Below are 56,642 nucleotides of genomic sequence, written 5' to 3' on the forward strand. Positions count from 1 at the left end.
TCTTTAAATTGTTTGGATATATCAATGTATCCCGCATCTTTTAATTTTTGAATTTGTACACTTAGATTACCAGCTGTAGCATTTGTTTTCTCTTTTAAAAAAGTAAACTCCGCCTCCTTCACACTAATAAGAAGTGAGATAACCGCCAGGCGCAATTGTGAATGCAGTATAGGGTCAAGATCTTTAAACATTCTTGTGGCTTATTCCAATTTATATAAACGATATTCTTTTTCCATCATAGGATTTTACTTTCGTTTCTTCCATGATTATTAAAATCTTGAAATGTCTCACATCAAAAAATTTTGCACGCTATACAATCACCTTAAAACTTCCAGGAGATTTTTTCCGCCTATTTTACCTGGGTTAAAAAATATTGCACCCTGCGTAAACCCCATGAAGGATGAATAGTTGATTCAGGCTTGAAAGCCTCAAATTTTTTAATGGCTTCTTCGAACAATGCTTTGGCCTCTGTTTTGCTGCCCCCGAATTGCTCGGGTGTAAATAATTTATCCTGCGCTTCCAATAGCGTTACCCTTGGGTTTGCCGGGTTCAGACTTTTAGCTGTTGCCAGGGCTTCTTCTGCAGCCGGACCAAACGTCATATATCTGTTTTGGGGATCTCCTATCAGGCGAAGAGAAGCGATCATTTTTTTTACACAATAAATTTCTGAGTTGTCTTTGCTCAATTCATCTGCCTTATTTAAAAGAGATTCGGCCTTGTCAGCTATGGGGTCAGTTTTATCGGCCATTCCCATTTGCCCCATGCTCATCATATAAGCTGCACTTACGTTGGCAAAAGCAGCGTAGTAATAAGGAAGCCATTGATTTTTTTCGGCATCGGCAATTCGTTGAAATGAATTGGCGAGGTTATTCAGGCCGTCTGGCGTCATAGTAGTATCTACGGCAGGAACGAGTTGCTCCATCGCCTTTGTATATTTCTCACTTTGCGAAAAAGATGCAATGGCAATAAAAAGTGTTGTAATCAGAAAAAATTGTTTTTTCATTTGTTTTATTTTTAATTGTTTTGGGCCAAATGGAATTCGCCATAAAATTTTCATCGGTGGTTGGTATAATTTACCCCGAAAATTTTATGGCTCATTTCATGTTTATTCTTTTTTAGGTTGTTTAGTGTATCATTTTATAAAGCGTTATTAATGATTTCATCACTTCTGTCTACACCAAAACTGATAAAGGCGCCGATGAAAACAAACATCCTGGAAGTTGGTGTAATAGCTTCTTTACGATAACCGTTGTACGAATATTGATACCCATAGGTCTGTTTAATATTGAGGATATTACTGACCTGTAACACCCAAACCGCATACGACTTCGGATTTTTCTTACCGATAAACGGTAAATAATTAATGGCGAAGCTTACATTATGATAATCCGGGATGGTTCCCCTGTCATTGAATTTATAATTGGAACCATCATAGCCTATGTGGTAATAGGGGCGTCCGCTGGCATAATTATAAGCACCATTCAAATTCATTTTCCACTTTTGTATAAATCGTTTCACTACCAATGAGCTTGTATGCCTGGCAGCAAAATTGGGTGTTATGGCAAAAGGAAAATTCAAAAAATCCCTTTTTGTATCGAGATACGAATAAGAGATCCAGTAATCAAGATTCTTGATTGTTTTTTTATCACGCCAGAAAAATTCGATACCCCTTGCATCGCCAAAGCCATTATTATTGATAGCCAGTTCCTGGTAATTACTAAGATCTGTTTTCACCAGGTTGTCATACTTTTTATAAAAGATTTCCGCCCGAAAAGATTGCTGATTGACGACCCGCTGAAACTGGGCGATATAGTGAGTCGCCTTCATAAACCCAAGTTCATTTACCGAAGGCAGGTATCTTCTTTCGGGGTTTTGGTAAAATATACCATAGGCAAGCGATGCCTGGGTTCCTCTACTTAATTTATACGCCAGGGATGCCCGCGGAGCAAAATTTGTTTTGTTTAACAAAGATGAATGTTCAAAACGTCCACCCAATTTTGCAGCCAGCGCATTCGTGAGATAAATGTCGGTCTCACCAAAAATGGCATTAATATTTTCTTTTAGACTACCCGGATAATCCTGGCCATTGTGATCGGTATATATTAATTTGTCTTTGCTGAAATTATACTCCGTGCCAAATCGAACAGAACTTAATCCTCTTAGTCTTCTTTCTAAAACCAATTTGACATTGAAATAATTACCCCTGGTATCAACATCAAATTTTTTAAATTCAAGACCCGACAGTATTACGTCATTTTTGTCCTGATCCTGCATCCCACTGTTAATGTCATCTTTATTGTTGGTGTAAGAAAACCCAAGATTGACCTTCCATTTTTTTCCAATATTTTCTTTCCATGCCAGGTTATGATAAATATTGGTATTACGAATACCAAATTTGTCTAAATATCCAACTGAGTCAATACTATTTGTTGTAAATGCAAGCCTGTTGCTGCTGAAATAGCCATAGTATTTTAGTATGCCGGTATTGGATGTTTTAATACGAAAATTAGCGTCTGCATTGTGATAAGCCGGTACTTTCGAGTAATCCTGTTTTTGTTTTATGACGGCAAAGGCGAGATCAAGGTTTGTATATCCGTAGTTCACACCCCACGATGACTTTTTATCCTTCGCTAAGTGTTGAAACCCCGCATTACCGCTTAGCACTGTTATACCAATATTAGCTGAAGATCGTTCAGGCAGATCAATGGACTCAAGGATTAAGGCAGAAGATAACGCCTGGCCATACAAGGCTGAATAACCGCCGGTGCTAAAAACTGTGCCCTTGAAAATAAAAGGAGAGAAACGGCTGAACTGGGCGATATTAGGTACGCCACTATAAAAAAAGTTATTGACCAGGGTTCCATCAATAAATGTTTTTGTTTCGGCAGCTGTTCCTCCCCGTACATACAGCCCCTCACTCTCACCTACCTGCTGAGCCCCGGGTAATGTTTTGAGAGCGCCGGTGATATCACCATTAGCACTGGCTGTAGTCACGATATCGAGAGGATCTAATACTGCCGAAGCCCTTTTTCTGTCACTCGCTTCAAACGTACCTGCTGAGAGAGTGACTGCTTCGAGTTCCGTAATTTCTTCTTTTAGTTCAATGGTGAGATTGAGGTCAGCATTCAATTTTATTTTTTGTTCATAGGGTTTAAAACCTACAGCGGTTACCAGTACGGTTTGCTCACCATTTTCGAATGTTATAAAGGAAAACCGCCCGGAAGAATCAGAAGTGGCTCCATCATAAGAGTCTTTTATACTTATGCTTGCGGCATAGACACCTTTCGCCTTTGTGTTTTTGACAGTTCCTTGTATGGTTATTTGGGCCAACGTAGACTGGCTCATGAGGCAGCCCAATAACAAAAGAAAAAAAGCAGAATTAACTGACTTCACCGTTAGTCTGGTTTGAATGGTCTGACAAATGTAAACTAGTTTACAACATAAACCAAATTTCAGAAAAGAAGGCCGGGCACTCTCCTACCCGGCCGGAACCCCTGGTAGTAAATATTATTGTTTGATAATTGATTGGCTCGCAGTTTGACCATCACAACTAACTCTTACAATATAAAATCCTTTTGCCAGTTTGGTTAGTTGCAAAGCTTCGGTTTGACCTGCATCTGGTACGATATTCTTTAAGGCAACCTGGCCCGTATTGTTATATACTTCATAGCTTACCTTTTTGTGTTGCCAATTAGCTGGAATAGTTATATGAAGCTCATTGATCACTGGATTCGGATAAGCTACCACGCTTAACTTCTGTTCTGCAGTTTTACCAAACCTGATCGACCTTACATATGACAACTCACTCTTACCATCGATGTCAACAGAACGAAGGCGGTAATAAATTACGGCTTGTTTGCCGGCATCAATACCTTGATCAGAAAAAGAATAGCTCCTTGTTTCATTCGAGTTTCCCGCTGCAAATACTATCCCGGCCTCTGCATATATCTCGCCATCGATACTTTTTTCAATTACAAAATGACTTACGCTTTTCTCAGAAGAAGTGGCCCATTTAAGGTCAATATCATTTCCGTTTAGTATAGCTGTAAATGAAGCAAGCTTAACAGGCAACAAAACAGGGTTTGAAAAATTGATAGTAACAAGAGCGGTATTTGAAGTGAGCGGATCAAATCCATTATCTGCTAAGTTATAGCTGAAAGTAGTTGCTGAACCTGTAAATCCGGGATTTGGTGTAAAAGAGAAACTTCCATTTTCATTCAATACAACTACACCATCAATGGAAGTAATTGTCATTGCCGATTTCAAAGCCTCACCGTTTGGATCGCTATCATTCGTCATGACATTACCATAAAAAGGTAAGCCAGCGGCACCATTGAAAATATCATTTACGGCAAGGGGCGCAGCGTTACAGGTGCCTGAACCATATAACGCATTTGCTCCAGCATACAAATCATCAAAAATTAAACGGGAATTTCCATCTCCCGTAGCACCACCCAGCCGAAGCGCTAATTTTCTTAAACCTGTTGAAGCCAGGGTGAATGTCTGATTAAAGGTAAGAACGGAAGTAGCGGAATTCTTATCCATAGTAATAATGTGCAAAGAAGTAAAATTTCCTGCTACATCAATCAATCCGATTTCGATAGTCCTGGTTGCATTACCATTTAGCTTGATGCTTACTTTATATTTAAACGAAACCTGAAAAGAAGTTGACGTAATGTTTAGTGCAGGTGTCATAATATCTCTCGTGCCCGAGCCGCTTGTCGGTGGATTAGTGTACATACTACCTGCTCCGGTAATTACACCTGCTGCTGCGAAAGTAGAATAAACATTAGTCAAGGTCCAGCAGTTACCGTTTAAACTGGCCTCTGGGCCATCGAAATTTTGAGAAAATTGTGCCACAGCAACTGAGAAGACAAAGCTTGCAAAAATGGAGAGTAAAATTGTTTTCATCGAGTCCGTTTTAGGGTTCCAGATTTAAGGGGTTCTGCTATTGAAACCTTCAGACATCCATGAAAACCGGATACGATAAATAACGTGATCAGGGGTAGTTGTACGGCTTGTTTCACGATCGGATTTTCTTAGTTTACTTAGGGTTTCTTCGAATTCCAACACAAAATATTATGAGGATTTTACCCATGCAAGTTTTCAGAGTATTTTTTCTCAATAATTACCGTATTTTATGTAGTATAATTACTACTTATATTTATAATATATTGATAATAAGTAGTTTTATAACTATTTCCTTTTGAGATTACTTTTTCCAATAGTTGTTATTATGAGACTGTAAACCCACTAAAAAAGCCTACTGTTTTGAAACAATAGGCTTTCCAGAAACTATTAAACTGAAAACTACGCCTTATATTGTGGCGTCAGCTCACGTGCTAATTCTACCATCTTCTTCAGACCGCTGTCAGGCAGGTTTCCTTTTTTAAACTCAGCCAAAACATCCGGCAGTTTGTTCTCCATTTCCATCAGGAAATGCTCTTCAAATTCTTTCACTCTTTTAACTGCTACATCTTTAATTAAACCATTTGTACCCAGGTAAATGATAGCTACCTGTTTTTCAACCGGGAAAGGAGAATACTGAGGTTGCTTAAGAACTTCCACGTTACGGGCTCCTTTGTCAATTACGGATTTTGTAGCCGCATCCAGATCCCCCCCAAACTTTGAGAAGGCTTCCATTTCACGATACAAAGCCTGGTCAAGTTTTAATGTACCTGCTACCTTCTTCATGGATTTGATCTGCGCATTACCACCCACACGGCTTACCGAAATACCCACGTTGATAGCCGGACGGATACCCGATAAGAACAGGTTTGTCTCCAGGAATATCTGTCCGTCAGTAATAGAAATCACGTTGGTAGGGATATAAGCGGATACATCGCCAGCTTGTGTTTCAATTACCGGTAACGCTGTTAATGAACCTCCTCCTTTTACCAGATGCCTGATACTGTCAGGTACATCATTCATATTTTTAGCCACATTATCATCACTGATAATTTTAGCAGCTCTTTCCAGTAAACGGCTATGCAGGTAGAATACATCACCAGGATACGCCTCACGACCAGGGGGACGACGTAATAAAAGAGATACTTCACGATACGCTACCGCTTGTTTTGAAAGATCGTCATAAATGATCAACGCCGGACGACCGGTATCGCGGAAAAATTCTCCTATCGCAGCTCCGGCAAAAGGAGCATAGAATTGCAACGGAGCCGGATCAGAAGCGGAAGCCGCAACAATCGTGGTATATTCCATCGCACCCGCATCTGTCAGCGTTTGCATCACACCCGCAATAGTCGATGCTTTTTGCCCAATCGCAACATATATACAATAAACAGGTTTTCCTGCTTTGTAAAATTCTCTTTGATTTATGATCGTATCTACCGCAATAGCTGTTTTACCAGTCTGGCGGTCACCAATGATCAACTCCCGTTGTCCACGTCCGATCGGGATCATGGCATCAATAGCTTTAATACCTGTCTGCAATGGTTCTTTTACCGGCTCACGAAAGATTACACCGGGTGCTTTTCTTTCCAAAGGCATTTCATAACGTTCGCCGGTGATAGGACCTTTTCCATCTATCGGCTCACCCAATGTGTTTACCACACGACCTGACATACCTTCACCTACTTTAATAGATGCGATCTGGCCCGTACGACGAACTTTTGCTCCTTCTTTTACATCCCCGCTTTCACCCATCAATACCACACCCACATTATCTTCCTCCAGATTCAGGGCAATAGCACGAACACCGTTTTCAAATTCTACCAGTTCCCCATAACGCACATTGCCCAGGCCATAAACGCGGGCAATACCATCACCAATTTGCAATACGTTACCAACTTCTTCCAGGTCGGCGCTGGCGTTAAAATTGCTTAACTGCTGGCGCAGTATCGCACTTATTTCATCCGGTTTAATATCAGCCATCTTGAAACGTTTATTGTTTGTTATTTATATTTTTTTGTTTCCAGTTTTCGGTTCCCCTATTCACGACTCGCCGGCTCGCCGCTCACTATCTTATCTTGTAGATAAAGTCATTGTTCTCAAACTGGCGGGCTATTGTCTTAAGATCATAAGCTATGCTGGCATCAACCAGTTTGTCTCCAACCTGTAACACAAATCCACCTATAATATCCTGATCCACTTTTTCTTCCAACTCAATATTATCATAACCACTGGCTTTTTTCACCTGGTTAGTTATCACTCTCCTTACTTCATCAGTAAGTGGTACCGCTGTAGTCAGTCTTACCGAATGGATATCCTTGTGCTCTTTATATTGGCTGATAAAAGCCGTAGTGATCTCGGGTAAATTGCTTTCTCTTCCTTTACTGATCAATAAAGCATTAAAGGCGGCTGTTATTTCAGAGATCTTTCCGTTGGTAACTGCCTCAACAATTTTCTTTTTTGTGTCCGACTTTACCACCGGACTTTTCAGCAAGCTCACAAAATCAGGGTTGCTTTTGCAGATCTGTTGCAACAATTCCATGTCTGCGTATACCTGCTCCAGCTTACCTTTTTCGATAGCCAGGTCAAGTATTGATTTTGCGTAACGGAATGCTAAACGTGGATTTGGCATATTTTTAAAAAGTTTCAAGCTATAAGGTGCAAGGTACAAGTTGATGCCTGTGCCTTGTATCTTGTGCCTTGTTCCTTAGTTCAATTTTACTTCGTCAACCAGCCCTTTAATATGAGCTTCCTGTGATTCTTTGCCTCCTAATTCTCTTCTCAATACTTTCTCACTTACTTCGATTACGAGTTTACCAACCTGGTTTTTTACTTCGGTGATGGCCGCCATTTTTTGGGTTTCAATGGCAGCTTGTGCTTCTACCATAATCTTATTCGCCTCAACTTTTGCCTGGTCTTTTGCCTCGTTAATAATCTTATCCTTTGTTTCTCTTGCCTCTTTCAGCATCTGCGCTCTTTCCTCACGTGCTTTTGCTAATAGAGCTTCATTTTCACTCTTCATTTGAGCCATCTCTGCCTTTACTTTTTCAGCGGCCGCAATAGAATTAGCGATATTGCTTTCTCTTTCATTCAATGATTTAAGAATGGGCTTCCACGCAAATTTTTTCAACAATAACAGTACTACCACAAAGGCTACTATCGTCCAAACAAAAAAACCAAGATGGGGAGTTAACAAACTCATAGAAGTAAATATTATAAATCTTTAATTCAAAAACTTTTTAAGTAACTGCACCCTCTGCCCTGTGCTTCAGGTACAGTACTGACTTTGGGAAGTATGATTACTTCAGAACCGCCAATAAACCAGCGATTACCGCAAACAGTGCCACACCTTCTACGAAGGCAGCTGTCAGGATCATACCACCACGGATGTCGTTTGCAGCTTCCGGCTGACGGGCAATAGCCTCAGTAGCACCTTTACCGATCTGACCGATACCGATACCTGCACCAATAGCAGCTAAACCAGCACCTACAGCACCACCAAAGTGAGACCAGCTTCCAGAAACTTCCAACAGAATGTTCATTAAATCCATGACTCTGATTTTATAATTAAAAAAAAACTTATGCTATTAATGATGGGGGTCCTCTTCAAAATGAGGGTCACCGACTGCCTGGCTGATAAACACCGCTGTTAGATTAGTGAATATATAGGCCTGGATAAAAGCTACCAAAATTTCAATTACATAAATAAACACCGCAAACGCAATAGATACTGGTGCAAAAGCCACACCGGCGACTTTGGTCATTTCTGCAAAAATGAAGATCAAACTCACGAAGCTCAATATAATGATGTGTCCGGCCGTCATGTTAGCGAACAACCTGATAATAAGCGCAAAAGGCTTGGTAAACACACCCAACAGCTCTACCGGTAACATCAATATCTTGACCGGTACTGGCACACCAGGAAACCAAAATATATGACCCCAGAAATGACTGTTGGTGCTGAAAAGAATCACTACCAGTGAAATCAGGCCCAGCACAGCTGTGAAGGCAATGTTACCTGTAACGTTCGCACTACCCGGGATCAATCCAAATAAATTGTTGATAAGGATGAAAAAGAAAACAGTGAGCAGGTAGGGTAAATATTTTTTGTATTTGTGACTGAGGTTCGGTTTGGCGATATCATCTCTTACAAACATGATCACGGGCTCGATGGCATTTTGCAGGCCTTTTGGCGCTGAAGTAACACCCTGCCCGGATTTATATTTCTTAGCCATGTTGGTGAGAATTAAAAACAGCACCAGCAAAGCCACGAACATCTGCACTACGTTTTTGGTAAGAGAAAAATCATAAACTTTTACAGCTTCATCCACCGCGCCATCTTCTTTCACAGCAACTATATCGTGTCCTTCCAGCTTATAACCATTGTGAATTTCCTCTCCATGATGAAATTTCGAGGACATAAAGAAATCGAGGCCTCTTTGAGGGGAATAAAGGATCACAGGCAGAGGCAAAGTAGCGTGAAAGTCATGGCCGCCCTCTTTTTTGATGGTAAAAAAGTGAAACTCATGGGCATCCGCGATGTGATCCAACATTTCCTTACCTGGGTCAAATTTGGTCTCCGTCCCCTCTCCTTCACCAGCAAAAGCCATATGGGAAGAAAAAACAAGAAACAGACTGAAAACCGCTACTGATAAGGATTTGAAAGGTCTGAAAGCCATATGGGGTCCTGAAATTTGGCGCAAAGATAAGGGTGGGTAGGTGAAAAACCTTGACTTAAGAAAATTACTCCCTGCCTTTTTCTTCCAGGTATTTTTTGATCTTTTCCAGGTAGATGACGTCTGTTTGGTCTTTTGGCCGGTTAACGGCTTTCTTATTGGCAATTAAATGATTAATGTGAAGAAAAGGAATTTTTAACCCCTCGATTTCTGCCAGCGAAGCTAATTGAAGGCATTCCCCGAACGTATAGCCTTCCAGCCCTTTCATATCAATTAAAAGATCGACACGAAGACCATTATTTAGGTGAAAATCTGTCCATCCGGGAACTATTTGCAGCGTTTTGAGCAGGTAATAATCACCTAATCCTGCTTCCCGAAATGCTTTTCTGAGGTTTTCCCTATTCATCTCAGTATCCTCAATCCAAATGTCAATATCATCAGTAGTACGTTGATAGCCGTTTAAATTAGTAGCTACACCACCAACCATTATATAATTGACCTGGCATTCATTGAGATGTTTCCAGAAGTTTAATAATTCCTCGTCAAAGATATCCATCAGTGTTTGTTATCAGGGCTAATCGGCTTGTGAGTTATTTTTGCTTTAGCCAGCATCCGATTTAATTTCATCAGGCGAGTCATTACAAAAAATCGTTCTTGTGGCGTTCGATTCAATGCTTCAATAATTTGATCCATTTCTGCTTTTTCATAAAAGCTGTCCGGTTCCTGCAAAAAATTTTTATGCAGGGCCAATTGCTCATCATGTGTTAATTGGCTGTATTTTTTCACACATGCAAAATACTAAAAATATTAGATTTTACAGCTTCGCAGGATGCTTTTCGAATTGCATTTCATGTAATTGACTATAAAATCCGCCTTTTTGTAAAAGCTCTTCATGGCTGCCCATTTCTTTGATTTCACCTTTATCCAGCACGATGATTTTATCCGCTTTTCGTATGGTAGATAACCGGTGAGCAATGACGATAGCTGTTCTGCCTTGTATCAATGTATCGATAGCATGCTGAATGAGTTGCTCACTTTCTGTATCGACGGAAGAAGTGGCTTCATCCAGGATCAATATTGCAGGATTGTACAACAAGGCACGGATAAAAGACAATAATTGGCGTTGCCCCATAGAAAGCGTGGCCCCTCTTTCCATCACATTGTAATCATAACCGCCCGGCAGTTGCATGATAAAATCATGCATATCGATCAATTTCGCCGCCTCAATCACTTTTTCTTTCGGAATGTCAGGATTGCGCAGCGTAATGTTGTCCATCACAGAACCGGAAAAAAGAAATACATCCTGCAACACCACCCCGATATTTCTTCTTAGAAAGTCAAGATCATATTTTTCAATATTTACATCGTCAATCCGGATAGCTCCTTTTTGAATGTGATATAGCCGGTTCAGCAAACTGATGATTGTTGTCTTTCCACTACCTGTGTGACCTACAATGGCAACTGTTTCCCCGGGTTTTATCAGGAAACTGATATCTTTTAATACGTAGTGTTCATCTTTATAAGCAAACCAAACTTTGTCCAACTCTACCTTGCCTTCAACGGCAGTGTCGTGTTTATAAGCAGGTGCATGTGATTCAGGAATAAAGTCATCATTATCCAATACTTTAAAAACCCGTTCACTCGCCACCACTCCCATTTGCAATACGTTAAACTTATCGGCCAACACCCGCAAAGGACGGAACAAAAGGTTCAGACAAAGAATAAATGAAATTACAACCCCTTGCTGGCTCTGCTGAAGTGACAAGGCTTCTTTTGCAGTCCACCACACCACGAGCCCGATAGAAAGGGCCAGTACAATTTCTACGACAGGGAAAAAAACGGAGTAAGCAAATATGGCTTTGATATTAGCATTGCGGTGCTGGCGGTTTATTTTCCGGAATTTTTGAAACTCTCTTTCTTCGGATGCAAAAGACTGCACCACCTGCATCCCAGTCAGGTGTTCCTGCACAAATGCATTGAGGCTCGCCACTGCATTACGCACTTTAAAAAAAGAAACATTGATGCTCTCTTTAAAATAATAAGTAGCGATAATAATAATGGGAAACGGAATCAGTGCAATAAGCGTCAACTGCCAGTCGGCCCAAAACATATAGGCTAATACACAAGCTATTGATAAAAGATCAGCAATGATAGGAACAAGGCCTTCGGCAAAGATATCGTTGATGGACTCGATATCATTGATGGTTCGGGTGGTCAGCGTACCGATCGGCGTTTTATCAAACTGCGAAAGATTTAAACCCAGTATCTTTTTATAAACAGCAATCCGCATATCTTTTACTACTGATTGGCCAAGCCATGCAGTGGTAAAAGAAAAGAAAAAACGCATAGCGGTTTCCAGCAATATCAGGCCCACCTGGATCAACGTAATGGTAACCACCATATCCGCTATCGAGTTAGCGATATATTTATTTACCGTTAATTGGATCAGGAGAGGCCTTACCGGTGTAATAAAAGCCAAAAGAATAGCCAGAATGACGGATATATATAATTTTCGCTTATAAGGAGCAGCGTATCCGAATACCCGTCGCAATACAGCGATATCAAATTTTTTTGGCGAAGTTTCTGACAATGCGTTCAATTATAGAAACAGCAAATGTAGGAATAAACCTATGAGCTATCAGGCTGAAATGATGAGTGACATGTTAAAATATACAACCGGTATTTGTCTTTTATAAATCACCTGTTTCCTCTCCGGCAGCTTTGCGATATGCTTTAATAAAGATAGCGCCAAGGTTTTTATAAGGTGGGATGTAATCTTCAAAACCTTCTACAGCAGTTTTTGATTTGAATTCTTTCCAGAATGGCAACCAATCTATGCCATGACCATTTCTCAGTTTTTCTGTCAGCAATTGGAAGAAAGGCTTGTTAATGGCTGTTTTACCAATTTGCTTGGAAGCGATAATATGCGCATCGGATGATTTATGCAGAATAGAATCGATCAAATGAAAACCACCGCATGATCCCATGAAAACAATGCGGGATGCAGGATCCATGTAGCCGATGGTTGAATTGGCAAAATAGCTATGTCCGCGATGGATAGTAACAGTTGGGTGAAGATTATTTTTTTCAAGGTATTCTCCCAATGCCTGCTGCGCCCTGTCATCCTCACCCGTTTCTTCAGGAAGAGGCTTATTGGCATAGATGAGCACCGGTTTACCTTTTATAGATTTTATTACAATCCATTGCGGGTTGCTGCGATCGATGGTCCAGTTGCCACCGGCAAACATATTTTGAAAACCAGTAAATATGCTCTGCCCATCTTTATCACCATAAAAAAAGACTTGGGCAATTACCTCTCCTTTATCATTGGTGAGCGAAGAAAAAGGAACATTATAAACCGGCGGTATTCCCAGTTCTTTGGTCAGGTCAATATTTTGGGTGGAATCTGCTGACAGGAAAAGTTTATTGAGGATATTATAAATCACAATACCCTTTGTGTTATTCTCATCCTGGTTACGCTTATAATTCTCCTGCACCAGTGACAAAACTTCGGATGCCAGTTTTTTATTTGTTTCGATAATACTGGCGTAAGAATCTGCTACATCTACCCCGTCTTCTAACCCTTCAGTTTTTTCGAGCCTGCCTACAAATGCTTTCATCAGGTTGGTGGCGTCATCGTGAGCGGGAAAGGAAGAAAGGAAATTGCCCAATGTATTATACGCTGCCGCCTGGCTAATGAATTTACGATAATGATCGAATCTTACACTTAATAATAAAGAATCACCCCGGTTACCAATTTTTTTCATCATCAACGGATAAACACCATTGGTATAGCTCGACGTATAAATCAGTCCGTCTGTCAATACTGCGAGGTAATATAATTCCTGGGCATTGAGCGGTTGAAGACATCTGAAACGAACAGCATCGGGTTCGTTGTGCAAGCCATTTATCGTTGTAACAAAAACGTCCTTGGCTTTCTTTTCCAGTTTTGCCGTCAGATCTTTAAAAGCAATGGCTGTATCCTTATTGAGGAGCCTGTCCATGTAATCCAGTTGGGTTTTCACCAGCAACCGGTAATACTGAACCGAATCGCTTTCCGCGACATCAATTTCCTCAAAGGTCATTTTGCCTTTTACAATATTGTCGAGGAAAGGAAAATACTGCTGCCCGCTTTTACTTCTGGACATCCGCGTCACCGCTTTTACAAATTCATCATCATTGATGTTGCGGATAATAGCGCCGAGTTTATTCCCCGCCTGTGCATAGGTGTACAATTGACCGGGGTATTTTTTACCCATCACTTTTATCAGGCTGTCTGCAAACGGAACGTTTGGATTGTCTTTAAGCGTAATAAAAGTTTCAGCGGGCCGAAGTGTACAATATTTCAGGATCAATAAATCTTTGGTTGATTGGTAACCCGGGTTTCTGTCAAAAATCCCTGACGCAAGGATGGCAGTACCTACATCATAAGGAAGTGATTGTAGTATCGGTTCTATGCTTTGACCGGCCTTATCTTTCTGAAAACTTTTTTCGTAAGCCTCGATAACAACAGGCAGGTTTAAAACATTCAGTTTCCTGTTCCGGAAGTTTAGCCTGACGTATTTTAAGATATTTGAAGTGCCTGTCAGGTAATTGACTTTCAACCGGTGATCCAATAACGAATCTGTTTCTATCTTATACTGGAATTCATCAATCTCATTGGTGATCACCTTGGTCAACCGCACGTTTATTTCCTCGTTGGTAGAGATAACAAATTGGTTATCTGTTTTTCCATCAGCTGCCAGCAAAGATTTTTGTTCTTTATCAATAGCTTCATGATTGATGAGCCGGCGAAATTCCGGTTTAAAGTTTTTGAGATAGGTGGTATCCATTTGCGCCTGCGCCGTAAGACTGGAAGAAAGGAAATGGAGTACGAGAAAGGGTAGTATGTATGTTGCCAGTTTTGCCATAAGATCAGACTGTAAAATTAATAACCAAACCTGAGATTAGCCAGACTATTGCCCGCCAACATTTTAAAGACGTCAAAGTGCACTAAAGGTTGGCATAGTCAGCCGGTAATTTATCCTCAAAATCATGCCTGAGATTAACTTATCATTAAGTCTGTATGAACAAACCTCCTAAATTTTCCGGTGCTATAAAATCCAAGTAGGTTTGCGCAAATTTTCAACGGCTATGGAAAACAAAACAGGTAAGGTGCTGATCGCTGATGACGAACCGGATATATTAGAAATATTGAAATACAACCTTGTTAGTGAAGGATATGAGGTTATTACAGCGAAAGATGGCGACGAGGCACTGGAAAAGGCGAGGAGAAATATGCCCGACCTGGTAGTTCTGGACGTAATGATGCCAAAGAAAACCGGTGTGGAGGTCTGCCAAATCTTGCGGGCACAGCCTATTTTCAAAGACACCTTGATCATCTTCCTCACGGCTGTCAACGATGAAGGCACCCAAATCAAAGGACTTGAAACTGGTGCTGACGATTATGTAAGCAAGCCCATTAGCCCGAAAGTGTTTTTGAGCCGGGTGAATGCACTTTTTCGCCGGCTGAATAAAAAAGAAGCTAAAACACTCGAGATTGGTAACCTCACTATAGATCCTGAACGTTTTATTACACAAGTCGATAAACAGGATGTAGTATTGGCCAAAAAGGAATTTGAGCTTTTACATTTACTCGCCCAAAAGCCCGGCCGTGTATTTCTTCGCAATGAAATACTCAACCAGGTTTGGGGAAATGATGTTATTGTTGGCGACAGAACCATTGATGTACATATCCGTAAGATCAGGCAAAAATTAGGCATTGATTGTATTACTACAGTGAAGGGTGTGGGATATAAATTTGAACTATAACCCCCCCCCCAACCCCTTAAGGGGAGCAATGAAAACACTTTCTTGTTCCTGTACCTTGTGCCTTGTGCCTTGTACCTTTACTTTATGTTTTCCATAAAAAATATTTCACCACGGCAACTTTCGGCATTTACCGCATTGGCGTTAGCAGTACCCATCGGTTTATTTCTTTGGTATGTGGAAAAAGACTGGATCATTGCGCTTGTCTGCTTTGCGGTTATTTTTATCGGTAGTTATTTCCTGATCTCCTTCGTGCTGGAACGTTTTATTTATCGGAAGATAAAACTCATCTATAAGTTTATCTACCAGACAAAGGCCACTAAACGGGAAGAGACTTACTACAAATACATTTTGCCTAAAAAAAGCATTGATGAAGTAAGAGAAGATGTAGAAGCCTGGGCCAGCGAAAAAAAGGAAGAAATTGAATTGCTGCAAACCAATGAGCGGTTTCGCAAAGAGTTTTTACAAAACCTGTCGCATGAATTTAAGACACCCATTTTTGCGATACAAGGCTATGTGGATACCCTACTGCAGGGAGCATTGGAAAACCCGGCAGTGAATAAACGGTTTTTGGAAAAAGCTGCCACCAATGTGGAACGTCTTACCAACCTGTTGACTGACCTGGATGAAATTTCCAAACTGGAAAGAGGCGAACTGCATTTGCTAAAACAAAATTTTATCATCCAGGACCTGGTAAGAGAAACGTTTGAAAGCATCTCCATCGTCGCCGAACAAAAAAATATTCGTTGCTTTATCAAAAAAGGTTGCGAGTCGCCATTGATGGTTTTTGCCGACAAAGAAAAAATCAGGCAGGTATTATTAAACCTTGTTGAGAATTCTATTAAATACGGCAAACAAAATGGAACGATAGTCGCCAGCATGTATAAGACCGATGAAAAACATGTACTGGTTGAAATAAGTGACGATGGCATTGGCATTCCTGAAAAATTTCTGCCCCGTATTTTTGAACGTTTTTACCGCACCGACAAAGGCAGAAGTATGGATGTAACAGGCAGTGGTTTGGGCCTGGCTATTTGCAAACACATTGTCGAAGCCCATGGGCAAACCATTCATGTGCGCAGCAGAGAAGATGTAGGCACTACAATCGGTTTTACACTGGAAAGAAGAAAGGATTAATCTTTTTTACCTGCGTTTTGATACAATAGCCAGGTCACTGGCATTGTCCCGGAATTTTTCTCCTACCAATTCAGCTATCAATCCTGCAATCTGTTGTTGATACAACTGTTGATTGTCTTTTACTTCTCCCAACGGCTCAATAGAGGGGCCTAGCAGGGCTAGCCAGGTTTGTGAAGAACCGCGAATAAAACTACTGTGAGACGACCATTTATCCCTGCGGCTACCACGCCCATGATCGGTGGTGATCAGGATAGTGGTATTGTCTTTATATCCGGGCGTTGTTTGTATCCAATGCCAGAGCTCTGCCAGCATACGATCTATTTTGTTAGCTTGTTCAAGATACAAATCATACCGGCGGCTATGTGCATATTCATCTGTTTCGCCAAGTCCGAGAAATAAAACTCTTGGGCGATGTTGCTGCAAATATTCTTTGGCAGTTAAAAAAGTCAACTGATCATGGCGGGTACCACCTTTGTTATAAACAGCTTCTGCCTGCACTTTATCAATCAACTGTTGCTTGTCAGAGATGTTAGCATTTCCCATGCTTTCATAACCACTGTTGACCAGCATACCACTTCGCTCTTCATTTAAGATATAAGGAAACACATCCCATGATGTAAAGGCCACCACTTTGCCTTTGAACGCCTCTTTTGTGTTCAGGTATTCCAGGACATTGGTATTGCTATTCAGTTTTCGCTTATTGGATGCCACCAGCAGGTCTGTATTGCCGGTTAGTATTTCATTGTAACCGGGATAAGAGAAATTATAAATATTAGCGGTATTTACTTTATTGCCTTCCTGCCTGTTTCCATAGAGTTGACCTTTTTTAGCAAGGATACTCCATAAAAACGGCATTAATTTCTGGCGGCGTTCTTTTTCGCTGTCGGACCAATACAACATTTTCATGGTGGCGGTATCGGGTGTGTACTGCGTATTATTAATAAGCGAAGGATCAACTCCGGTAAAAAGTTCCTGCCAGCGAAAACCATCTACAGTAATGATGATAAGATTGGGTGCAGGCTGCTTGTTTACGGAATCTTTTACCGGCAGGCTAACTGTTGCTGCGGATAAATCCTTTGCTGGTTGTAATAAGGGCAAAACAGCGAGAAGAATGGTAGAAACTACAATGGTTCTCATTAACGGAGGTTTTGCAAAGAAAGAAAGCAGGTATAAACTGGATGTTAACAGGTAGTCACTATAGTGTTAAGAAATATACCGGCAACAAGCTCTTTACAAAACTCATTCTTTGTCTTTCTATTCATCACAATTGTATAATACTACCGTAATACAGAGTTTAAATACAATGTCAATCTTTGCCAAACCTCTGAAATGCAAAAACGCCCCGTTGATGTTGCAGTAGTATCCGACCTCCATCTCGGCACTTATGCCAGCCGTGCCAGGGAATTTGTCACTTATCTCAAAAGCATTTCACCCCGGCTACTGATCTTAAACGGTGACATTATTGATGGATGGCAATTCAGCAAACATTATTTTCCTGCCGTTCACATGGCCGTTATACAGGAAATATTCACCCTGCTTTCCAGTGGTACCCGGGTGATCTATATCACCGGCAATCATGATGAAATGCTGCGCCGCTATTCGGATATTCATCTTGGCAATTTTCAATTGACCGATAAAGTAGTTATCGAAATTAACGGCAAGATGACCTGGATCTTTCATGGCGATGTGTTCGATCATACTACCAGAGGACAGGCAAAATTGTGGACAAAACTGGGCAGTAACGGTTATGCATCATTGCTGGCCTTTAATGGCTTTGTCAATTGGGTCATGAAACTCATAGGAAAGAAAAAATTATCGTTATCTAAAAAGATCATGGAGCAGTTTAATAAACGAATGGTGAATATTGAGGCATTTGAAACACTAATAGGCGAACTGGCCATTGAAAAAAATTACGACAGCGTCATTTGCGGCCATATTCATCAGCCACAAAAAAGAATAATCACTAACGACAAAGGCAGTGTCACATACATGAATTCCGGTGATTGGGTAGAACATCTCACCGCTTTAGAATACCATGATGACGACTGGCATATTTATAACTACGACGCTGCCATTATGAAAACGGTGGAAGTATTACCCGCCAAACCGCAACCCGAAGTGATGACAAATGAAATAGCTATCTATCTCCATTCACTGGCATTGCAAAAAACGGCGATGTAAAAAATTTACAAGATGAAAATCTTTTATGCAGTACAAGCTACAGGCAACGGTCATATCAGCAGGGCGATGGAATTGTTACCACACCTGCAACAGTATGGCAACGTGGATATATTCCTGAGTGGCAACAATAGTAACCTGGCATTGGATGCACCTATTAAATACCGTAGCAAGGGATTGAGCCTATACTATAATTGCAATGGTGGCCTGGATTTCTGGCAGTTGTTTAAAGAGTTTCAGCCGTTGCGCTTAAAACAGGAGATCAGGGATCTGCCCGTTGAAAAATATGATCTTGTCATTAACGACTTTGATTATATCACCGCAGCCGCCTGTGCCAAAAAGAAAATTCCATCCGTCAATTTCGGGCACCAGGCCAGCTTTCAATCAATGTATACACCACGTCCTGCGATAAGAAGCAAGGCGGGTGAATGGGTGCTGAAAAATTATGCAAAAGCCACTCATAATATCGGTCTTCATTTTAAAGCCTATGATGATTTTATTTTCACCCCAGTTATTAAAAGGGAAATACTGGACGCTGAACCGACCGACGCCGGTTATATCACCGTATATCTTCCCTCCTATTGCGAACCACAGCTTCTCTCGATCTTCAGTCCGTTTACAAATACCCGGTTCGAGATCTTTTGTTCTCAAACAACGCAGCCAAAAACACATGGACATATTACCCTGCTTCCGGTCAACAAGGCCCTATTCAACAAAAGCTTTATTCATTGTTCCGGCATTATCACCGGCGGAGGTTTTGAAACACCAGCGGAAGCATTGCATATGGGCAAAAAAATCATCAGCATACCGATACGAAGCCAATATGAACAACAATGTAATGCAGCCGCGTTGAAACAACTCGGCATACTAACGCTGACAAACCTGGACGCCGAATTCAGCAATCATTTTTATAAATGGATGAATGAAAGAAAAAGTTTAAAGATGGATTATAGCAAGACAGTGCCGCAGAGCCTGGATTATCTTTTTAACAATGTCTATTCTTCACTGAAGAGAGAAAAACCGGAGTTGCAGTTATAAAATTATCCCACTACTTCATTACCTGGTCAATCTCCGCATCGCCTTCTTCATCTTTAGGTTTGTGATAATCCTGCTTTAGCTGGTCTTCAAATTGTTTCTCATCTTTTACATTTCGCCAAACCAGGAAAGCAATGAATGCAATGGCGACAATACCAATGATAATTATTACCGGCCAGTTCATGGTTGAAAATTTAAACAAAGTTATTTCACTGTTCCTGCCGCCTGTATTAAATTTTTAATCGGCGTGGTGTCCAATTAGCTTTTGCCTTGTATTTTTCAGGACTAATTGCCGTCAAAGATTATTGGAAAAAGACATGCCTTGAATTCATCTTTTTTAAATAAAGTTGCGAGGTCCCGCCGGTATGGTGGGGCTTCGCACTGGATACAACTAAAAAAATGCTGTAAAGTTTTCTTTACTTAATCGAGTAAGGCCGGCATGTATACTTTGACCTTGCCATCATTTTCTGAACTCACCACCAGTATGCTGCGCTTGTTGGGACTGTCTTTCGCAGAAATAAACAACACTCCTTCCGGTGCATCACCCGTTTCCAATATTTGCAGGAACTGCGGCTGCAAAGGATTGGACACATCGTAAATAGCTACCGCATCAGCTCTTTCCATACCAACAAAAGCCAACTGCGTTTTATTTACTTCGCCAATGGCGATGCCTTCAGGTTCGGTGCCCTTGCTGTCACTGCGGTCATCATCATAAAAACCAGCGAGGCCCGCTTTCTTATCCAGTTCGTTTTTGCTATCAAACAAGATGTCACCGGTATTGCCGTTCCATACGCTGAATGAACGGGCGCCAAAGGAATAAAGTGCATCATAATTATTGGTGGTGAAATTCTTGCCCAATGTGCTGGTAATATTTAAGCGGCCCAGGTTCTCCGGTAATTTGAGTGACGCGGCATTGGGAAACAAGACAGGATTTAATACAACCGAAGAAGAACTGACTCTTGTTTCTTCCGCAAAAGTGCTGTACTCCCTTGCGTCACCCTCGTTGGCGGTAAATAAATAGGGGATGCCTTTATTGTCTTCAAGCACTGCAATCGCATCAGGCATATAAATACCATATACCGGCCAGGGATTAAAACTAACGGCGCCTAACGGCCTGTCACTGGGATCGATTGCGTTTTCCGGGAGATTATAATTTTTAAATCCTAATGGAAAGATATTTGTAATGCCTTTGCCCCGCAGGTCAATCTTTGCAATGGCATTATTTTCCTGCAATGTTACCCAGGCCGTTCTTGAGTCGGCCGCAATGGTAATATACTCCGGTTCCATGTCCTGCGCAAAAGAGGCACCCGGACCAAACTTGCGAAGACCTTTACTTTTTAACTCTTCTTCCATCCCGGCAAACGATGAAAAATCAAGTGTAATAGCGGCATAACTATTCTTCAGGTCAATAATCGAAACGGTTCCCAAAGGATCAATTGAATAATCTGTATTGGGTTCTCCTTCGTTGGCTGTAAGAATATATTTGCCATCGGGACTGAAGGTAACCATATCGGGCAATGCACCTACCGTTATCACCTTTTCTTCGCTTTCGTCCGCCGTATTGAAGACAACAAGTTTGCCTGCATTTGTTTTCGGTATGGCTTCAATTGCCGCAGCCAGCAAACCATCTTTTACAGCTACACTATTTACCAAACCACCGTAGGGAGCAACACTAATGCTGCGGAGAAATTGCGGCTGCGTGGGATCAGCAAAGTCAATCACATCGATGCGATTATTACCGGCAGAGTTGTTTACCACGAAAAGCTTGTTTGTCTCCGGATCAAAGGCCGAAATTTCTGCGGCGCCCAAATCGCCAATATCAATGGACCCGGCCAACGAAAAGCTGCCAATGTTTTCTTTCACATGCGAAAAGCGGGACAGTAATTTTTCGGTGGGCAATTCATCCGTTGCAACAGGTTCAAATGTTTTGCGGCAGGAAGCCATTAACAGCGATGTTGCTGCAAGCAGTAGATAAGTTTTAGTTGTCATGCTGATTATAAATTTGAAATGGCAACGTAAGGCAATCAGTTTACCGGCATGTTACCAGTTAATTATGATAGTGTTAACTAACCCCCCTCTGTATACAAGCGGGAGCTGGCTCTTAAAACTTAACATTGGATGACGCCGCTATGCATTATTTTTAAGTTATCAAATTGTAAACAAATGGCTGACGGCAAAAAAACGAAAGGCAAAAAAACTTCGCTGAAAAAAGAAATATTCCTGCAGGTATTTAATCAATTATCCGGTAATATGGAATGGCTGAAAATGCATGTGGGAGAAAAAAAATGGGGCAACCGGATAAAAAAAGCCGCCAAATTGCTGAGCGAAGGGGTAAAAGAAAAAAAATCAAAGACGGTCAAGTCAACAAAAACCGAAATCACTAAAAAAGATACTTCCGGCTCTACCCCAACTCCAATCGCGGAGCAGTTAACTTAGAAATGGTAAGATAAAAATAGTGGCAGGAAACGGTATGCACCTTCGGTTAACATGCCATTCCTGTGCTTTGGTTATAAGAAGTTGCCGGCATTTATTGTTTGAAGTACTTCTTGTTCTTTCATAATCAACTGTCCATACAGCCCAAAACCCAACGTCTGCTGCTTCTCCAGTATTACATCTTCACCATCCCTCCTGCCCGGCAGGCTGGGCACGCAGCTATTTAAAAATTAAAGTTCACAGATAGCCAGGCACTTCTTCCAACTGCATTGATACCTGATCCATGCGTTCTATAATCCTCATTAAAAATATTTTGGATTCCTGCATTTAATTGAACTATAGAAAATTTATATCCGCCAAATAAATTAAACACTTTCCAGCCCGGCGTACCGCCTGCCGGAATACGGTTATCATCCTTATCGCCCTGCGCCAATCTCTTTTGACTGGAAGCAGACTGTAATTCGGCTGCTGCAAACCATTTATTATTTCTGTAAGTACTCATTAATCGGCCATTGAAAGGCGGAATCCGGCGCAATGGTTCATTCCTGCTTAAACTTTGTCCGTAAGCATACGCAATGCCCCCGGTGATATTTATATTTTTTATTGCATTCCAGTTGAGTTCTGTTTCTATTCCTTTTATAAAAGCAGATTCAGTATTTTCTTTTTGGTACACCTGGTAACCGCCAATCACCTGACCATCCATCTTTACTCTTGAGATCAGATCGGTTAAATGCATATAATAAGCCGCCACTGTTCCGCTTAAACGCTTTGCCTGAAATTTATATCCGAGTTCTGTATGCTGCGATCTCTCGGGTTTCAGGTCAGAAGTTGGCAGCTCATAACGAAAATCCACAATACCCAATGTACCCATATCATCCACATTCGGCGCCCGGTAACCACTGCTAAATGCTGCATAAACGGTTTGGTTTTTGGTAAGCTGGTACATCAGCGCCGCATTACCCACCCATGCCGATGGGGAAATTTTTACATTGCCCAATGTTGTGTCGCTGACGCGGATGTCAAAGGTATTGAACCGCAATCCGGCATCCACGATCCATTTGCCAAAACCAACATGATGCAACGAATACAATGAATAGTTTCCATATCGGGAATCATCAGGATACAATCCACGTTTGGATGCTGATATTCCCGTTTGCGTATTGATATCTTGCCTTGTGCTGCCGACATTATCGTAATAAAGCTCAACACCCGAATTGGCTGTCCATACTTTCGTAAATTCAGAAAAAACATCGGCAGTAAATCCAATGGTATTGATCTCATCTCTTTCTTTGCGCAAACTGCTGCTTCCATTCTTACGGCTGTTTCGTCCTTCAATGCTTTGTTGATACGAAAAAGTTATTTCTGTTTCTTTAAAAAAAGAAGACTTACCCTGCATATTCATTCTCGCATAACTCAGCAACCGCTGCTGCGGGTCCATTTCATTCACTGCAAAATTTTCAAGAACTATTTTATGATAAACCGGAACATTTTTTTGCTGCAAAAACTGGTTAGCCAGGGTTAGCTGAATATTTTTCTTCAGCAAAATTTTTGCCTTCATATCCAATGACCATTCATCGTAGCCCGATGGAGATTGTCTGCCTGTTGTATCTCCGCCTCTCAAATCGCCAAAATTCTTTTTTACAATTCCGGTGATCAGGGCAAACTTTTTGCCTGAATACATTGCTTCGCCCCGGATCGTTTTTTCCATATCATCCGTTATGTATTTACCGATCACTCTTCCGTGCAATGCGGACTTTCCAGTTGCAAACTGCGGATCAATTGTAAGAACATGAACCACTCCGCCTATCGCATCTGTTCCATATTGCACCGACCCGGTGCCTTTGGCCACTTCAATACGTTTGATAGTAAAAGGATCAATCGTATTCAGGTATTGATTAGGCCCATACCGGAAAGTAGAATTGTTTAAACGGATGCCATCTACCAAAATGAGTGTTTGATTACCGGTAACACCTCTTACAAAAAGAGAGCCTCCACCATGATTCGTTTTTTGTACAAAAACCCCGTTCGTACCCATCAATGCTTCAGGCGTAGTACGGGAATTTTTCTCAGCAATAGACTGCTGCGACATTGTACTGACTGAATAAGGAACCAATAAGCTTTGCTGCTGATGCCGCTGAGCTGTCACTACCACTTCATCTAATGAACGGATGGCGGTATCTTTTTTTTCATCTGCCTGCTGTGCTGAAACAATAACGGCAGGAAACAGCGATGCTATAACAATTAATTTCCTTTTCATCATTTCCTATTTATCATCATCGTCGTCTTCAACCATTTTTATAAAAGCACTTCTTCTGGGTGCCGGCATGACACTGTCTTCGCCTTTTACTGCTTTCCAGATCACTTCGCTGAAAACAAGATCGGGAATGCGGTCTTCTTTACTGAAATCAAAAGTTTCGCTTAATCTTGCTCCGGCAGTATTTTTTGTATTCTTTTCATTCAGATCAACATTGACCGCTACTGATTGAAAGGGTGAAAGATCAGGAGTAGGAGTAAAACATCTCCACATTGGTTCTGCCGCAGCATCATACTGGCTCATCGGGGGCAAACCTAGTATTAACTCAATCGTTCGTAACATAGAACTGGTGGAATACATGGTGTGATCAATAAACTTTCTTTTTACAAAGCCACCCGCTACATACGCTGTACTTCTGTGGGCATCTACATGATCGGGGCCATTCTGTGCATCATCCTCGATTATAAAAATGGCGGTCTCTTTCCAAATCGGGCTTTTGGATAAATACTCAACAAACAAACCGACGGCCCAATCATTATCGGCTACATGAGCAAAAGGTGTGGGGCTTCCAAGCTTCGCTCCTTCTGTGTGATCATTGATAAATCTCAATGAGTTGAAACGAGGAACTGCATTCACAGCCAGCAAAGAATCAAATTCTCTTTTCCATTGATAAAATCTTGTTGTGTCTCTCACCGATTCATCCCAACTGGTGAAGTAAGGACAAAAATGATTTTCCAATACTTTAATGTTGGCTTTATAATCATCGGCAAATTCACCATAGGTTCTGTATGTAACGCCGGCCCGTTTGCAATAATCCCAAATAAAGCCGCGATCAGGGTTTGCAATTTCACGATTGCCTTCAGCATCATAACTACCGCCTCTGCCGCCATAGCTTGTTGGCCATGTTTTTTCGAGATAATCATTGGCATTGGCCGCCGTGCTCCAATTGTGACCATCGGCACTTACTTCACCATCCACATAAAAATTATCGAGCAATACAAACTCCCTGGCAAGCTTATGCTGATTGGGCGTAATTTTTTCACCGAATAAAACAAGGCTGGTATCTCCATTGCCTTCGGGCATATCGCCTAATACCTGGTCATAGGTCCTGTTTTCTTTGATAATATAAAATACATACTTTATAGGTGAGGGATCGCCTACTTTCATCGGGATGGGATTCCCAGGTTCACCTTTAGCATTCATTTCTTTTTCTTTGGAATAAGGCGTGTTGTCATAAACTGTTTTGGACCAGGCAGCCAGTCGTGTAGTGGTTGGTTCATCAATAATGCTAAGTGTTCCCTTAAACAAACCACCGATGTATTCGATCTTACTTTGCTGTTTCCTGTAATCACCATGCTGGTAGTTTACTTCCTGATCAGTCTTTGAAGGGTCCGGGCCTTTTTTGTTCGGTTTCGATGAAAGGCCTTTGCCATTGCTTACAAATATTTTTTTACCAATTACTTTTACATTTGTAGGATACCAGCCTGTTGGAATAAATCCTTTTGATTTACTAAAGCCCGGGTTGCTAACATCAAATACTGCGAGGCAATTATTATCAGCATTGGCTACATACAAAGTCTTTTGATCTTCGCTTAAGGCGAGGCCATTGCTGGCAGAACCGGTTGCTGCATCAGGATATAAAGCGGCATTTAAAACTTCCAATACTTTTCGTTGTGTAATATCAATGACGGAAACGGCATTATCTCCTGCATTAGCAACATAGAGGTGTTTCCCGGTTTTTGATAACAGTAATTCATTAGGGTTTTCTCCCACGGTGATTTCTGAAACAATGGTTTTGGAAGCAATATTAAATGCCAGCACTTTCTTTCCTCCCCACAGTGAAATGTAAAGCTCTTTTTTATTGGCGGACAACAAACAGCTATAAGCCGCTTCACCGAGTGATTGCTGGTAAGTAATCTTTTTTGTACTGAGATCAATGATGTATAAAGAATTATTCTCTTTGGTGACAACGAACATTTTTTTTGCCAGGTCATCTATCTCTATCCCTGCCGGTGAAATTTTCTCCGGCCATTTTTCTCCCAACTTTATACTGTCCACCAACCGAAGCTTTTTGTTTGACAAGGCATATTTCAAAATCCAGTTGTCATTTCCACCACTTGCATACAAATATTTTTCATCCCCGCTGAATTTTAGTCCATACCATGATTTGGGAACAGTAACTGCATCAAATACCTTTTCCGTTACAGGATTAATCAACTGGATGCTCTGCACACTTTGTCCATTATTCGTAACTGCCATCAGAGTTTTTGATTTTGAAACTGCGATATTCAGCGGCAGGTCTCCAAGTGGTAATGAGCGGCCCGCAGGCGACAGTGTCCAGCCATTGGGAAGAATTACTTTTTTGGAAAGAGTTTTTTCAGTTTGTACAGTCTGTCCATTTAATAAAACGGAAATCAACAAACAGGCAATGGTTGAAAATGTGTATCTCATGTTTAAGTTGATTGAGGAAGTTTAATTTTCTTTTTTTTTCATAAAATGATCACAGCTTCATTTTCATCATCTCTCAAAAAAGCTGTTTTGAATCTTATGGGACGTCATAACGGTAATAGTTTTCTCATCTTACTAAGAATTGAACTATTTCAAATCCTGCTTATTTATCCACTTTTTTCTGCTCTCAAAGCTAAATGAAAAGAAAACGGAGCTATGCATGCTCCGCTTCTTTTTTATAACAAGTTTTTCTTTATTCCGCTGCGCAACCGATTGAAATTTTATTTGATCAGCCACATTTCTGCATTGATGTCGTCATTGCCGCTAAACTGTCTTTGCAATGCATCACCAAGATTAGTTCCGTTAGTTGTTCTTTCGGTACCGGGATATTGAAAACGTTTTGGTATCAAACCGCTGTTGCCTGTACCAGGACCACCTTTTGCAAATTCGGGAATACCTGTGCGGCGATAATTATAATATGCTTCAAATCCTGAGTTTTGGAAAAAGGCCAGGTATTTTTGTTTGAGTATCTGCGCAAGGCCATTGGCATTATTGCCTGCATAAGTTACATCAGCCTGGCTATAATAATCATTAAAATTGAAATTCACTTTGTAATTAATATAATCGGCGCTTTCACTTACTTTGCCACCTGCTTTGAGGTAATAAAAATCATTGGCTCCGTCTTTGATACCATAAAATCCTATCGAGGCCTGTATTCCTTTTTTATACCAGTCGGCAGCATCACCTGTTATCCAGCCAAGATTTATGGCTTCTGCAATGTTGAAACACATTTCAGGATAACCAATAAGAGCAGTGTTTTCTGCAGTATAAGTTCTGTAATAACGATAGCGGCCATAGAAAGAGTAAACTCCCGGGGTAAACCCTGCACCGTTATCCTGTCCTGCTTTAGTTGACATGTCTGCCAGATCCTCCGCCGGGCTTGCACCAACAAAAGCGGCATGATCAGAGGGCAGAATACCAGCTTTCAATTTTGAACCTGCCGGATCAGCAACAGCAAATACACGGGGATCTTTTAATGATGTCAGCAGGCCAATATGCGTAGATGACATATTGTAACGTGTTGCATCAAATCCAAAATTGTCCGGATTGATAGGATATTTGTTGAAAGGATTGATCCATGCAAACTGCAGGTTATCGCTCATATCAGCCATTACAGGATATTTTGATTTATCCGCCATCACAGCGCTGAACGACGTCTTTACATTCAGATCGGCATCGGCAGCTTTCTTACTGAGAGAAACCAATACCCGCAAACGAAATGTATTTACTACTTTCTGCCATTTACGGAGATCATTGTTAAAATAAAAATCTCCCAGCAATGTATTATTGGCCCCAGCGATGAGTGCAGAAAAATCTGTATTAGCTTCTTCCAGCCATTTCAATACCTGGACAAATATTTCTTTTTGGGTATCATATTTTGGCGTAAGATTCTCTATTCCGGCCAACGCCTCTTTCATAGGCAGATCACCAACCCGCATTGTCATCTCATAAAAGAAATAAGCCCTGAAGAATTTGCCAAGCGCCGCATAAGGATTCATATCGTTGGCTCCCCCGGCTATTGCTTCTTGTTCCATCTTTATCACATTCTTCAATGAAGTGAAAAATAAAGTAGCACCGCCCCAGTTGTATTCCTGGTTGCCATAATAATTATAATTGCAGCAGGCAAACTGGTTCCAGCGTTGCTCCAGGTTCCAGGGACGCTGAAAGCCCGCCATATTTGCTTCAATACCGTTTAACACCAATGCAGCGGGAACTTTTTCCGGTAAATTAGGATCGCTTTCTAATTCTTCGAATTTCTTTTTGCAGGCAGTAAACATCAAGGCTGCTACTGCTACAAGAATTATAAAATGCTTTTTCATTTGTTTATTTTTTATTGTTTTTTGGCCAAATGGAATTCGCCAAATAATCATCCCGGTTGGTGATGAGCATTATCATGGCTCATTTCATATAATGAGTTTTGACTGTTGTAGAATGAGTTTATCAAAAAACAAGATTGACATTGAAACCAAATCTTTTCACAGTAGGCGATTGCAAATTGCTGGAGGTTTGACTGCCGGCATACTGATCAATATCCACATCCTTATGTTTCTTATCAGTGAAATAAAACAGGTTTCTTGCCACAAAGGAAACAGAAGCGCCACGAATAAATGAATTGCCAAGTATAGAAGAAGGCAATGTATAACCAAGCGTTATTTCTCTCAGTTTTGCAAAAGTTTTACTCATCAGGTTTCCTTCGGCCTGTGAGTTGTAACGACTGATATAATCTTGCAAAAATGTTTTAGTCGTGTTGGGTGCAAAAGTCAGGTCTTTGTAATTAGTTATCTGACCAGTAACAGGATCATAAGTTGGAGTGCCGCTGGTGATCACTACTCCCTCACCTACCCATGATTTAACACCAAGATAATCCTGGTAACGGGCTTCACCCATTGCTCCCTGCACTGTTTCGATATGACGGCCACCTCGGAAAGTCTGCCGGCGAATATAATTTTCCATTTTACCACCCACACGTCCATCTATCTGAACCGCCAGGTTGAAATTTTTATAGAAAAATTTATTTGTCAGCCCCCACACCCAATCAGGATTTGCATAACCCAGTATTTGATTTTTTGGTAAAACAATAGGACGACCACCACCATCATTAATAATCTGTCCATCTTCTGTACGGGCATAAGCTCTGCCCTGGTACATATCAAGCCTGTCGCCTGGTTTTACATAAATATCTCCTACAAGAATCGAATCGCTTGGTAACTCTTTATAGGTTTGCCTGTAAGTCGACCAGTTAAATAAAACATCCCAGGAGAAACCGCTTTTTGCTTTTATTGGGTTTCCATTAATGGTAAACTCAACACCTTTAGTAGCATACTTCGCTGCATTTATAAATAAAGAAGTATAACCGGTAGCTTGTGAAATTGGGTTACGGAAAATTTGTGGTCCATCTATATAGGTAAAATAGACCGCATCAAGACTAAGACGATTTTTTAAAAAACGAATATCAAATCCTGCTTCATAGTTGGAGCGGTTAGCTGTTTTAATATCATCATACAAGTTATCCGTATAGTAAGCAGCGCTGCTATTGTTATAATCTAATCTTGTATTGTAAACTTTGCTAACCAGGTTATAGCTGGGCCCGTCATAGGCTGTAGTGTATGCTGCACCATAGCCGATGGGATAAGATGCAGGGCCGATATAGGCCTGCGTACCGCCATCCCTTACACTTGCATAAGAGGCTTTCAGTTTCAGGAAAGAAATAGCAGAAGGCATTTTTACATAATCAGAAACAGCAGTGCTTACTGATACAGAGGGATAAGTGCCGGGTTTACTATCGGGTATAGCAGAAGATTTGTCCCAGCGGATAGTGGCTCCGACATTAATGTAATTCTTATACGAAACATCAAGCGATGAATAAGCACTCAGCACCAGCATCTCTGAAGAAAAATTAGCTGCCTTTACCGGGTTTCTTGAATTAGCAAATGTGTAAACACCCGGAACATTTAAATAGTCGGTAGTGGTAAAATTAGAATTGTACCGCATGTTACGGGCATTACCACCAACGAGACCGGATATACTCAGATCACTAAAGAATTTTTTATTAAACTTCACCAGCAACTCGGTATTGTTTTCAAACAGCTTCCTTATATCTTCACGATAATCTCCCCTTGCTTCTTCACGACCATAAGTGGTGGCGGAGTAAGGAAATTTTTCTGTTCTTAATAAATCATAGGTTGAAACTGATGTTCTTCCTAAAACTTCGAGATTATTATTGATCTTAAAACTTAAACTGGTATAGCCATTCAGGTAATTGAGGTAGTGGCCACGCAGCCATTCTTTCACCAGGAACCAGGGATTATTGTAACGCTGATATTCCGCATATATCTGCTGCACGCCTTCTTTACCCGGCTGCCAGTAATTTTTCATATCATCAATATCCCAATCGGCGCCGCCCCAGATGATAATATTATAGATCATACTGTTGGGACCATAGTTCACATCAGGAACATTAGGTGTGCCCTGCCGGTTGTAGTTTACGTTCGCTTCGAAGCGAAGTTTGGGAGAAAAATTATGGCCGATAAATGTGTTAAAATTAAATCCGTTCAGTTTTGTATTGGGCACTATGCCCTTCTGATAGGTGTTGGATAAAGAAAAGCGCAGATCTGATTTCTCCGTACTTGAAGAAACAGAAATATTATTTGTGCTTAACAAGCCGGTTTGAATAAAACGGCTCAAATTATCTTTTCCTCTTGCCACCCATGGAGTAGCTGTGCGGGTGCCGGTAGCAGGATCAATCGGGCTATCATATTGCGGAATCAACTGACCTTCGAATTTAGGACCCCAGATATCATAGTCCCCATCGTTTAATCCACCGCCTCTCCCATCTACAAAAGAATAACGGCCGTGGTCTCCGGGACCATATTCATCCTGTACTTTGGGAATAGCATTGAATCCCCTGTCGAACATGGTGCTGGAATTAAACTCAACACTAAACCCTCTTTTATCTTTTGATCCTTTTTTTGTATTGATAATAATAGCGCCATTGATAGCCCTGTTGCCATACAATGCTGCGGCAGTGGGCCCTTTTAATATTGAATAGCTTTCAATGTCATCAGGGCTGATATTCCAGGTATCGGAGTTAACGGGCACACCATCTATCACAAAGAAATTAATAGAATTACCTCTTAACAATACTTGGGGTCTGCCGAGTATCTCTGCAGAAGCTCCTACCGAAAGACCTGCTACTTTACCCACTAATCCATTGATGGCATTAGGCTCTCTTGCCTTTAAAAGATCTGCCCCTTTTACTTCCTGTACTGAATAACCTAATTTCCGGGTTTCTTTTTTAATGCCCAATGCTGTCACAACTACTTCATCAAGATTTTTTGTTTCTGCAATTAAGGCAACACTGCCTGATTCGGTTGCTTTTACTTCGCGGATGCCAAAGCCGACATTGCTGATGATGAGCAAATCTTTTTCACCGGCAGGGATGCTAAACTCACCGTTGTTATCGGTAACGGTTGTCGTTTTGCTACCCTTTACTACTACTGTAGCGCCGGGTATTGGTTGCTTATTGTCTGAAGCAATTACTTTTCCGCTAACGGTCCGCTGTGCCATTGATAACAATGACATCGTGAGCAGGAAAAGAAGGAAATGAATTTTTTTAAAGCGGGTCACAAAACGTAGCAGCATAAGGAGAGGTTGATTAGTTTCAGTTTATTGATGCCCGGCGAAATTCAAATTGTAATATGAACGCAGTCTTATGCAGAGATGAATGAATGATTAAGTAAATGTGAAGGAATAGTAAAGACTGCTCCATTATTACTGAATCATAAACTATTGCGGGAGCATTATTTTAACGTGATTTTTGGATCTTCCTTCATTCGCCCCGGCGGAAGATTCGTAAGGTAAAAAGTATCAATGGAAAGGCACGAGGAAGCTTTCTCAAAAGTATTTTCCCGCAAAGGCGCAAAGAAGGCAAAGATCGCAACGATTTGAAAATTATTGATTCATCTTTGCGTCGCTTTTCACTTTGCATTTGTTGCGTGAAATTATTAAACTTTTGAGACAGCCTCTTGATACTACTATCTACGAGCTGTTATCCATGATTTGCTCCCACAAACAATTAGTAAACTGATTACCCGGAAAAGACCCAAAACTCATTTATTTTAAACCGGCAAGCCCTTCTATAAAAAAACCGGGCCTGATTGCTAAGGCCCGGTGATGCTTTCATTTTATAAATCGGTCTGAGAATACTACACGGTGAAAACAAGAATTTAGAAAATCCGGGGGTGAACTCAGCAGTGTGGCCATGCATTTGGCTCGTCAAGCTGGTGATTAGCAATAATGTTGATTGCCGGCCTCAAAAAAACTTCTACGATTGATACTATTAAGGGTTATTATCAGGGCTTTTAAAGAAAACACTTAAGGAGAATGATAAATTCAACTACAAAAAAGGTTGCTGCTAAGGATTAGCTTCGTTTTCCGTTTACTCATTTTATTGAAGGAAATCCCTACCTATGAATTTGCATGATGTTGTTCAAGAGTTAGCTGCGACTATTCCCTGGCAAAAAGAATATCCCCGAAAAAATGTACAAATCTTTAACGAGGTGCATCGCGGACTTCCGATCGTTGCCGAACAGGAAATACTTTCTCAAGCACTGAAAAGCCTTTTGACATTAGCTTCCAATCATTCCCAGCAATACTATATCAGCGTCAGCGCCAAACTATTCAACAAGCTTGTGCTGGTACAGTTAAAGACAAATATCGAGATTGACAACTCCCAGACCGAGCAAACCCTGCGGGTCATCAATGATATGGCCGGAGCGATTGGCGGATGCCTTTATATCAGCAGTGACAGGAAGGATGAAAAAACAATTACGTATACTTATATCAACAAGCCGGGGAAGAGCGGCAAATCAATTACCGGCAGGAAATTTTATTCTTAAGCAGAACTGCCGATAACGTGGTTGTATGAGATCGTGAATATTCCCGTATTCATTGACCGGCCTTTGGCAGTGCCAACAAGCAGCCATCCATTTCCCGCTGTGTTTTCAAACTGCTTTGGGCCTTATCTTTTGGGTTTCCTTACATTTCGAAATTCATTTCCGAATTTTTCATAAAGCCGAAGACGGTTTGAGTGGGCTTTGACTGGCCTTTGAGTGGGCTTTGAGAGGGATGCGGGATACGAGGTGTCTAGTCCTAAAATAACTATAAACAACTTCATTATTTTTTTTAGTGGCCTGCAAATCCGGCAGCTATGGCCCGAGTGGTTTAACCCAGTACTATTGTTATTAGTTGGCATATATGGCGAATGCGGCCGGTTGATTTTAATCCGCCTGGCGGCCTTTGTATTCTTGTTGTGCAATTGCAAACATCATGATGCGGCTTAAACAGGATGTGCCGAAAACATGCTGATCTTTTTACTTCAATTTTTTTATCATGGCACAACAAAAGGGAATTATCCCATTGAGAGGAACGATTGGCAATATCACTTTTTATAAATCAGGTGATGGATACCTGGCGAGAGAAAAAGGTGGTATCGATGCCAACCGGATCGCTACCGACCCGGCGTTTCAACGAACCCGTGAAAATGGGGCTGAATTTGGCAGGGCCGGTGTAGCAGGAAAAGTGCTTCGCACCGCTTTGCGTTCATTATTACAAAACACGGCGGATAGCCGGATGATCGCCCGGCTCACCCGGGAAATGATGAAGGTGATACAGGCTGATGCAGTGAATGTAAGAGGTATGCGGAATGTGATCGATGGCGAGGCTGAATTATTGGAAGGATTTGAGTTTAATGCCAACGGCAAATTGGGTACTACCTTGTTTGCACCGTTTACCGCCGAGATCAACCGGGTGACGGGAGCTTTGACAATTGACATCCCATCTTTTATTCCGGCCAATATGATTGCCGCACCCGGTGGCGCCACTCATTTTAAAATTGTATCTGCAGGAACCAGTATCAATTTTGAAAATGAAACTTACGAGGTAGTCACCAATGCCACCGCTGAACTTCCGTGGAACGCAGTAGCGACAGCAGTAATCAACCTGAATAATGCTATAACCGCTAACAGCACTCACCCACTTTTCCTGGCGCTGGGAATCGAGTTTTACCAGCAGGTCAATACCGGTTTGTATCCATTGAAAAATGGTGCATTCAATTCGCTTGCGTTGGTGAAAGTAAATGGAGTGTAGAGAGCCTCCCCTAAATCCCCTCCGGTGGAGGGGACTTTAGAAAACCAGATTTCAAAAGGTCTTTTATTGAGGTGAGGTAGCTAACAATTCAATTTTCGTAACAATGAAGCCGGGTAGACGATGACTGTGATCCGTATGCCGGAGCATTCTCTAAACGGAGACAACTATCGTGAATGATAATAATTTTTCCCCGATGCTTACCGATTATATTTTGTCATCTTTTTACCCGGTTTCATTTTATTAAAAGCTATTGTTCAGATTCCTGTTGAAAACCATTTATTTTTTAACCATTTCAATCAAACTAATATGAACAAGGTTGCGAAAAGAATGAATAAACCCACGCCAAGGTTTTTCAGAAAACTCAGAAATATTGGTCTCGGTATGGCGGCTATCAGCACGGGTGTGCTTGCCGCTCCTGTAGCATTGCCTGCTGTAGTCACCCAGGTTGCCGGTTACCTGGCTGTAGCGGCGATGGTAGCCAGTACGGTGAGTCAAACCGCCATTAAAAATGAGCGGTACTGATGAACGAGCATTCCTATACCAGAACAGGAACTGTTGGAGGAACCATTACTATTTTACTGGCGAATATCAATAGCGGCGATGTGATCAAAACGGCGGTGCTGGCAGGTGTTGGTGCTGTTGTGAGTTTTATACTCTCGCTATTGCTGAAGCAACTGGTAAAATGGTGGAGGCGACCTTAGCATTGTTTCTTAAAAAGGTAAGACCCCGTCGAAAGGCGGGGTTTTGTTTTTTTTGATATGCAGAGTCTTTTAAGTAACAGATGGACGGCTTCAAAGAAGCCGATGCTGAGATGCAATCTCAGCACAACCTTTCAACCTTTTTTATTTTTTGAAACTTTCAATGCACGACAAACTAACGGCAACCGGGATATTAGTCAGAGCCTGACTTTTCAAAAATTTCATGTAAGAATTTGTTCCGGGCGGTGTATAAAAGCCTTGTATTCCCGAAAAAGAAATTGTATTTTTTATGTATAGAATAAATGGTTCAGGTGTTTAATTGGACCCCGGTTTTCGCCGGGGTTTTTCAGTTCTGTAACTTTAGCTGGCCAGGCTATTTAAATACCTCTTGCATTCATTTCATTGATCAGTGCTGCAATATTTTTTAATCCCAGCTTCTTCATAATATTGTACCGGTGAATTTCTACCGTTCGCCTGCTGATGCCGGCGAGGCTGGCAATTTCTTTCGACGAGAATCCTTTTTTCAGATAGTCTATTATTGATAGTTGCTTGGTGGTAAGGGATTTTATAGCCGCTGTCATCTCATCGGGCCTCAACACTTGCCGGACAATATTTTGATTGATTTCGGAGCAGGCATATTTTTCTCCCATATGCACAGTAACAATAGCTTCTTTTAACTCTTCGATGGAAGAAGTTTTGGTAACATAACCACTTGCCCCGGCTTTCAATATTTTGGTGAAGCAGGACGGCATGTCGAAATAAGAAACGGCAATAACCTGTATGTGATTGTGGCATTCTTTTATTGACCGGGTAAGCTCGTATCCGTCAATGGGCGTCATGCTGATATCGAGCAAAACAATATCCGGATGACATTGTGTTATTAATGATAGCGCATTTGCTGAATTGTTAGCAGACCCGATTACACGGAAGCGGCGATCCGCATTCAGGATACCAGTCCAGGCATCAGTGATTAATTTATGATCGTCTGCTAAAAAAAGAGTAATTGGGTACTTGATGAAACTTGTGTTCATAGGTATTGGATCATTGGTGGAATAGTATCTAAACGCCGGATATGTCATAATAGTATATTTTGTAAATGATTACCTGTTTGCAAAAACACGCACCGTATTATGCAGACAGGTTGGAGAAACCAAAAGTGATGGTAGTGGTATTTTTCCGCTGACTGGTAATGGCTATAGATCCTTTTAATTTTTCTGCCAGCGGTTGCAGCACCTGCAAGTGGCTTTCCACCGCCATTGCATTCAGGTTACCCGTATTTCTGGCCTGTAATAAAATAACATTGCCATATCTTTTCGCTGACAAGCGGATGCAGGTATCCCTTGCGTGAGAAACAAGCGAGGCAAGAAGACCATTCAGGATAGAGGTCATCATGTGTAAATCTGTTTTTAGTTGCAATTGACCAGGTATTTCATTGACCAGGCAAATTTTCCGGTGAGCGGCTTTATCAACAAAGGTTTCGACGAGTTGATTCACCAGGGTGAAGAGTTCTGCATTGCCGGGTTGCATGGCGCCTGGAAGAGAGGTGGTACATTTTTCCATAGAAAGGTTTAAGGTTTGAAAGGAATCAGGTGCAGTTCACATTGGCATTTTCACAGGATACGGATATCAATCACCGCACAAAGAAACCAGCATTAAATAGCCGGTTTTACCGTCCAGAGCGTCATTGTTTGCCTGACTCCCCATTGTCATTTCTATTATTTTAGTACAGAGTGGCTTTACAGGAGTTGGCTTTTCAGCATCCCTTTTATGTATACAGAAAACTCTTTGCATATTTAAGGCGATCCGGCAAGTCATGGGAATCGGTTCGGTCGCCATGGGAATGGTTTGGAAGCAAGGGCGCCGGCTTCATCGTTACGGGCTAAACGATTTCGCACGGCTACCGCCTGCTAAAGACTTTATTCATGGGCATAGGTTTGCCTAAAATCGTCATTGGCAAAATCCAAACGTTACAGACGTAACAGCATTCTGATGACTGGTGAAACCAACGGCGCCTTTTGTTTTTCCGGCTAAGACTTGCAGTTGCTGCAAACGTCCCTGGATGATATGGCTGTTAAAACCGTTGGAGTTTTTTACGTGTATAAAAACAATATTGCCATACAACTTAGCCGTAAGGCGGATGCAACTGTTTTTCGCACATGTGGCAATGGCCGACAATAAACCTCCCAATACAGATACAGCAACGGGTGACTCTTCGCGGAACTGTAAGGTCGTGGGAATGTCATTGATAAAAAAGTTTTGATTGCTGACGGCTTCAGGTAAAAATGATTTGACCAGGCGGTCTGCTACTTCATGAATTTGGGTTGAGTTTTCCATGGCAAATGTTTTAAGGTTTATATAGTAGGGTACGGATTAAAACCTTTTCATGGAATTGGATTGCTGTTGACTATACAAAGTAAGCACCTGCCATCCCCGAAAAAAATAGAACAAGCTCCCAATCGGAAGTCATTGTTTCAATAACCGTTTTGTAGAATTCAGCTTACAGAAAAGTACCTATGTTCCTTCGTACCTGTACTAGAGAGGATTGCTAAAATTTTAACCTTATCGTTATGGCTGCATTATCGGGAAAACTACTTTTAGTTCACAGCCATTTCCGGGGCATGATTGAATGGTCACGCTGCCGTTAAAGATCTCCGCACGGCTCATGATATTTCTTAAACCAACCCCATTCCTCTTTTTAGAAGGGTCAAATCCTTTTCCATCATCTTTTATCAAAAGCTGCACGTATTCGCCGTTATTGACTATGCACAGCGACACCTTCACGTGGTTGGCTTCGGCGTGTTTGATAATATTATTTAACTGTTCCTGCACGATGCGGTAGATAGTGAGCTTTTGGTCATAATGCAATACTTCTTCGGCAAAAGCATCCCAGTCCCGGCATATTCTCAGGCCGGCAGCCTCCGATATATAAACGGCTAATTTGGATAAGCCCGATGTCAACCCGAAATCTCTGAAGGAAGGGGGGAGCAGTGTATGTGAAAGCTTTCGTATCTCATCGATCGCCGTCACAATAAACTCCCGGCATTTTAAAATCATGTCTTTTCTTACATCCGGTGCAGAAAGGGCATTGTCGAGATATAGCCGCGAAGCAGCCAGTAACTGGTTCACATTATCATGAAGCTCTTTACCCAGTTGCTCTCTTTCATTTTCCTGCCCTTTGATGGTGGCTTCGGTAATAGATCTTTGCTGCTGCAGCCTTGATTTTTCCAATGCCGCTTCCAGCTTTCTTTTTTCTGTGACATCCTGTGCAGCGCCAATCAGCCGAACGGGTTTTCCTTCAGCATTCCTTACTATGTAACCACGATCATAAATATTTTTGTACTCCCCGCTTTCAGTTAAAAATTTATACTCTATTTCAAAAAAATCCTTGCACGAGGATGTTTTTATTTCCTGTACCATTGCTGACAGCGTAGCTGCATCACCAGGATGAATGTGTTTGTTCCATTCGCTGATGATGCCGATGGCTGCATTGGAAGAAAACCCGTACACTTTTTTTACCGCTTCTTCATCCCTGTAAATTTCATCGGTTAGAAGGTCCCAATCCCATACAAGATCATGCGTAGCTTTTGAAACGAGGTGGTATCGTTCGGTTGCAATCCGAAGTTTTTCCAGGCTTCGCCGGCGCTCGATGGAATATGTAATTGTTTTTCTTAACAGCTTCTCATCAAACTCGCCTTTGTCAAGATAGTCCTGTGCACCGAGAGCTATCGCATCCAATGCAATTCCTGTATCAGCCATGCCGGAGAGTATAATGACAGCGGAACCGGTGGCATATTCTTTTACCTGTTCAAACGTATCTAGCCCGTCTCCGTCTGGAAGGTGTAAATCGAGAAAAACAATATCCGGTATGTGTTGCTGAAGCCACTGAATTGCTGCCGTCAGCGTTTCCACCAGTTGTATATCCGCAATAGCAATTTTGGATAAATAAATACTTTCCTTCAGCAGCAGAAAATCGCCAGGATTATCTTCTACTACCAGGATCTTCAAAGGAGCGGTATGTGCAAGTCCGTTCATATCACTTTATATTGTTCGGCAGGCGAACGACAGTAATCCAGAAATCTTCAATGGTGCGTACCACTTCCATAAACCTGTTGTAATCCACCGGTTTGGTGATAAAACAACTGGCATGGTTAGAGTAAGAATCCTTGATATCCCTTTCGGAGGCTGATGTGCTGAGCATGATAACGGGGATCATTTTCAGCCGATCATCTTTTTTAATTGCGGCCAGTACTTCGAGCCCATTCATTTTCGGCAGGTTGATGTCGAGCAATACCAGGTCGGGCAATGAAGTGGCCGACTGTAGCATATCCAGTGCCTCCTGCCCATCCATGGCTACCGATACTTCGTTTTTTATCTTACCTTCCAGCAAGGCTTCCCTTGTAAGGATAATATCCCCTTCATTGTCTTCCACCAGCAGGATTTTTATTTCGTTCATAGGATTGGATTAAGCGTATAACTCGTTATTTATTGTAAAGAAAAAAGTGCTGCCATTGCCAGGGCAGGAGGCTACCCATATATTGCCGCCATGTTTCTCTGCTATCTTTTTACAAATTGCCAGCCCGATACCCGTGCCGGAAAACTGGTTTTTATTATGCAGCCGCTGGAAAATGGCGAATACTTTCTCAAAGTATTTTTGATCGATTCCTATTCCATTGTCTTTTACAAAAAATTGCCAGGCTCCGTCTTTTTTCTCACAACCGATCTCTATTTCCGGGGCGGGAGAAGTATTATATTTAAGTGAATTGCTGACAAGATTCTGAAATAGCTGTACCATCTGTATTCTGACAGCTTTTACGACAGGCATTGCATGCACTTTGACCAAAGCGCCCGTTTGCTGTATTTTATTATTGAAAGTCTCCAATACCTGGCCGACCACTTCGTTGATATCCGTATCGGTAAATTGATCGCGGCTGGTACCTACTCTCGAATATTCTAAAAGGTCAAGGATTAATCTTTTCATCCTTTCAGCCCCGTCAACAGCATAGCTGATATACTGCCCGGCCGTTTCATCCAGTTGCTTATTATATTTTTTTTGCAGCAATTGCAAAAAACTGCTTATCATGCGGAGTGGTTCCTGCAGATCGTGCGAGGCTACGTAAGCAAACCTTTCCAGTTCTGCGTTGGAAGCAACCAATTCTTCGGCTCTCTTTTGCAGTTGCTCATTCAGATTTCTTAGCTCCTGTTCATTTCGCTTCCGTTCTGTAACATCATGTACTATTCCATACACACCCACAGGCCTATCCCCGGCGTCAAATTCATATTTTCCCTCTGAAAGAACGTGCCTGACCACGCCGTCTTTGCGAACGATACGATGATAAACGGAAGAGTCGCTTAATGTTTCCTGCGATTTATTGATTTCGTTCAATACATGGTCAACATCGCCGGGGTGTATATAGCTCAGCCAATCTTTATATGAAAGGGGGCGATCTCCCGGCTCAATGCCATATATCCTGTATGCTTCATCAGACCAAGCCGAAGTGTTGGTAATAAAATTTACCTCCCAGTGTCCCATCTGTCCAATACTTTGGGCCTGTTTCAGCCGGGCTTCGTTATGCCGCAGTTTTGCTTCCGCCCCTTTTCTTTCGGTGATATCGCGGATGGCTGCAGAGATCAATATACCGTCTGCTGTTTTGAGCGGTGAAAGACTGATCTCAACCGGCAGCCGAGTACCGTCTTTGCACACGGCAAATAATTCAAGACCTGCTCCCATGGAACGAGTTCTTGGTTCTTTATGATAGTGGCCCCGGTGTCCTTCATGTTTATTACGAAACTCCTGCGGAACGAGTATTTCTACAGGTTTATTGATCAGTTCATCTTTTTTGTACCCGAAGAGAACTTCTGTCTGGTGATTGACAAGAACAATCCGCCCTTTTTCATTGGCAATTATCATTGCATCGGGAGCGGCTTCAAGCAGGGCTTTGAATTTTTCCTCCGCCCCATGCCTATCCGTAATATCATGAACGATCCCCTGCAGTTGAACAGGTTTCCCATCCGGGTTGAGTATATACCGGTAATCTGCATGGATATGCCTTATTACTTCATCCCTGCGGATGATACTACAGGAATAGGAATAGTCTTCCAGGGTTTGTTCTCCTTTCCTGATTGCTGCGGTTACATTTTCCAGGTCATCGGGATGAACAAAAGAAAGAAAAGCATCAAGCGAAGCAGCGATATCATCTTTCTTTACGCCAAAAATTGCATACATTTCATCAGACCATTTGCTTTCGGAGGTATCAAAATCTGCTTCCCAGCTTCCGAGATGCGCCATGGCCTGCGCCTGTTTCAGACTTCGTTCACTTCGCTCCAGTTCATCCTTAATGGCAATAAGCTCATTGTTTTTCTTTTCGGATACCTCTTCTGCTTTTCTTTTTTCAGTAATGTCCCTGGTGACACTTAATACCGCATAAATTTTTCCATCCGGGTTACGTAAGGGAACAGAATGGGTCTCCATCCACATTTCCTTTTTTTTCAGGCTGATTACCCGGAAATTGGCCGTGCCTGTTTCCCCTTCACAAACCCGGCGGTGCAGTTGCAGATAAACTTCCTTGTCGTCGGGGTGAATAAGGCCGATAACCTCATTGCCTCTTACCTGATCTTCGGTTTCCGCATCGATCATTTTTAGTCCCGCAGGATTCATTTCCTGTAATAGACCCGATATATCAACAACTTTGACGCATTCCGGCTCATTGTTTAATATTGCTCTTAGTCTTTCTTCATTTTGTCTTAATCTTTCTTCTGTTTGTTTTCGTGAAGTAATATCAGCGGTCACGCCATCGATGCGAAGAAGTTTGCCATTGTGATCAAGGGTAGGCTTTAATTTTGTTTCAACCCACTTTGCAGCTTTGTTTTTTGGGGTGATCCTGTATTCGCCATCCCATAACTGACCTTCCCGGAGCAAATGATTAGCTTTGATAATTGCCACCTTATCTTCTTTGACAATAATATCCAGCCATAAACCAGGGTTTTGATAAAAGTCTTCCTGGGAGTATCCACATACACTTTCGCATGATGGTGAAATAAGCAACAACCGGTGATGTTGCATGTCGATGGAAAAAACGACTTCTTCAATATTTTTAAACAATGTTTCTAATTCCCTAAAGTATTCAGGCAGTATTTCTTCTTTTTCTCCTTTTCTTTTCCCATTAAGATCAACTGTTTTTTTTGATGGCCCGTTATAATGATCGGGCGTCTCTAACTCCTTTTCAAACCAATCGTAGGAGTCGCTAATAAGATTGAACAGACCGGTAAGTCCTGCTGGTACTTTTTCTAATTCCCCAAAATATTGGTGGAGTTGCCGTTGCAATATTTTATTCATCCGGTTATAGTTCAGAATGAGTTAGAATAGATGAGTGGTAAAATTTATGCTTCAATTCACGAGACCTCACAGAGGTTTTTGGGGAAAGCCGAATGTGATGGTTGCCATATTGTTTTGCCCAACAGCAACACTTACTGAACCTGGCATTTTTTCAACCAGAGGCTGCCATTTACTCATATCCTGTTCAAAAGTGACGACATTGAGAAGGCCTATATTTCTGATATGGACAAGTGCCATAAGTTCAGACACATTTGCCGATAAATGAACGCAATCATACTCTGCATGCCTCACCAGGGCTGTTAATACTGCACTGAGCACGAAAGTAACAGAGTGTAGACCGTCGCCCAAGGTAAGATGTCGGGGAATATCATTTGTAAACGACTTCCCATTGCTCGCTGCGGTGGACAAAACGCTGTTGAGCAAAGCCTCCGCTATGTCGTAGAGACGTGTTTCCGTGGAAGAAGGCGGAACATAGCCTGGACTAGTTGTTGTTTTCATAGGGAATTACAAGAATGGTTAACAGGGTACGGGTCTTTTATTCAGAGGGTGGATTTTTCTTTAGGGTCTGCTTATTTTTTTAATGGGAGCAAAGAAAGGAACAATCTCAGCCGGATAAAATAGAACATTGTGTATTTGTAATGTCATCGTTATCCTACATGACCAAATAAAACCCTTACAGAGAATTACGACGTATTGTTACGGATGGCCTTTACTTTGTTTTTTTGTAAGCATATCGGCAGGTATTGAGGTATATGAAAAAAAGCAACAGGAAAAAAATGGTTTGAAACCATTGGCATAAAACTACGAAGCCGGGGACTTCGTAAAGCCGCTAGGGAAGAAGGTTAAAAACTGAGATCATTCTCCATTACAAACCTGGACCAGGCATTAGCATCCAATTCTCTCAGCATGAATAACATTTTACGGGAATTTTGTAATAAGTGGTCAATGTCGGAAGTGGTAAGCACCGGGCTATAAAAAGCCTGGTAAAAAAAAGCGGTGTGCATTTCCTGTAGTTTTGTTTTTCTTTCACTTGTGATCGAATGAGCTGACAGGCGGTGCTCCAATACTTGCATGCTGCAAAGCCATGTTTCATGAAGCAGCCATTTGGCCAAAATTGCTAATTCAACACGATTAACCCCGGCGCGGGTATTTAATGCCGATTCCATATTAGAGCCTTAATGTGATGTAATGAATAAATCCAGGTGAAACAAAGGAAGTGAGGATTTGCTGCGGGTCCGCAGCGAAGAATAATCAAAAGGTAAGAATAGAATCTTTTCAGCTACAAAAAAAAGGAATTGCAGTCAAATTAAGAAATGAAAGCATTCTTAAGCGTCCAGAATTTTCGGATGGTGAATTACACTGCATTTTCAGGGATGCCTGCCTGCCTCACTTCGGATAGCTTCGGTTGGGATTAAATAAAACGCCATCCAGTTCAGTTATCTTTCATTTAACAGACATCCATTAAATTACGAAATTTTCGCTCCTTAACGCGGGGAGTTGGCGGTTGTGCCCATGCTCAGAGCCAGACATCGCCAGCGAAGGAAAAGAACACCCAGCAAGGAAGGATTTGAAGGGAACACTCGGCAAAGAAAGGAAAGAAGTATTCTATCCGGCCGGTATTGTGGGAGGCAATGGCAGACTCAATATATAACAGTAGCCGATACGAAAGAATTTCATTTAAAATGAGATAAATGATGGATGTTTAGTCGTTTTTTATAGTTAGCATTTTAGGTTTGCCATTAGCATAGATCACTAAGTCTTCAACTTCGTAGAGTAGGATTTTCCTTTAATTGATGTAAGTATTTTACCTTAAAACAGAAAAATTATTGACAAGTATAAAATATTTATGCCCATTACCTGTTATTTAATCTGAAATGTAAAACTGTGAAAGAAAGAGACGCTGACAATTTTTCCTGGACATTGTTGTTTCTTGTTACATCCGCATCTTTCCTGGGCTTTAGCGGGCTGGCCAAACTGTTAAATGGCATACCATCTCATGTTTCACTATTTTTTAAAATAAGTGTTGCGACTTCCCTACTTACCTTCATTAGTTATCTCAAAGATTTAACTGCCAGAACAGAAAATGAAGAATAACAGCAACTCAGCGTTTTTAAATCATTTTCAAAACACACAAACCTCCCGGTTCATTGAGTCATTTTAGCGGATTCTTCCGTATGGGCTGTTTTATTGGTTTGAGCCGATGATAAGGGGAGACTAAAATAAAAAGTAGCTCCTTTGCCCGGTTCCGATTCTGCTCCCACGTGGCCGCCGTGTTTCTTTACAATACGTTCCACCAATGCCAGGCCTACGCCTGTACCTTCAAACTCGTTGGCGGGATGCAGACGCTGGAAAACGCCGAACAGCCTGTCGGCGTATTGCATATCAAAACCCACACCGTTGTCTTTGACGACATAGATGATTTCTTCCTCCTTCCGGGATGAACTTATTTCGATGTACGGGCTGGGCTGCTGGCCGGAGTATTTCAAAGCATTGGAAATAAGATTATGCCATACCTGGAACATAAGACTGGCATCGCATGGCGCTTGTTCAAGCACGCTAATGTTAATACGGGCTTTCGCTGGTTCTGTGCTTTGTGAAAGCAGAGAACTGATAACGGATTTTACGAGATTATCCATATCTGTTAACTTGACTTCCAGTTCCTTCTTTCCCATGCGGGCAAGATTCAGCAGATCATCTATCAGTCGATTCATATAGCGAACACTGAGATTGATGTTGTTTAAAAAGCGGCTGGCCCCGGCATCCAACTGTCCGGCATAGTCTGTTATCAGTATCCCGGTATAACCACTGATGGCCCGCAGCGGCGCACGCAGATCGTGCGACACCGAATAGCTGAAGGCTTCCAACTCGGCATTGGTATCGGCCAACTCCTTTGCCCTGATTAATTCCCGTTTTTGCATCTCCAGGTTGTTTGCCAGGCTCCTGATATCATTCATCATGATCTCCTTTGACTTTATGATCTGTATCATGTCTGTAGTGGTATCATGCAAAGCAAAGTCGGTTAGCAGAAGATTATATTTCATTAAGTCATCCGCATCAGTTATCCAGGGGGAACTGACAAATAGGAGGATTCGCAAGTTTTCTGTTGTAATGATCTGGCCCCGGAACAGAATCGACCTGCCGTCGGTTGATTCAAAAATAAAAATCTGGTCGGCATATTTTACTATGGAATCAAATTCAAACACTGCACTGGCCGGTCTTTTTAACCGGAAGCAATCCTGCAACTGCTTTCCAATGATGTCGGGAAATAACTTCGACAGGCTTTTGCCGGCGTCTGCAATGGTTAATGAATCATTGATAATAAAGTAAAACGGAAACAAGGTATTCAGCTTCCCATTTAGTATGTTAACAGGTACACTCATAGCACCGGTTTGCTTACCACTCTACAAAAAACACTTCGTGGTCAAATCCTTCCTCCCTGCTTTGCAGGATGGTAATTTTTGTCTCGGTTTTATACATTTTTCCCAACCCCTGAATGAGGCCATACATAAAATCCTTTAATCCTGGCCGGGTGGAATAATAATGCAGCAGCAATGATCTTTCCTTAACCTCGGATACAAAAAATTCAGGCGGCTTGAGATTAGGAAAAATCAGCATTACCCGGCTATGAAAGTTGGGCAAGTTGATCAGGAACTCCTTCAGCGTATTTCCTCCTGATTGTATCAAAGAACCATAATTTTTCGGCCCCGTGTTAAGCACCCAATATTCGCCAAAGGCTACCAGTACTTCCCTGAGTGAAATATTCAGTACTTCTGATGCCGCTGTTGCCAGTTTATAGGTATCGCCGTCAGGATAAGATTCATTACTCAGGAAAGACTCGACGTTTACACCACTTTTTTCTTTGATTTTTGTCCAGGCGTTTTCGCCGTAATTCTCTACGACAAGACCCTGTATGGCTTTGTTTACGATCCCGTACATAATTTATAATTTAAGTAGTGGTGAAAAGTAATGAGGTTGCAGGCCGGGATGCCGCTGATAATATCGGAACAGTTGTACTAGAAAAGTATTTTGGGTCAGGATTTGGAATGTGTACATAGTATAGAAATTTAGGTTTCTTCACAATAATATACATCTGGAAGGGCAGGATAAAGTATATTATTGAATACACAAAATGGAGTAAATAAGAACTCTGTTTATGTTGTCTGCGGGTAATGCCTGCACCAACTTAATACTTTACCTGAATTTTTGGTTGTTGCCTTTAAAAGCATCCGGGAGTTTCCTATTTCGGTATTCACTGATGATTGGCCACTAAAGAAAAGTATTATTGTGATTGTGTTCATGAAGATATGTATATTTTATCACAATCAATGCAGCCAACAGGAGACATAATTTCAAACCGGTATTATAAGAAGTTACCCTTACGGGTTCACTTAGGTAGCTTGTTGTACGGCGTATTCAGCTACTTTTTGAAGAGCTTTTCGCGCCTTTAAACCACATCTTTTGCATTAACATTATCTCTAGTACTGCTATAATGGATAGCTACCAGGAGAAGAACGAACGGCCCCCAATTTCAAGGCCGGAAAGAAACCCGCATTAATCCCGTAAAAAATCTTTTATCAATTCTTCGCTGATGCCGGTGAACAGGCAAAACTCCTTGATGGTAATAAACTCGTGGGAACGCTTGCCTAAGGCTTCCCTTATTTTTTGCAACAGTTTCCTGGCGGTGCGGCCACGGCGGCCGGTGATGTTTTCGACATCTTTCGGGTAGATGACTACACGGGTGGGCAATGTTTTCATGGGCTGTGATTTTGGTGCTACTAATCAGCCTTAGCAGGATTGCCTAATCCGAATTAAAAAGAATCCAGTAATTATTTGGTTGCCTTTGTTGTAAGCCGTAATCAAGTGAGACAGGGCCGCAGCCTGCGGGAGTGCCTATCATTGCTGCTGTTAAAGAGTGCAGCAATCTGTTCTTTGGTAAAAGGTGTGGTGAGTGCCAGGTGTAAGGAAATGGCGTTGTTCATAAGGGTATGTTTGGTTAGGATGTTTCTGCACCAATGTGCAACACTTCGCTTATCTGTGGATCTATTCCTTACAATCGAACACCTGCCTGCGGGTCTGAAGTAAGATCAAGTTTACAATAATGGCCGAAAAAGAATAAGTGATGGGAGAAGTTTTATGTGAACGCAGGGATAGCCGATGTGAAAATAAGGTAAGCCCAGCCTGTTTTGTGCAAGCGGGTTTTAATTTTAACCTGCAAACTGACAGCGATGAAACCTTATTTCTATGGCAACGCCTTTGCGTTTTCATTTCCCCACACCCTTATGTGGCAATGTGATAACGACAGCTCAATTTCCAGCCGGCTATCAGCCTATTATTCCCTTTGCCCAGCCAGCCTTTACAACATGTGACCTGGGAGAGTTTTTTATACAATCTATCTATGGGGATGATTACCTGATTGAACTGCGTTCCTTTAACGTAATGCGAAACGGGTATATAGAATTGATCACTGAAAAACCCTGTGTTAGCCTTGCGATGTTTCTAAAAGGGTATGCCAGGCTGCAATTGGTGGGTGATGTTGAAGTGAACCTGGCTGCAAGAAGTTATACGATGCTTTATCTTCCGAAGGGACAACAAAAGATTGAGCTTACAAAAGGCCATTATGTTTGGTTTTGTGTAGTACCACCTCATTACTATTTAATGAATACGGTTGCTGAGCATACAGCTTTCCAGGAGCTGAAACAATACTTAAAAGAAGAACGGCCCCATGGCCTGGCTCTTACATCACTGTCATTGCCCTATGGCATTTTAAAGATCATTAAAAAGCTGGAAAAAACATTTAAAAGAGGAGCATCACTTGATTTTGAACTGAGGCGATGTATTCTTGAAGTTCTTCACCTCTATCATGATCAATACCTATTGAAGGAACAGCAGACTGTTAATTATGTGACAACACATGATAAGGCCATCGCTGCAAGAGCATATATATTGCAAAACCTGGGGGATGTAAACCTGGGTGGATTGAACGAAATGGCGAGACGATTTTATGCCAGTATAAAGCCATTGAATAAGGCGTTTCAATCGCTGACCGGAAAAACAGTGGCGCAGTTTATTGCTGATGAACGAATGAATAAAGCTTATGCCCTGCTGATGAAAAATGAAATGCCTGTTTATGAAATTGGGGAGGCCGTTGGTTATTCGGACACTTCGAATTTTATCCGGCGATTTAAGAAAACTTATGGCTATTCACCCCGCCATCTAAAGAATAAAGACACTAAAAAGTAGCTGCTATTTTTTCACTGCCATTTGTAATAACCATCTACTAAAGCCCAGAAATGACCATTTCTACAAGGGTGGTGTAAAGGAACTTTATTCCAGCATTTACAAATAAGTAGTGCGGGAATGGAATGATCAAGAAAAGGACCTTTGCCATTGATATTATCAGCGCAGCATTACTGCTATTGTTTCTTTATACTGCTATCAGTAAGCTGGCAGACCAGGCTAACTTCAAAGATGTATTATTGCACTCACCAGTTTTAAAATCCTTTGCCGGTATTGTTGCCTGGGGACTGCCCGCCATTGAAATAGTTATTGCTTTACTATTATTTCTGCCAGCTACCCGCAACAAGGGATTGTATGCTGCGCTGGTGCTGCTGGTGTTGCTGACACTCTATTTAATCTGCATGATCATTTTTGCGCCATCGCTGCCCTGCAATTGTGGCGGCGTCATTCAACGGCTCTCGTGGACACAACATATCTTCTTCAACCTATTTTTTATTTTGCTGTCAGTTGCCGGAATTATCTTATCACGGAGAAGATTTAAACCTGAGAGCAGCGCACCCACATAGTTCCCGAAAGGGAGCGAATATACCTCACCCCCAACCCCCTCTCCGAAGGAGAGGGGGCTAAAGCCCTCAATTCGTAAGTGTTTGAGTGGATCGACAATTTTTTACAATGATAGGAATGTTTCTGAACCTTATTTTTTTATTCAAAATTCAATTTTATGCGACGTTATATTTTCGGACTTATCGCTGCCGTGATCGCAGCTGGTGCCTCTGCTTTTACCACTCCCAAGAAACCTGTGGATATGTACGTGTTTCAATTCAATGGTAGTGTGAGTGGCGGGTATTCGGTAGCCAATGTAGAAAATGAAGCCAATACGCATTGGCAATACCAGGGAAAGAATCTTAGCCTTTGTGGTGGCCAACCGGAAAAGGCCTGCCGTATTGCAGTAATTGACAGCTATGTCGATAATCCTTCCAGCCCAACGCAGCTGAACAATTTTACGATTGGCGCTACACTGAGCGGATCAACAGCGCATGTGAGTTCTATTACTGATCCGACTAACAATCAAGCTTCCAACCAGCGGGATTAGGATTTGAAAGATAAGAGGCTGTCTTATTATTCTCCTTTCGCAATGTCACCCTTCGATAAACTCAGGGTGACATTGCTTCTGTTCTTCGGCAAGCTCATGCTTAGACCTCTTCGACAAGCTTAGCATGACAGTTCTTGCTCACACTTCGTCGAGCTCAGGGTAAAAGACAGCCTCTATTTATGCATTAGTTCTGTGGTATTCCGGTCAACTGAATGATGTCGGCCGGAAGGGGTAATGCATAATAGCTGGCATTTGGCGCCAGTGAATAAACCTGCCCGTTTATTATTCTCTTCAAAGTAATATTTGCTGCTTCTTTATTGAGCCGCTTAATGTCCATCCAACGAAGGCCACGACCATGCAATTCTTTCCTCCGCTCTGCCAATATAATAGCCAATGCTTCGGGGACACTTGTGGCGGTATACGGCGTATATGGTTCGGTATTTTTCCATCTTGTTTTTAGTAAGGTATTCAGGCCGTTCATTGCTTCATTTATGCTTCCAACACGGGCATGTGCTTCAGCCCTGATTAACCAGATTTCGTCGGTTGCTATACCGGTAAAATAAAAGTATTCATCACCAGTGTAGTTGCCTTTGAATTGCTGAAAGCCACTATTGGGTTTGTAATAGGCTGTTTTTCTCAAATCATTTTCCGGATAACTGTTGTAAAGTGTGGTATCCACTTTTGCATAATAAGGATCATTGATAAAAAAGGTGGCATTCATTTCCGTATAAAAGATCGTTTCCTTATTGAACCGCTTAAATGGAACAGAGGAGGATAAATCCGGGTCAACATCCGTATCGGCATTGAAGTCCATCAGTGTATTTTTTAATTGCAAACAACGATCTGCATAGAGCAAGGCGCTATCGTAAATCCGCATGGACAAATATGCCCTGGACAGTAAGCCGTAGGCGGCTGCTTTTGAAGGACGAAATGGATGCGATGAATGATCGGGTAAATGAAGGGCCGCTTGTTTTGCATCGCTGCAAATCCTTTCATAGCAATCGTTGACGGAAGATCGTACCGAGGGTATATTAAAATCGGAAGTTTGACGCAATACAATGCCTAAATCGGTATTGGCTGTTGTTTCATCAAAGGCTTTGGCATAAACCCACATCAACTGCAGAAAATAATAACTGCGGAAAAACAGTGCCGAGCCTTTTATATTGTTCCATTGATCAGCATTGACTGCAGTCAAAGAGATGTTATCAATTGTTTCGAGACAAAAATTTGCATTGTAGACCGGTTCATAAGCAATGGACCAATCGTTTTGAAACTTGTAATCTTTTCTTGACCAGGAATAGATCTGTTGTTTTTCCTGATCAAAGTTGTTATAGGTTTCATCCAACAGGAAATAATCATCCGAAGAAGCTTCACCAAAAGTTGGCGTACGTTTAAGGTTCATACGGAAAGAAAAATCCAACAGGGCCTGTAAATCGGATAATGTAGAAGGCACAGCCAGTTTGCTATCGGGTTTCTCGTCCAGGTATTTTTTACAAGATGTGGCATAAACAAATACAAACAGTATGAGCAAAGCTGAGTAGGGTTTATAATTGAACATAGAAAAAGTTTTAAGGTTTAGAATTCTGCTTTCAGACCAAAAGCAATTGTTTTTGGCAATGGTACAATACCGGGAAAATCGGGATCGAAACGATCCTTATTGGCCCGCCAGATAATGCCGAGATTGGCCATGTTGACATAGAGACGGGTGTTTTGCAAGGGCCATTTTTTTGTTTTGCCAACAGCGTAACTGAGATCGATGTATTGCAAGCGAGCATGATCGCCTTTAATGATATTGATATCTGCGATGGAGTAAAAGGCATCGCGGTTACCATTGACAGGATACACAAATGAAGGAACATGGGTGATCAATTCATCACCGGGCTTTTGCCAGCGATCTGCATATTCCTTATGACCTGTGCCGCTGTTGACAAGAGAGCTGTATGATAAAGCTGGTTTGCCGAGGTAATAGCCGAGTTTGTAACTGATGTTGATGGCGAGTTCCAGGTGGCGCCAGGAAAATGTATTGATGAGGGAGCCAAAGTAAACCGGGATGGAAGAACCTTTATAGACAATACCGCTGTTTTGCATGCCCTTCCCTGCTGCTTCGGAAAAGATGGCGCTGTAGTCAGTGCTGAGCTGTCCGTTTAAAAAGCCCTGCGGGTTACCTTCTATATCGAGCCCGCCCCAGCGATAAGCGGCGATGGCATAGAGCGGCTTGCCGATAACCGGATTGATATTGCGACCAGTGCTTAAGAGTGTGGTCAAAGATGTGGCAGCGTCATCAAAATACTTTGTGGTTTTGCTGTTGTTATAATTAAACAGCAGCGAGCTGGACCATTTGAAGCCTTTGTTGAGGTTGATAGAATTCAACAGCAAATCGAAACCGGTGGCTCGCATGGATGCCACATTGCGAATAAGGGTGTTTTGCTGACCCCAGGCGGTATAATCATAAGGCGCTTTGCCATAGAGGTCGGTGGCTTTTTTGATATAGAAGTCCAAAGAACCACTGAGTGTTTTGTTGATGGTAAAAAACTCTATCCCCGTGTTCCACTGACCCACCTGCTCCCATCGCAAATGCGGGTTGTTGAGCGTATTGATAGATGCGACAGACAGGCCGGTGATGAAGTCACTACCATAGGAAGCTAATGGCAGGGCCGTGCGGCTGAGATCGAGATTGCCGCTATAGCCGTAGGTGGAGCGAAGTTTAAGAAAAGGCAGCCATTCTACTTTATAGAAAGATTCTTTTGACAGTGTCCAGCCTAAACCTGCTGACCAAAGAGGTTTCCATTTATCATTTGTTTTAACGCCGAGAATGTTGGAACCGTCTTTTCTTGCACTGGTCGAAAAGCTGTAGCGATCTTTCCAGGAATAAAAGATGCTGGTATATACAGACACAAATCTATTGCTGGTGTTCGTCATGGTGGGAGCGCCTGCAATGGATTGAAAAGCGCCGGTGATGAATGTTGGATAGCGGTTGACAACATCTACGTTGGCAAACGTCAAGGGATCGGCACGATAGCCATAGAATACAGTGCCGTAACTATCGCCGGCAATCTCTCTTGCTTCGGCTCCGGCGATGGCATTGATGCTATGAGCGGACCAGGTTTTATTGAAATTAAGCTGAGCCCGGATATTCTGGCTTTTACGGTTGGCCGTTGACCTGCGAAGAACATCGCCCAGGGGAACGATGTATTTTATTTTTGAGGTGGCCCTGTCGAGCTGGCTAAAAAGGTTGATGGTATTGCGGGTGCTGAAGCTTTGCATACCGGCAAGACCTTCACCGTTGCTGGTTTGTTTTTGATACTGGTATTGCAGGGAGATGGATAAAGGTTTTAATAACTGGTAACTGACACCCACATTCGCCATTAACTCATTGAGGCGGGTGGTTGTTTTGTTGTGCTTATAATCTTCAAGCGGGTAATAGTTCCAGTCCAATAATAAACCTGCGCCTGCGGTGTCGGTATAAGCGGAACGATACATATTTGCTACGGGCATTGCGGCCCCATCCACCGAAGCGTACTGCAGGTAAGGAACATAGCGGCCATTGATGAGGCTGACTGTGCTGTAAGGATATTTGCCAGAAACGGATTTGCTGGCGGTGTAATAAACACCCAAATCAATCCGGAGGTTTTTGGTGGGTTTGTATGTATTGCTGAAGCGGGCATTTATTTTTTCATAACTGCTGTGCAGGTTGTCCATGCTGCGGTCGTAGGAGCCAGCAATAATCCAGGCGAGATTGTCCGAGCCGCCGCGCAGGTTGAGGGCATGCTGACGGATAAGCCCCGTTTCATAAAAATGCTTTTCAAATTGTCTGCGGCCGTCCCGGGATTTCAGTGTATTTATTTGGGTGGCTGAATCGACGGAGCTGATAAGACCATTACGGTGTTGGAGGAAAATTTCAACGGCGGGTGTGAGAGACTGGTATTTTCGATTGATGACGGAATTGAAATAGCCTTTATTGAACAGGAACTCTTCGACACCGATATAATCTGAAATGTTCATTTCGGGTAATGCCAACAAATCAGGCTTAGCCGTCATGATCAAATCTGAACTCAGTTCTATTTTCATTTTCTGCGCGAAGCGGCTTTTTTTGGTGGTAATGATGATAACCCCATTACCAGCCCTTGCACCCCAGATAGCAGAGGCCGCTGCATCTTTCAGCACCGTGATGGATTCAATATCGTTGGGATTGATGTTGCTGATGTTGCCTTCGTAAATGAAATTGTCGAGCACAATCAAAGGATCGAGCGGACCGCTGATGGTAGCGAGGCCCCGCACGGAAAGATTGGTTTTATTGGCTCCATTGCCGTTGCCGTAGCCGGGATTGAAGGCAAGACCGCTGGTGATATTTTCCAGGCGCTTTAAAATATTGAGGCCACGTTGCTGGTTGATCGCTTTGTTGTCGAGCACGGTGACGGCACCATTCGACTCTGTGTTTTTCATTTGCTGGTAACCGGTGCTGATCACCACTTCGGAGAGCTGGCGAATGTTGGGCTGTAATGATACAGCACCTATTGAACCCCGCTTTGTAACAGGAAGCCGAAACACTGTATAACCAATGTGAGAGAAAAGCAGGGTATCGGGAAAATGGTTTACCGGGATGATGAATTCACCTTTTGCATCCGTGATAACTGTAGCCTGTGACCGTGTTGACTGAATGGTGATACCTGCCAGGCTGGCACCGGATTCGGCTGACAGCAGCCGGCCGGTAACTGTGGCCGTTTTGGTTTGCGCCTGCAGGGTTATTGCAATCAGCAAGAGTGTACTAGTAAAAATTGATTTTGTCATTGCAGTTGTTTTTGTGATGAAGATTGATTGAAGTGAGGGAACTATTGTGATCCCATCCGTTTGTCCGTTTTCAGGGGCAGATGGGGCATGATACCCGATACAAGCATGCTGATATTGGCAGCGGTGAGTGCCTCGCCATCGGTGATTGCGATGATGCGACCACCGGGCGCTATCCAGATATAATGGGGCAGAAAGATGTGAGGAAAGTATTTGGCAGCGAGGGTGTCTTCTGCCACATGAGTGGAACGAAAAGCAGGATGCTTTTTATTCCACCTGCTGAAAAAGGCGGTGATCGTTTCTTTGGTATCACCAGTGCCGATGAGATTGTTGACGAGTATGATCTTTAGCTTGCCGGGAAAGGCCTGCTGGAGCGAATCGATAGTATTTAGCTTAGCAATACATGAGCCGCACCAGGTGGCCCAGAAATCGAGGATAACCAATTGATCTTTGAATTGGGATAAATGGATTTTAGAAACGGGGTTGTTAACTACATTGCTGAAAACAATGTCGGGAGCGGTATCACCAACAGTGAGTGGACGAATAGCTATTGGTGATTGGGCAAGGGTATGGAGTGCCGGCCATAGAATGGCCAGTAAGCAAGATTTGAATTTCATTGCTTGTGATTTAAGGCCCCTCCCCGCTCCCCCGGTAGGGGGAGAGCTTGGGACGGCCGTTTATAATATTGTTGATGCTATTAACCGAAGTCTCTTGATGAAAAAAAATGCTACTAACAGAGGACTTAACTCCTAACGAAACATGAGAGACTTCGACAAGCTCAGAGCTCAGGGTGACATTAAACCGGGTTCTTTGGTTTTACCGCAAAGCGGGTAAGCAATAAGTGAAGTTCTTTGTGGATGTAATGAACTCTCATAAGAAAAGTTTAAGAGAGTCATCAAAGATTGATAAAAAAATATGGGCCTTATCAACCACCGCTCTTAGTGACAGCCAAGAAAATGGAATTACGATAAGACCCATATCTGATTCTACCGTACGAAAATAGTACAACAGATAGATATGGGCATTTACTTACCGTCTCGCTTTCTTGGCTGTCAATCTTCGAGCACGAGACTCTTTATATATGCCTTAAATAATTTCTAAATTATTTGGTAAAGTGAAATTAATGTAAGGTTTCAATTATTCAAAGAATTATTGAATAATTTTTAGGACAACTTGTTTTTTCCCTTTGGGGGATGTCAAAAACAACTCTTTCGAGTCTTTCTAATCCCCCTAACGAGCGCCTTAACAGATTAATGACTCTATCTGGCTTGGAAATTCTTGGTTTGGCTGAATTTACTGGAGTTTCAGAAAGCCATATTTATGCGCTTCTTAATGGGACACGACAGATGACTGATGATATTGCAGATAAAATCGCGGTAGGGTTCAACTTAAGGGGATCGCAGCTACTTAATCCAAGTTACAAATTGACTAGTAAAATAAGGACGACTCCTCTCCTGGTTAAATTTTACAAGGAAAATAAAAGAGTACACGACTATTTTATTACTGCCAGAAGCGACAGGAAGACCGCCCACTTTATTGAGAATGACCTTTTGAATTCAACACTTTTTAACAACCCCGTTTATGTTTGGGAGGTAAGGAAAGCTTGTGAGGCATCAGGAAAAAAATACACAAGCAAAAGAGTTTCCCAGATTTTAAATTATTTGGTCACAATAAAGAAGCTAAAAAGTAAGAAAAAGCCTATAAAACTCAAAAATGGAACACCTGGAAAACGGGCTGTTGACGTTTTTTACAAACCTCATGCTGGACGAAAGAAAAAAAATTAGACTGTAGATTCCTGAGCATGTTGACCCTCCATTCCTGTTTATGTTGACCCACTGTTCCTGCATGTTGACCCACGCTGGGGGAAAAGAGGTTTTGCGTTTTTATGCAGGTGATATTCTTGCATGTTGAC

The 56,642-nt window shown here is 42.0% G+C and carries 49 protein-coding genes (1 of these 49 cut by a window edge); 14 read left to right on the forward strand and 35 right to left on the reverse strand.

Annotation, left to right across the window (positions count from 1 at the left end):
* The 13 genes from P2W73_RS16380 to P2W73_RS16440 all read right to left on the reverse strand — a co-directional run.
* Positions 1-191, reverse strand: the 5' portion of a protein-coding gene (locus tag P2W73_RS16380; RefSeq protein WP_276503158.1) for a winged helix-turn-helix domain-containing protein. Its footprint begins 100 nt before the window's first position; the window shows 191 of its 291 coding nt (coding positions 1-191); the start codon lies at positions 189-191; the stop codon falls past the left edge of the window.
* Between the two features lie 158 nt (positions 192-349).
* Complete coding sequence (locus P2W73_RS16385) at positions 350-1,003, reverse strand: hypothetical protein (protein WP_276503159.1); 654 nt, start codon at positions 1,001-1,003, stop codon at positions 350-352.
* A gap of 134 nt (positions 1,004-1,137) precedes the next feature.
* The gene (locus P2W73_RS16390) at positions 1,138-3,393 is read right to left on the reverse strand and encodes a TonB-dependent receptor (protein ID WP_276503160.1); all 2,256 of its coding nucleotides are present in this window, start codon (positions 3,391-3,393) and stop codon (positions 1,138-1,140) included.
* A 114-nt stretch (positions 3,394-3,507) separates the two neighbouring features.
* A complete protein-coding gene (locus P2W73_RS16395) occupies positions 3,508-4,911 on the reverse strand; it encodes an Ig-like domain-containing protein (RefSeq protein ID WP_276503161.1) in 1,404 nt (467 codons plus the stop codon).
* A gap of 399 nt (positions 4,912-5,310) precedes the next feature.
* Positions 5,311-6,891, reverse strand: a complete 1,581-nt coding sequence (gene atpA / locus P2W73_RS16400; RefSeq protein ID WP_276503162.1) for a F0F1 ATP synthase subunit alpha — start codon at positions 6,889-6,891, stop codon at positions 5,311-5,313.
* 85 nt (positions 6,892-6,976) lie between these two features.
* Complete coding sequence (gene atpH, locus P2W73_RS16405) at positions 6,977-7,540, reverse strand: ATP synthase F1 subunit delta (RefSeq protein ID WP_276503163.1); 564 nt, start codon at positions 7,538-7,540, stop codon at positions 6,977-6,979.
* Between the two features lie 75 nt (positions 7,541-7,615).
* Positions 7,616-8,110: a F0F1 ATP synthase subunit B gene (atpF, locus tag P2W73_RS16410; protein WP_276503164.1), complete on the reverse strand. Its 495-nt coding sequence runs from the start codon at positions 8,108-8,110 to the stop codon at positions 7,616-7,618.
* A 97-nt stretch (positions 8,111-8,207) separates the two neighbouring features.
* Complete coding sequence (gene atpE / locus P2W73_RS16415) at positions 8,208-8,459, reverse strand: ATP synthase F0 subunit C (RefSeq protein WP_276503165.1); 252 nt, start codon at positions 8,457-8,459, stop codon at positions 8,208-8,210.
* Positions 8,460-8,495: 36 nt separating this feature from the next.
* Positions 8,496-9,587 carry a F0F1 ATP synthase subunit A gene (atpB, locus tag P2W73_RS16420; RefSeq protein WP_276503166.1) on the reverse strand — a complete coding sequence of 364 codons (1,092 nt, stop codon included), beginning with the start codon at positions 9,585-9,587 and terminating at the stop codon, positions 8,496-8,498.
* Positions 9,588-9,651: 64 nt separating this feature from the next.
* Positions 9,652-10,140 carry a nucleotidyltransferase gene (locus P2W73_RS16425; protein WP_276503167.1) on the reverse strand — a complete coding sequence of 163 codons (489 nt, stop codon included), beginning with the start codon at positions 10,138-10,140 and terminating at the stop codon, positions 9,652-9,654.
* On the reverse strand, positions 10,140-10,370 hold the full coding sequence (locus P2W73_RS16430; protein ID WP_276503168.1) for a hypothetical protein: 231 nt from the start codon (positions 10,368-10,370) through the stop codon (positions 10,140-10,142). Before P2W73_RS16430 ends, P2W73_RS16425 begins: the two co-directional genes overlap by 1 nt.
* 28 nt (positions 10,371-10,398) lie before the next feature.
* Complete coding sequence (locus P2W73_RS16435) at positions 10,399-12,174, reverse strand: ABC transporter ATP-binding protein (RefSeq protein WP_276503169.1); 1,776 nt, start codon at positions 12,172-12,174, stop codon at positions 10,399-10,401.
* 100 nt (positions 12,175-12,274) lie between these two features.
* Complete coding sequence (locus tag P2W73_RS16440) at positions 12,275-14,494, reverse strand: hypothetical protein (RefSeq protein ID WP_276503170.1); 2,220 nt, start codon at positions 14,492-14,494, stop codon at positions 12,275-12,277.
* A gap of 223 nt (positions 14,495-14,717) precedes the next feature.
* Here P2W73_RS16440 and P2W73_RS16445 point away from each other — a divergent pair, with 223 nt between their 5' ends.
* Both P2W73_RS16445 and P2W73_RS16450 read left to right on the forward strand, forming a co-directional pair.
* Complete coding sequence (locus P2W73_RS16445; protein WP_276503171.1) at positions 14,718-15,395, forward strand: response regulator transcription factor; 678 nt, start codon at positions 14,718-14,720, stop codon at positions 15,393-15,395.
* Positions 15,396-15,479: 84 nt separating this feature from the next.
* The gene (locus P2W73_RS16450; RefSeq protein WP_276503172.1) at positions 15,480-16,529 is read left to right on the forward strand and encodes a sensor histidine kinase; all 1,050 of its coding nucleotides are present in this window, start codon (positions 15,480-15,482) and stop codon (positions 16,527-16,529) included.
* Between the two features lie 6 nt (positions 16,530-16,535).
* Here the strand turns inward: P2W73_RS16450 and P2W73_RS16455 are convergent, their stop codons facing one another.
* Entirely contained in the window at positions 16,536-17,666 is a 1,131-nt protein-coding gene (locus tag P2W73_RS16455; RefSeq protein ID WP_276503173.1) for an alkaline phosphatase family protein, read from the reverse strand.
* A gap of 192 nt (positions 17,667-17,858) precedes the next feature.
* Here P2W73_RS16455 and P2W73_RS16460 point away from each other — a divergent pair, with 192 nt between their 5' ends.
* Both P2W73_RS16460 and P2W73_RS16465 read left to right on the forward strand, forming a co-directional pair.
* Positions 17,859-18,710 carry a UDP-2,3-diacylglucosamine diphosphatase gene (locus tag P2W73_RS16460; RefSeq protein ID WP_276503174.1) on the forward strand — a complete coding sequence of 284 codons (852 nt, stop codon included), beginning with the start codon at positions 17,859-17,861 and terminating at the stop codon, positions 18,708-18,710.
* A 12-nt stretch (positions 18,711-18,722) separates the two neighbouring features.
* The gene (locus tag P2W73_RS16465) at positions 18,723-19,745 is read left to right on the forward strand and encodes a glycosyltransferase family protein (protein WP_276503175.1); all 1,023 of its coding nucleotides are present in this window, start codon (positions 18,723-18,725) and stop codon (positions 19,743-19,745) included.
* Between the two features lie 10 nt (positions 19,746-19,755).
* Here P2W73_RS16465 and P2W73_RS16470 read toward each other — a convergent pair whose 3' ends face one another.
* Complete coding sequence (locus P2W73_RS16470; RefSeq protein WP_276503176.1) at positions 19,756-19,926, reverse strand: hypothetical protein; 171 nt, start codon at positions 19,924-19,926, stop codon at positions 19,756-19,758.
* A 236-nt stretch (positions 19,927-20,162) separates the two neighbouring features.
* A complete protein-coding gene (locus P2W73_RS16475; protein ID WP_276503177.1) occupies positions 20,163-21,731 on the reverse strand; it encodes a choice-of-anchor I family protein in 1,569 nt (522 codons plus the stop codon).
* 174 nt (positions 21,732-21,905) lie between these two features.
* Here P2W73_RS16475 and P2W73_RS16480 point away from each other — a divergent pair, with 174 nt between their 5' ends.
* Positions 21,906-22,178 carry a hypothetical protein gene (locus tag P2W73_RS16480; RefSeq protein ID WP_276503178.1) on the forward strand — a complete coding sequence of 91 codons (273 nt, stop codon included), beginning with the start codon at positions 21,906-21,908 and terminating at the stop codon, positions 22,176-22,178.
* 220 nt (positions 22,179-22,398) lie between these two features.
* Here P2W73_RS16480 and P2W73_RS16485 read toward each other — a convergent pair whose 3' ends face one another.
* From P2W73_RS16485 to P2W73_RS16500, 4 genes are all read right to left on the reverse strand, one after another.
* Entirely contained in the window at positions 22,399-24,432 is a 2,034-nt protein-coding gene (locus tag P2W73_RS16485; protein WP_276503179.1) for a TonB-dependent receptor plug domain-containing protein, read from the reverse strand.
* 6 nt (positions 24,433-24,438) lie between these two features.
* The gene (locus tag P2W73_RS16490; RefSeq protein ID WP_276503180.1) at positions 24,439-26,880 is read right to left on the reverse strand and encodes a bifunctional YncE family protein/alkaline phosphatase family protein; all 2,442 of its coding nucleotides are present in this window, start codon (positions 26,878-26,880) and stop codon (positions 24,439-24,441) included.
* Positions 26,881-27,158: 278 nt separating this feature from the next.
* Positions 27,159-28,757, reverse strand: coding sequence for a SusD/RagB family nutrient-binding outer membrane lipoprotein (locus P2W73_RS16495; RefSeq protein WP_276503181.1), 1,599 nt, complete (start codon positions 28,755-28,757; stop codon positions 27,159-27,161).
* A gap of 121 nt (positions 28,758-28,878) precedes the next feature.
* Positions 28,879-32,079, reverse strand: a complete 3,201-nt coding sequence (locus P2W73_RS16500; protein ID WP_276503182.1) for a SusC/RagA family TonB-linked outer membrane protein — start codon at positions 32,077-32,079, stop codon at positions 28,879-28,881.
* An 827-nt stretch (positions 32,080-32,906) separates the two neighbouring features.
* Here P2W73_RS16500 and P2W73_RS16505 point away from each other — a divergent pair.
* The 4 genes from P2W73_RS16505 (at position 32,907) to P2W73_RS16520 (ending at position 35,285) form a co-directional block, all read left to right on the forward strand.
* Positions 32,907-33,335, forward strand: coding sequence for a hypothetical protein (locus P2W73_RS16505; protein ID WP_276503183.1), 429 nt, complete (start codon positions 32,907-32,909; stop codon positions 33,333-33,335).
* Positions 33,336-33,828: 493 nt separating this feature from the next.
* Positions 33,829-34,584 carry a hypothetical protein gene (locus P2W73_RS16510; RefSeq protein WP_276503184.1) on the forward strand — a complete coding sequence of 252 codons (756 nt, stop codon included), beginning with the start codon at positions 33,829-33,831 and terminating at the stop codon, positions 34,582-34,584.
* A 306-nt stretch (positions 34,585-34,890) separates the two neighbouring features.
* A complete protein-coding gene (locus P2W73_RS16515) occupies positions 34,891-35,106 on the forward strand; it encodes a hypothetical protein (protein ID WP_276503185.1) in 216 nt (71 codons plus the stop codon).
* A complete protein-coding gene (locus tag P2W73_RS16520) occupies positions 35,106-35,285 on the forward strand; it encodes a hypothetical protein (RefSeq protein ID WP_276503186.1) in 180 nt (59 codons plus the stop codon). Before P2W73_RS16515 ends, P2W73_RS16520 begins: the two co-directional genes overlap by 1 nt.
* A 374-nt stretch (positions 35,286-35,659) precedes the next feature.
* On the opposite strand, the gene P2W73_RS16525 is transcribed toward P2W73_RS16520, so the two are convergent.
* From P2W73_RS16525 to P2W73_RS16560, 8 genes are all read right to left on the reverse strand, one after another.
* On the reverse strand, positions 35,660-36,361 hold the full coding sequence (locus P2W73_RS16525; protein ID WP_276503187.1) for a response regulator transcription factor: 702 nt from the start codon (positions 36,359-36,361) through the stop codon (positions 35,660-35,662).
* A gap of 49 nt (positions 36,362-36,410) precedes the next feature.
* A complete protein-coding gene (locus P2W73_RS16530; protein ID WP_276503188.1) occupies positions 36,411-36,842 on the reverse strand; it encodes a hypothetical protein in 432 nt (143 codons plus the stop codon).
* A gap of 387 nt (positions 36,843-37,229) precedes the next feature.
* Positions 37,230-37,616, reverse strand: coding sequence for a hypothetical protein (locus tag P2W73_RS16535; protein WP_276503189.1), 387 nt, complete (start codon positions 37,614-37,616; stop codon positions 37,230-37,232).
* Positions 37,617-37,847: 231 nt separating this feature from the next.
* Positions 37,848-39,314 carry an ATP-binding response regulator gene (locus tag P2W73_RS16540; RefSeq protein WP_276503190.1) on the reverse strand — a complete coding sequence of 489 codons (1,467 nt, stop codon included), beginning with the start codon at positions 39,312-39,314 and terminating at the stop codon, positions 37,848-37,850.
* A 1-nt stretch (position 39,315) separates the two neighbouring features.
* Entirely contained in the window at positions 39,316-39,735 is a 420-nt protein-coding gene (locus P2W73_RS16545; protein WP_276503191.1) for a response regulator, read from the reverse strand.
* Positions 39,736-39,744: 9 nt separating this feature from the next.
* The gene (locus P2W73_RS16550) at positions 39,745-42,615 is read right to left on the reverse strand and encodes a PAS domain S-box protein (RefSeq protein WP_276503192.1); all 2,871 of its coding nucleotides are present in this window, start codon (positions 42,613-42,615) and stop codon (positions 39,745-39,747) included.
* A gap of 66 nt (positions 42,616-42,681) precedes the next feature.
* The gene (locus tag P2W73_RS16555) at positions 42,682-43,113 is read right to left on the reverse strand and encodes a hypothetical protein (RefSeq protein ID WP_276503193.1); all 432 of its coding nucleotides are present in this window, start codon (positions 43,111-43,113) and stop codon (positions 42,682-42,684) included.
* 344 nt (positions 43,114-43,457) lie between these two features.
* On the reverse strand, positions 43,458-43,781 hold the full coding sequence (locus P2W73_RS16560) for a hypothetical protein (protein ID WP_276503194.1): 324 nt from the start codon (positions 43,779-43,781) through the stop codon (positions 43,458-43,460).
* A 718-nt stretch (positions 43,782-44,499) separates the two neighbouring features.
* On the opposite strand from P2W73_RS16560, the gene P2W73_RS16565 reads away from it, so the two are divergent.
* Positions 44,500-44,709, forward strand: coding sequence for a hypothetical protein (locus P2W73_RS16565; protein ID WP_276503195.1), 210 nt, complete (start codon positions 44,500-44,502; stop codon positions 44,707-44,709).
* Between the two features lie 50 nt (positions 44,710-44,759).
* On the opposite strand, the gene P2W73_RS16570 is transcribed toward P2W73_RS16565, so the two are convergent.
* From P2W73_RS16570 to P2W73_RS16585, 4 genes are all read right to left on the reverse strand, one after another.
* Positions 44,760-45,995 carry a sensor histidine kinase gene (locus P2W73_RS16570; RefSeq protein WP_276503196.1) on the reverse strand — a complete coding sequence of 412 codons (1,236 nt, stop codon included), beginning with the start codon at positions 45,993-45,995 and terminating at the stop codon, positions 44,760-44,762.
* A 13-nt stretch (positions 45,996-46,008) separates the two neighbouring features.
* On the reverse strand, positions 46,009-46,551 hold the full coding sequence (locus P2W73_RS16575) for a heme NO-binding domain-containing protein (RefSeq protein ID WP_276503197.1): 543 nt from the start codon (positions 46,549-46,551) through the stop codon (positions 46,009-46,011).
* A gap of 615 nt (positions 46,552-47,166) precedes the next feature.
* A complete protein-coding gene (locus tag P2W73_RS16580) occupies positions 47,167-47,370 on the reverse strand; it encodes a hypothetical protein (RefSeq protein WP_276503198.1) in 204 nt (67 codons plus the stop codon).
* Positions 47,371-47,471: 101 nt separating this feature from the next.
* Positions 47,472-47,594, reverse strand: a complete 123-nt coding sequence (locus tag P2W73_RS16585; RefSeq protein ID WP_276503199.1) for a hypothetical protein — start codon at positions 47,592-47,594, stop codon at positions 47,472-47,474.
* 262 nt (positions 47,595-47,856) lie between these two features.
* Here P2W73_RS16585 and P2W73_RS16590 point away from each other — a divergent pair, with 262 nt between their 5' ends.
* The 3 genes from P2W73_RS16590 (at position 47,857) to P2W73_RS16600 (ending at position 49,945) form a co-directional block, all read left to right on the forward strand.
* Positions 47,857-48,855, forward strand: a complete 999-nt coding sequence (locus tag P2W73_RS16590; RefSeq protein ID WP_276503200.1) for a helix-turn-helix transcriptional regulator — start codon at positions 47,857-47,859, stop codon at positions 48,853-48,855.
* A gap of 122 nt (positions 48,856-48,977) precedes the next feature.
* A complete protein-coding gene (locus tag P2W73_RS16595) occupies positions 48,978-49,418 on the forward strand; it encodes a MauE/DoxX family redox-associated membrane protein (RefSeq protein ID WP_276503201.1) in 441 nt (146 codons plus the stop codon).
* Between the two features lie 155 nt (positions 49,419-49,573).
* A complete protein-coding gene (locus tag P2W73_RS16600) occupies positions 49,574-49,945 on the forward strand; it encodes a hypothetical protein (protein WP_276503202.1) in 372 nt (123 codons plus the stop codon).
* Positions 49,946-50,129: 184 nt separating this feature from the next.
* Here P2W73_RS16600 and P2W73_RS16605 read toward each other — a convergent pair whose 3' ends face one another.
* Genes P2W73_RS16605 through P2W73_RS16615 form a run of 3 tightly spaced genes read right to left on the reverse strand, consistent with a single transcriptional unit; the run spans position 50,130 to position 55,347 of the window.
* Positions 50,130-51,503 (reverse strand): RagB/SusD family nutrient uptake outer membrane protein, encoded by a 1,374-nt coding sequence (locus tag P2W73_RS16605; protein ID WP_276503203.1) that lies wholly within the window; start codon positions 51,501-51,503, stop codon positions 50,130-50,132.
* A gap of 17 nt (positions 51,504-51,520) precedes the next feature.
* Positions 51,521-54,733 (reverse strand): SusC/RagA family TonB-linked outer membrane protein, encoded by a 3,213-nt coding sequence (locus P2W73_RS16610; RefSeq protein ID WP_276503204.1) that lies wholly within the window; start codon positions 54,731-54,733, stop codon positions 51,521-51,523.
* Positions 54,734-54,774: 41 nt separating this feature from the next.
* The gene (locus tag P2W73_RS16615; RefSeq protein WP_276503205.1) at positions 54,775-55,347 is read right to left on the reverse strand and encodes a TlpA family protein disulfide reductase; all 573 of its coding nucleotides are present in this window, start codon (positions 55,345-55,347) and stop codon (positions 54,775-54,777) included.
* A 666-nt stretch (positions 55,348-56,013) separates the two neighbouring features.
* On the opposite strand from P2W73_RS16615, the gene P2W73_RS16620 reads away from it, so the two are divergent.
* A complete protein-coding gene (locus tag P2W73_RS16620) occupies positions 56,014-56,514 on the forward strand; it encodes a helix-turn-helix domain-containing protein (protein WP_276503206.1) in 501 nt (166 codons plus the stop codon).
* The last annotated feature ends 128 nt before the right edge of the window (positions 56,515-56,642 follow it).

Origin of the sequence: Terrimonas pollutisoli, assembly GCF_029360765.1 — a bacterium.
Lineage (GTDB): Bacteria > Bacteroidota > Bacteroidia > Chitinophagales > Chitinophagaceae > Terrimonas_B > Terrimonas_B pollutisoli.

Excerpts from the sequence above, each read along its gene's own strand:
- P2W73_RS16465 (WP_276503175.1), top strand. The coding sequence starts at position 18,723 with ATGAAAATCTTTTATGCAGTACAAGCTACAGGCAACGGTCATATCAGC.
- P2W73_RS16515 (WP_276503185.1), top strand. The coding sequence starts at position 34,891 with ATGAACAAGGTTGCGAAAAGAATGAATAAACCCACGCCAAGGTTTTTC.
- P2W73_RS16585 (WP_276503199.1), bottom strand. The coding sequence starts at position 47,594 with ATGAACAACGCCATTTCCTTACACCTGGCACTCACCACACCTTTTACC.
- P2W73_RS16560 (WP_276503194.1), bottom strand. The coding sequence starts at position 43,781 with ATGGAATCGGCATTAAATACCCGCGCCGGGGTTAATCGTGTTGAATTA.
- P2W73_RS16530 (WP_276503188.1), bottom strand. The coding sequence starts at position 36,842 with ATGGAAAAATGTACCACCTCTCTTCCAGGCGCCATGCAACCCGGCAAT.
- P2W73_RS16540 (WP_276503190.1), bottom strand. The coding sequence starts at position 39,314 with ATGAACGGACTTGCACATACCGCTCCTTTGAAGATCCTGGTAGTAGAA.
- P2W73_RS16615 (WP_276503205.1), bottom strand. The coding sequence starts at position 55,347 with ATGAAATTCAAATCTTGCTTACTGGCCATTCTATGGCCGGCACTCCAT.
- P2W73_RS16480 (WP_276503178.1), top strand. The coding sequence starts at position 21,906 with ATGGCTGACGGCAAAAAAACGAAAGGCAAAAAAACTTCGCTGAAAAAA.
- P2W73_RS16545 (WP_276503191.1), bottom strand. The coding sequence starts at position 39,735 with ATGAACGAAATAAAAATCCTGCTGGTGGAAGACAATGAAGGGGATATT.
- atpF (WP_276503164.1), bottom strand. The coding sequence starts at position 8,110 with ATGAGTTTGTTAACTCCCCATCTTGGTTTTTTTGTTTGGACGATAGTA.
- P2W73_RS16590 (WP_276503200.1), top strand. The coding sequence starts at position 47,857 with ATGGCAACGCCTTTGCGTTTTCATTTCCCCACACCCTTATGTGGCAAT.
- P2W73_RS16525 (WP_276503187.1), bottom strand. The coding sequence starts at position 36,361 with ATGACATATCCGGCGTTTAGATACTATTCCACCAATGATCCAATACCT.
- P2W73_RS16595 (WP_276503201.1), top strand. The coding sequence starts at position 48,978 with ATGATCAAGAAAAGGACCTTTGCCATTGATATTATCAGCGCAGCATTA.
- P2W73_RS16445 (WP_276503171.1), top strand. The coding sequence starts at position 14,718 with ATGGAAAACAAAACAGGTAAGGTGCTGATCGCTGATGACGAACCGGAT.
- P2W73_RS16470 (WP_276503176.1), bottom strand. The coding sequence starts at position 19,926 with ATGAACTGGCCGGTAATAATTATCATTGGTATTGTCGCCATTGCATTC.
- P2W73_RS16600 (WP_276503202.1), top strand. The coding sequence starts at position 49,574 with ATGCGACGTTATATTTTCGGACTTATCGCTGCCGTGATCGCAGCTGGT.
- P2W73_RS16440 (WP_276503170.1), bottom strand. The coding sequence starts at position 14,494 with ATGGCAAAACTGGCAACATACATACTACCCTTTCTCGTACTCCATTTC.
- P2W73_RS16490 (WP_276503180.1), bottom strand. The coding sequence starts at position 26,880 with ATGAGATACACATTTTCAACCATTGCCTGTTTGTTGATTTCCGTTTTA.
- P2W73_RS16555 (WP_276503193.1), bottom strand. The coding sequence starts at position 43,113 with ATGAAAACAACAACTAGTCCAGGCTATGTTCCGCCTTCTTCCACGGAA.
- P2W73_RS16475 (WP_276503177.1), bottom strand. The coding sequence starts at position 21,731 with ATGACAACTAAAACTTATCTACTGCTTGCAGCAACATCGCTGTTAATG.
- P2W73_RS16610 (WP_276503204.1), bottom strand. The coding sequence starts at position 54,733 with ATGACAAAATCAATTTTTACTAGTACACTCTTGCTGATTGCAATAACC.
- P2W73_RS16605 (WP_276503203.1), bottom strand. The coding sequence starts at position 51,503 with ATGTTCAATTATAAACCCTACTCAGCTTTGCTCATACTGTTTGTATTT.
- P2W73_RS16580 (WP_276503198.1), bottom strand. The coding sequence starts at position 47,370 with ATGAAAACATTGCCCACCCGTGTAGTCATCTACCCGAAAGATGTCGAA.
- P2W73_RS16575 (WP_276503197.1), bottom strand. The coding sequence starts at position 46,551 with ATGTACGGGATCGTAAACAAAGCCATACAGGGTCTTGTCGTAGAGAAT.
- P2W73_RS16455 (WP_276503173.1), bottom strand. The coding sequence starts at position 17,666 with ATGAGAACCATTGTAGTTTCTACCATTCTTCTCGCTGTTTTGCCCTTA.
- atpE (WP_276503165.1), bottom strand. The coding sequence starts at position 8,459 with ATGGATTTAATGAACATTCTGTTGGAAGTTTCTGGAAGCTGGTCTCAC.
- atpB (WP_276503166.1), bottom strand. The coding sequence starts at position 9,587 with ATGGCTTTCAGACCTTTCAAATCCTTATCAGTAGCGGTTTTCAGTCTG.
- P2W73_RS16570 (WP_276503196.1), bottom strand. The coding sequence starts at position 45,995 with ATGAGTGTACCTGTTAACATACTAAATGGGAAGCTGAATACCTTGTTT.
- P2W73_RS16510 (WP_276503184.1), top strand. The coding sequence starts at position 33,829 with ATGGCACAACAAAAGGGAATTATCCCATTGAGAGGAACGATTGGCAAT.
- atpA (WP_276503162.1), bottom strand. The coding sequence starts at position 6,891 with ATGGCTGATATTAAACCGGATGAAATAAGTGCGATACTGCGCCAGCAG.
- P2W73_RS16460 (WP_276503174.1), top strand. The coding sequence starts at position 17,859 with ATGCAAAAACGCCCCGTTGATGTTGCAGTAGTATCCGACCTCCATCTC.
- P2W73_RS16425 (WP_276503167.1), bottom strand. The coding sequence starts at position 10,140 with ATGGATATCTTTGACGAGGAATTATTAAACTTCTGGAAACATCTCAAT.
- P2W73_RS16500 (WP_276503182.1), bottom strand. The coding sequence starts at position 32,079 with ATGCTGCTACGTTTTGTGACCCGCTTTAAAAAAATTCATTTCCTTCTT.
- P2W73_RS16550 (WP_276503192.1), bottom strand. The coding sequence starts at position 42,615 with ATGAATAAAATATTGCAACGGCAACTCCACCAATATTTTGGGGAATTA.
- P2W73_RS16385 (WP_276503159.1), bottom strand. The coding sequence starts at position 1,003 with ATGAAAAAACAATTTTTTCTGATTACAACACTTTTTATTGCCATTGCA.
- P2W73_RS16535 (WP_276503189.1), bottom strand. The coding sequence starts at position 37,616 with ATGGAAAACTCAACCCAAATTCATGAAGTAGCAGACCGCCTGGTCAAA.
- P2W73_RS16450 (WP_276503172.1), top strand. The coding sequence starts at position 15,480 with ATGTTTTCCATAAAAAATATTTCACCACGGCAACTTTCGGCATTTACC.
- P2W73_RS16395 (WP_276503161.1), bottom strand. The coding sequence starts at position 4,911 with ATGAAAACAATTTTACTCTCCATTTTTGCAAGCTTTGTCTTCTCAGTT.
- P2W73_RS16505 (WP_276503183.1), top strand. The coding sequence starts at position 32,907 with ATGAATTTGCATGATGTTGTTCAAGAGTTAGCTGCGACTATTCCCTGG.
- P2W73_RS16485 (WP_276503179.1), bottom strand. The coding sequence starts at position 24,432 with ATGAAAAGGAAATTAATTGTTATAGCATCGCTGTTTCCTGCCGTTATT.
- atpH (WP_276503163.1), bottom strand. The coding sequence starts at position 7,540 with ATGCCAAATCCACGTTTAGCATTCCGTTACGCAAAATCAATACTTGAC.
- P2W73_RS16495 (WP_276503181.1), bottom strand. The coding sequence starts at position 28,757 with ATGAAAAAGCATTTTATAATTCTTGTAGCAGTAGCAGCCTTGATGTTT.
- P2W73_RS16520 (WP_276503186.1), top strand. The coding sequence starts at position 35,106 with ATGAACGAGCATTCCTATACCAGAACAGGAACTGTTGGAGGAACCATT.